Annotated in this window: 51 protein-coding genes, 1 tRNA gene and 4 pseudogenes; 49 read left to right on the top strand and 7 right to left on the bottom strand. The window is 40.4% G+C overall.

The genetic code is table 11. The annotated features are described in order from the left end of the window. A partial coding sequence (locus tag ATE34_RS10385) for an LPXTG cell wall anchor domain-containing protein (RefSeq protein WP_084912006.1) occupies positions 1–363 on the top strand: 363 nt, incomplete at its 5' end. A 4-nt stretch (positions 364–367) separates the two neighbouring features. Here ATE34_RS10385 and ATE34_RS10380 read toward each other — a convergent pair. Next, positions 368–1,937: pseudogene (locus ATE34_RS10380) on the bottom strand (IS1182 family transposase). On the opposite strand from ATE34_RS10380, the pseudogene ATE34_RS11255 reads away from it, so the two are divergent. From ATE34_RS11255 to dnaJ, 12 genes and pseudogenes are all read left to right on the top strand, one after another. Further along, positions 1,904–2,106 (top strand): annotated as a pseudogene (locus ATE34_RS11255) (hypothetical protein). The pseudogenes ATE34_RS10380 and ATE34_RS11255 sit on opposite strands and share 34 nt — an antisense overlap. A 254-nt stretch (positions 2,107–2,360) precedes the next feature. After that, positions 2,361–2,972, top strand: a complete 612-nt coding sequence (locus ATE34_RS10365) for a TetR/AcrR family transcriptional regulator (RefSeq protein ID WP_000712306.1) — start codon at positions 2,361–2,363, stop codon at positions 2,970–2,972. An 18-nt stretch (positions 2,973–2,990) separates the two neighbouring features. After that, entirely contained in the window at positions 2,991–4,757 is a 1,767-nt protein-coding gene (locus tag ATE34_RS10360; protein ID WP_000730543.1) for an ABC transporter ATP-binding protein, read from the top strand. After that, positions 4,750–6,495 (top strand): ABC transporter ATP-binding protein, encoded by a 1,746-nt coding sequence (locus ATE34_RS10355; protein WP_084912001.1) that lies wholly within the window; start codon positions 4,750–4,752, stop codon positions 6,493–6,495. Before ATE34_RS10360 ends, ATE34_RS10355 begins: the two co-directional genes overlap by 8 nt. Positions 6,496–6,805: 310 nt before the next feature. Beyond that, complete coding sequence (locus ATE34_RS10350) at positions 6,806–7,126, top strand: PadR family transcriptional regulator (protein ID WP_049537833.1); 321 nt, start codon at positions 6,806–6,808, stop codon at positions 7,124–7,126. After that, a complete protein-coding gene (locus ATE34_RS10345; RefSeq protein ID WP_084912000.1) occupies positions 7,126–7,701 on the top strand; it encodes a DUF2812 domain-containing protein in 576 nt (191 codons plus the stop codon). The genes ATE34_RS10350 and ATE34_RS10345 overlap by 1 nt, the downstream gene beginning before the upstream one ends. Before the next feature lie 34 nt (positions 7,702–7,735). After that, positions 7,736–8,248: pseudogene (locus ATE34_RS10340) on the top strand (DUF2812 domain-containing protein). 160 nt (positions 8,249–8,408) lie between these two features. Next, positions 8,409–9,443 carry a heat-inducible transcriptional repressor HrcA gene (hrcA, locus tag ATE34_RS10335; protein ID WP_061599046.1) on the top strand — a complete coding sequence of 345 codons (1,035 nt, stop codon included), beginning with the start codon at positions 8,409–8,411 and terminating at the stop codon, positions 9,441–9,443. A 26-nt stretch (positions 9,444–9,469) separates the two neighbouring features. Continuing rightward, positions 9,470–9,985: a nucleotide exchange factor GrpE gene (grpE, locus tag ATE34_RS10330; RefSeq protein WP_009730620.1), complete on the top strand. Its 516-nt coding sequence runs from the start codon at positions 9,470–9,472 to the stop codon at positions 9,983–9,985. A gap of 250 nt (positions 9,986–10,235) precedes the next feature. After that, positions 10,236–12,059 carry a molecular chaperone DnaK gene (dnaK, locus tag ATE34_RS10325; protein WP_000034667.1) on the top strand — a complete coding sequence of 608 codons (1,824 nt, stop codon included), beginning with the start codon at positions 10,236–10,238 and terminating at the stop codon, positions 12,057–12,059. A gap of 215 nt (positions 12,060–12,274) precedes the next feature. After that, positions 12,275–13,219 carry a hypothetical protein gene (locus ATE34_RS10320; RefSeq protein ID WP_061599042.1) on the top strand — a complete coding sequence of 315 codons (945 nt, stop codon included), beginning with the start codon at positions 12,275–12,277 and terminating at the stop codon, positions 13,217–13,219. A gap of 19 nt (positions 13,220–13,238) precedes the next feature. After that, on the top strand, positions 13,239–14,375 hold the full coding sequence (dnaJ, locus tag ATE34_RS10315; RefSeq protein WP_084911998.1) for a molecular chaperone DnaJ: 1,137 nt from the start codon (positions 13,239–13,241) through the stop codon (positions 14,373–14,375). A 78-nt stretch (positions 14,376–14,453) separates the two neighbouring features. On the opposite strand, the gene ATE34_RS10310 is transcribed toward dnaJ, so the two are convergent. The 3 genes from ATE34_RS10310 to ATE34_RS10300 all read right to left on the bottom strand — a co-directional run bounded on the left by ATE34_RS10310 (position 14,454) and on the right by ATE34_RS10300 (position 15,875). After that, the gene (locus ATE34_RS10310; RefSeq protein ID WP_007522798.1) at positions 14,454–15,107 is read right to left on the bottom strand and encodes a hypothetical protein; all 654 of its coding nucleotides are present in this window, start codon (positions 15,105–15,107) and stop codon (positions 14,454–14,456) included. A gap of 69 nt (positions 15,108–15,176) precedes the next feature. Then, positions 15,177–15,455 (bottom strand): hypothetical protein, encoded by a 279-nt coding sequence (locus tag ATE34_RS10305; protein ID WP_007522796.1) that lies wholly within the window; start codon positions 15,453–15,455, stop codon positions 15,177–15,179. A gap of 9 nt (positions 15,456–15,464) precedes the next feature. Next, the gene (locus ATE34_RS10300; protein WP_007522794.1) at positions 15,465–15,875 is read right to left on the bottom strand and encodes an HIT family protein; all 411 of its coding nucleotides are present in this window, start codon (positions 15,873–15,875) and stop codon (positions 15,465–15,467) included. A 67-nt stretch (positions 15,876–15,942) separates the two neighbouring features. On the opposite strand from ATE34_RS10300, the gene ATE34_RS10295 reads away from it, so the two are divergent. The 16 genes from ATE34_RS10295 (at position 15,943) to ATE34_RS10220 (ending at position 27,824) form a co-directional block, all read left to right on the top strand. Continuing rightward, the gene (locus tag ATE34_RS10295) at positions 15,943–16,674 is read left to right on the top strand and encodes an ABC transporter ATP-binding protein (RefSeq protein ID WP_007522792.1); all 732 of its coding nucleotides are present in this window, start codon (positions 15,943–15,945) and stop codon (positions 16,672–16,674) included. Beyond that, positions 16,671–17,720, top strand: coding sequence for an ABC transporter permease (locus tag ATE34_RS10290; RefSeq protein WP_007522790.1), 1,050 nt, complete (start codon positions 16,671–16,673; stop codon positions 17,718–17,720). Before ATE34_RS10295 ends, ATE34_RS10290 begins: the two co-directional genes overlap by 4 nt. Positions 17,721–17,767: 47 nt before the next feature. Continuing rightward, positions 17,768–18,562 carry a cell cycle regulator CcrZ gene (gene ccrZ, locus ATE34_RS10285; protein ID WP_007522788.1) on the top strand — a complete coding sequence of 265 codons (795 nt, stop codon included), beginning with the start codon at positions 17,768–17,770 and terminating at the stop codon, positions 18,560–18,562. Beyond that, entirely contained in the window at positions 18,559–19,194 is a 636-nt protein-coding gene (gene trmB, locus ATE34_RS10280; protein WP_084911997.1) for a tRNA (guanosine(46)-N7)-methyltransferase TrmB, read from the top strand. Before ccrZ ends, trmB begins: the two co-directional genes overlap by 4 nt. 126 nt (positions 19,195–19,320) lie before the next feature. Further along, positions 19,321–19,800 carry a ribosome maturation factor RimP gene (gene rimP / locus ATE34_RS10275; protein WP_084911995.1) on the top strand — a complete coding sequence of 160 codons (480 nt, stop codon included), beginning with the start codon at positions 19,321–19,323 and terminating at the stop codon, positions 19,798–19,800. A 42-nt stretch (positions 19,801–19,842) separates the two neighbouring features. Continuing rightward, positions 19,843–20,979 carry a transcription termination factor NusA gene (gene nusA / locus ATE34_RS10270; protein ID WP_084911993.1) on the top strand — a complete coding sequence of 379 codons (1,137 nt, stop codon included), beginning with the start codon at positions 19,843–19,845 and terminating at the stop codon, positions 20,977–20,979. Positions 20,980–21,000: 21 nt separating this feature from the next. Further along, positions 21,001–21,294 (top strand): RNase P modulator RnpM, encoded by a 294-nt coding sequence (gene rnpM, locus ATE34_RS10265; RefSeq protein WP_006144965.1) that lies wholly within the window; start codon positions 21,001–21,003, stop codon positions 21,292–21,294. After that, positions 21,287–21,586, top strand: coding sequence for a YlxQ-related RNA-binding protein (locus ATE34_RS10260; RefSeq protein WP_001041395.1), 300 nt, complete (start codon positions 21,287–21,289; stop codon positions 21,584–21,586). The genes rnpM and ATE34_RS10260 overlap by 8 nt, the downstream gene beginning before the upstream one ends. A 16-nt stretch (positions 21,587–21,602) precedes the next feature. Next, a complete protein-coding gene (gene infB / locus ATE34_RS10255; protein WP_084911992.1) occupies positions 21,603–24,368 on the top strand; it encodes a translation initiation factor IF-2 in 2,766 nt (921 codons plus the stop codon). A 254-nt stretch (positions 24,369–24,622) separates the two neighbouring features. After that, the gene (gene rbfA, locus ATE34_RS10250) at positions 24,623–24,973 is read left to right on the top strand and encodes a 30S ribosome-binding factor RbfA (protein WP_001273601.1); all 351 of its coding nucleotides are present in this window, start codon (positions 24,623–24,625) and stop codon (positions 24,971–24,973) included. A gap of 216 nt (positions 24,974–25,189) precedes the next feature. Further along, positions 25,190–25,372, top strand: coding sequence for a hypothetical protein (locus tag ATE34_RS10245; RefSeq protein WP_084911990.1), 183 nt, complete (start codon positions 25,190–25,192; stop codon positions 25,370–25,372). A 115-nt stretch (positions 25,373–25,487) separates the two neighbouring features. Then, positions 25,488–25,613, top strand: coding sequence for a hypothetical protein (locus ATE34_RS11315; RefSeq protein WP_275080624.1), 126 nt, complete (start codon positions 25,488–25,490; stop codon positions 25,611–25,613). Positions 25,614–25,632: 19 nt separating this feature from the next. Then, entirely contained in the window at positions 25,633–25,866 is a 234-nt protein-coding gene (locus ATE34_RS10235) for a DUF1858 domain-containing protein (RefSeq protein WP_000368742.1), read from the top strand. 126 nt (positions 25,867–25,992) lie between these two features. Beyond that, positions 25,993–26,226: a DUF1858 domain-containing protein gene (locus ATE34_RS10230; RefSeq protein WP_000368742.1), complete on the top strand. Its 234-nt coding sequence runs from the start codon at positions 25,993–25,995 to the stop codon at positions 26,224–26,226. Then, positions 26,226–27,560 (top strand): DUF438 domain-containing protein, encoded by a 1,335-nt coding sequence (locus ATE34_RS10225; protein ID WP_084911989.1) that lies wholly within the window; start codon positions 26,226–26,228, stop codon positions 27,558–27,560. Before ATE34_RS10230 ends, ATE34_RS10225 begins: the two co-directional genes overlap by 1 nt. 9 nt (positions 27,561–27,569) lie before the next feature. Further along, entirely contained in the window at positions 27,570–27,824 is a 255-nt protein-coding gene (locus ATE34_RS10220) for a DUF1912 family protein (RefSeq protein ID WP_000119707.1), read from the top strand. Between the two features lie 93 nt (positions 27,825–27,917). On the opposite strand, the gene ATE34_RS10215 is transcribed toward ATE34_RS10220, so the two are convergent. Further along, a complete protein-coding gene (locus tag ATE34_RS10215; protein WP_231069217.1) occupies positions 27,918–28,109 on the bottom strand; it encodes a DUF898 family protein in 192 nt (63 codons plus the stop codon). Between the two features lie 280 nt (positions 28,110–28,389). On the opposite strand from ATE34_RS10215, the gene ATE34_RS10210 reads away from it, so the two are divergent. From ATE34_RS10210 to ATE34_RS10120, 18 genes and pseudogenes are all read left to right on the top strand, one after another. Beyond that, positions 28,390–28,785, top strand: a complete 396-nt coding sequence (locus ATE34_RS10210; RefSeq protein ID WP_061599024.1) for a helix-hairpin-helix domain-containing protein — start codon at positions 28,390–28,392, stop codon at positions 28,783–28,785. 280 nt (positions 28,786–29,065) lie between these two features. After that, entirely contained in the window at positions 29,066–29,626 is a 561-nt protein-coding gene (locus ATE34_RS10205) for a GNAT family N-acetyltransferase (RefSeq protein WP_084911987.1), read from the top strand. Then, the gene (locus ATE34_RS10200) at positions 29,626–30,204 is read left to right on the top strand and encodes an AAA family ATPase (RefSeq protein ID WP_061599020.1); all 579 of its coding nucleotides are present in this window, start codon (positions 29,626–29,628) and stop codon (positions 30,202–30,204) included. Before ATE34_RS10205 ends, ATE34_RS10200 begins: the two co-directional genes overlap by 1 nt. Further along, complete coding sequence (locus ATE34_RS10195; protein ID WP_061599018.1) at positions 30,197–32,848, top strand: valine--tRNA ligase; 2,652 nt, start codon at positions 30,197–30,199, stop codon at positions 32,846–32,848. The genes ATE34_RS10200 and ATE34_RS10195 overlap by 8 nt, the downstream gene beginning before the upstream one ends. 88 nt (positions 32,849–32,936) lie before the next feature. Beyond that, positions 32,937–35,066 carry an ATP-dependent nuclease gene (locus tag ATE34_RS10190; protein ID WP_061599015.1) on the top strand — a complete coding sequence of 710 codons (2,130 nt, stop codon included), beginning with the start codon at positions 32,937–32,939 and terminating at the stop codon, positions 35,064–35,066. Continuing rightward, entirely contained in the window at positions 35,033–37,009 is a 1,977-nt protein-coding gene (locus ATE34_RS10185; protein WP_084911986.1) for a UvrD-helicase domain-containing protein, read from the top strand. Before ATE34_RS10190 ends, ATE34_RS10185 begins: the two co-directional genes overlap by 34 nt. A 103-nt stretch (positions 37,010–37,112) precedes the next feature. Next, positions 37,113–37,340 (top strand): annotated as a pseudogene (locus ATE34_RS10180) (hypothetical protein); the annotation flags it as partial. An 85-nt stretch (positions 37,341–37,425) separates the two neighbouring features. Beyond that, positions 37,426–40,206 carry a ligand-binding sensor domain-containing protein gene (locus ATE34_RS10175; RefSeq protein WP_061599011.1) on the top strand — a complete coding sequence of 927 codons (2,781 nt, stop codon included), beginning with the start codon at positions 37,426–37,428 and terminating at the stop codon, positions 40,204–40,206. A gap of 405 nt (positions 40,207–40,611) precedes the next feature. Beyond that, entirely contained in the window at positions 40,612–41,202 is a 591-nt protein-coding gene (gene rpoE / locus ATE34_RS10170) for a DNA-directed RNA polymerase subunit delta (protein ID WP_180382701.1), read from the top strand. A gap of 246 nt (positions 41,203–41,448) precedes the next feature. Further along, positions 41,449–43,056: a CTP synthase gene (locus ATE34_RS10165; protein WP_084911983.1), complete on the top strand. Its 1,608-nt coding sequence runs from the start codon at positions 41,449–41,451 to the stop codon at positions 43,054–43,056. Positions 43,057–43,220: 164 nt separating this feature from the next. Next, entirely contained in the window at positions 43,221–43,520 is a 300-nt protein-coding gene (locus ATE34_RS10160) for a DUF4651 domain-containing protein (protein WP_084911982.1), read from the top strand. Then, positions 43,517–43,834 (top strand): thioredoxin family protein, encoded by a 318-nt coding sequence (locus ATE34_RS10155; protein ID WP_084911980.1) that lies wholly within the window; start codon positions 43,517–43,519, stop codon positions 43,832–43,834. Before ATE34_RS10160 ends, ATE34_RS10155 begins: the two co-directional genes overlap by 4 nt. Positions 43,835–43,849: 15 nt before the next feature. Further along, a complete protein-coding gene (ytpR, locus tag ATE34_RS10150) occupies positions 43,850–44,476 on the top strand; it encodes a YtpR family tRNA-binding protein (RefSeq protein ID WP_084911978.1) in 627 nt (208 codons plus the stop codon). 41 nt (positions 44,477–44,517) lie between these two features. Then, positions 44,518–45,315 carry an SDR family NAD(P)-dependent oxidoreductase gene (locus ATE34_RS10145; RefSeq protein ID WP_084911977.1) on the top strand — a complete coding sequence of 266 codons (798 nt, stop codon included), beginning with the start codon at positions 44,518–44,520 and terminating at the stop codon, positions 45,313–45,315. Positions 45,316–45,349: 34 nt separating this feature from the next. Then, positions 45,350–45,745, top strand: coding sequence for a single-stranded DNA-binding protein (locus tag ATE34_RS10140; RefSeq protein ID WP_000282437.1), 396 nt, complete (start codon positions 45,350–45,352; stop codon positions 45,743–45,745). 295 nt (positions 45,746–46,040) lie between these two features. Further along, the gene (gene groES / locus ATE34_RS10130; RefSeq protein WP_000917326.1) at positions 46,041–46,325 is read left to right on the top strand and encodes a co-chaperone GroES; all 285 of its coding nucleotides are present in this window, start codon (positions 46,041–46,043) and stop codon (positions 46,323–46,325) included. A gap of 15 nt (positions 46,326–46,340) precedes the next feature. Further along, positions 46,341–47,963: a chaperonin GroEL gene (gene groL, locus ATE34_RS10125; protein WP_061599000.1), complete on the top strand. Its 1,623-nt coding sequence runs from the start codon at positions 46,341–46,343 to the stop codon at positions 47,961–47,963. A 139-nt stretch (positions 47,964–48,102) separates the two neighbouring features. Next, complete coding sequence (locus ATE34_RS10120) at positions 48,103–48,870, top strand: epoxyqueuosine reductase QueH (protein WP_007522745.1); 768 nt, start codon at positions 48,103–48,105, stop codon at positions 48,868–48,870. A gap of 69 nt (positions 48,871–48,939) precedes the next feature. Here the strand turns inward: ATE34_RS10120 and ntdP are convergent, their stop codons facing one another. Then, positions 48,940–49,473: a nucleoside tri-diphosphate phosphatase gene (gene ntdP / locus ATE34_RS10115; protein WP_000775318.1), complete on the bottom strand. Its 534-nt coding sequence runs from the start codon at positions 49,471–49,473 to the stop codon at positions 48,940–48,942. Positions 49,474–49,561: 88 nt separating this feature from the next. Continuing rightward, a complete protein-coding gene (gene recX / locus ATE34_RS10110; protein WP_061598996.1) occupies positions 49,562–50,338 on the bottom strand; it encodes a recombination regulator RecX in 777 nt (258 codons plus the stop codon). 37 nt (positions 50,339–50,375) lie between these two features. On the opposite strand from recX, the gene rlmD reads away from it, so the two are divergent. Next, positions 50,376–51,746, top strand: coding sequence for a 23S rRNA (uracil(1939)-C(5))-methyltransferase RlmD (rlmD, locus tag ATE34_RS10105; protein ID WP_061598995.1), 1,371 nt, complete (start codon positions 50,376–50,378; stop codon positions 51,744–51,746). A 58-nt stretch (positions 51,747–51,804) separates the two neighbouring features. Then, positions 51,805–51,876 (top strand) — tRNA-Glu (locus ATE34_RS10100). Positions 51,877–51,901 lie beyond the last annotated feature (25 nt).

Here is a 51,901-nt window from a genome sequence, read left to right as displayed (position 1 = left end):
GGTTACCGCTTCGTAGAGACTAAGAAACTTCCAAACGGCGACATTGAACATGTCTACGAAAAAGTGAAGACCAGTCACAAGGATAAGGAAGGCAACGACATTCCAGGATATCCAAGTGAAGATGGCGAACAACCTAAGAAAGACATTCCAGGCTACCGCTTCGTAGAGACTAAGAAACTTCCAAACGGCGACACTGAACATGTCTACGAAAAAGTTGTTACTGCCCCTCAACAAAAACCGACTAAAGCAACCAAAGAATTACCTAATACTGGTACAGAAGATCACTCTAGCCTAGCAGCTCTTGGACTTCTTGGAGTATTGAGCGGATTTGGTCTTGTGGCACGCAAGAAAAAAGAAGACTAATGTTTTAATCATTAAAGATTAAACAAAGGAATTCAATTTCATAAATGAAAACCCAACTAATCAAGCGATTAGTTGGGTTTTTTAGGAGGTTATTGGCCATAAGTACCAATCCCATGTCAATTCTTACTTGACGTTTGCCTCTTAGATTACATCTCTTGTAACCCAAACAAGCCTTTATCTGCCCAAAGACAGGTTCCACATCAATCTTGCGTTGAGCGAAAATCTGTCTACCTTCAGGAGATAAAAGCGCCTGACATTCTTTAGCTTTCAAGTGTTGATAACGTTCGTTGATATATAGTCCCTTTGGAGGGGCTATTTCAGGTTCATCAGCGGAATAAACCTTGATTTCCTGTTGAAAGTCCGTCTGTGTTTTCTGATGTTTGATATGGTGAAAACGATAGCACCAGCCATCAGGATGTATATAGCTATCCTCCTTGTTATCATAGTGCCAATTCGCTAAGTTTCTAGCCGACTGTTTATACCCTTTCTTCTGTTCCTGATCAAACATGGCATATTTAATCAGATGCTTCACCTCCTTTTCATCTAAACGAAGAAGGTTCTCTTCACTTCCATATCCAGCATCTGCGACAACTGTCTTTAGGTCATGTGGATAAGTTTCAAGTAAGGGCAGGAGAGTCTTTGTGTCTGTCGGATTTGAGAAGACATCATAGTGAAGCACAAATTGGTTTTCAGTAGCGATTTGAAGATTGTAGCCAGGTTTGAGTTGTCCATTTCTCATGTGATCCTCCTTCATCCGCATAAAAGTGGCATCTGTATCTGTTTTAGAAAAGCTGTTACGCCCGTCAAATATCTCTTGATAGCTCTCATGCTTTTCAGCACGTACTGAAAAATCATCCTTGACTTTACGCAGGACTTTCTTGAGTTTACGACGTTGGGTTTTACGTTCGTCCTCTCCTTTAAGGGGTGTCTCCTCAATGTCTTGGTTCAGTTTTTCCAATTCTTCTTCAAGGACTTGAGCGAATTCAATCAACTGCTCTGAAGAAATCGGCTCTTCTTCATCCATCCTAATAGCTTGATGGATAAGGGGAGTGATTTCTTCTTGGAAATAGATCTGTATCTGTTCTTGAAGTTTTGGCGGAAAACTTGTCTGTCGCTTTCTTCCAAACAAAACTATACTTGTTGGCGTTGGCTGCAATCTTAGTCCCGTCAATAAACAGACAATCTAAGGTCACTAACTCTTCCATTTTTAAACGAAGATTGAGGTCGATGAAAAGATCACGAATGAGTTCTTCCATCCCTTTAGCGACTCGAAATCGATTGATGGTGCGGTAGCTGACAAGCAACTGTCCTGTTAGGTATTGCATAGCGAGATTTTCAATCATCATTTTTTCAATTTTTCGTCCAGAGAAAATCCCTTGTGAATAGGCAAATAGTAGAGTAGCTACAAGCATTTTAGGGTGATAAGACGGGCGACCGAAGGTATGATAGAAAGCCTGGAAGTGACGATCCTCCAAGGCATTCACCACTTTTTCAATGGTAAAGACAAGATGATCTTGTGGCAAGAAAGAATGGATTTCTAGTGGTAAAGTCGTTTGATTTGTGTTATAGTGAATATGCGTGGGATAGCCTTTCTAAATGGTTTATTGAGCAATTCTATTTTAGCAAGACTGTCGCAATCATGCAAAAAGCAACGGCAAATCCGTTGCTTTTTTTGTAGCAAAGGGACTATTGTCCCAGACTCCTCAATTGTTTTTGGATCGTCGAGCAAGACGCAGTGGTTGAGTGGGCTCTACTACGCTGATTTCATCAGCTTTTACAGCCCTACTCAACTGTGCGGAGGCGGGACGACGAAATCGAATTCTAACGAATTACCGATTTCTGTCCCACTCTCTTTTGTCATGTTTACAAGAGGATAAGGTATAGAACTAGACCGATGAAAATATTTTTCGGCCTTTTTTTGTTTTTCCTTGACAGTTAAATTGTCAGAATTTATAATAAAAGAAGAAAGGCGATAACGGTGTTATCGAATTAAAATCATGAAAAAAGAAACAGATGAGTTAAACGAAAAAATCTTGGAAAGCGCAAGGAGTGAGTTCTTGGTTTATGGCTATCAGGATGCTTCACTGCGGAGAATTTGTCGCGCTGCTGGCTTGACGACTGGGGCTCTTTATAAGCGCTATGAGAGTAAGGACAGTCTCTTTACTGCTCTGCTTGAGCCTACTCTGACAGCCTTAGACCAGTATGGACAAGATCAGAAGCGACGTGACTATGCTTTTCTAGAAGAGGGACACCTGTCTGACATGTGGGCACATCGCTTAGAGGATCTCCAGTCCCTGATGCGGATTCTCTATAAGTATAAGGATATTATGCAGCTCTTGCTCTTTAAATCTCAGGGTTCTTCGCAAGCGGACTTCAGGATGCGTCTGCCTCATTTGGCTGCTAACGAGACTTATCGCTATTTGGAGCTGGCTTACAAAGAGGGGAAAATCAATCATTTGGTCAAACACGAGTTTCTGCGATCGTGCATGACAGCTTATTACACAGCTGTATTTGAGCCCTTGGCTCAAGACTGGCCCCAAGAGCAGGCGCTGGAATTTTGCCATTCCATCATGGACTTGTTTGACTGGGGAGGTTTGCTTGGTTTTTGATAGAAAGAAGGAAATTCTATGAAGAAAAAATCTGTTCTTGCTTGGATCTGGGACTTTGTTTCCCTTCATAAGATATATTTTGTGCTCAGTCTAATCTTTGCCTTTGCCTCTGTGATTTCAGGATTTCTGCCTTATTTCTTTATTGGCGGAATGATTAATCAGCTCTTGGCTGGCAATAAAAACTGGGATTTCTACCTGCAAGAGTCGGCTTGGGTGGCTCTGGCTTGGATTGGCTACTGGGGATTTCACGGTATTTCCACCATGCTGTCACATACGGCAACTTTTAAGATTCTAGCAGAAATGCGGCACCGCTTGACAGATAAGCTAGCAAGGTTGCCTTTAGGTATAGTGCTTAGTCAGTCATCAGGCAGCTATAAAAACATTATCGTTGAGAGGGTGGATGCGACCGAAACGACCTTGGCTCACCTAATTCCAGAGTTTACTGCTGGGATTTTTGGTCCGATTATTGTTCTCATTGCCATGCTGGTTATCGATTGGCGGCTGACCTTGCTGTCTCTCCTGACTATTCCCGTCGTGGCGCTGGCATATATACGAATGGTTGCTAATAGCGAAACTGACTATCAAAATACTCTGGTCAAGACCAAAAAACTCAATGATACAGCGGTGGAATACATCAATGGGATTGAGGTTATCAAGGTTTTTGGCAAGGAAAAATTTTCTTACGATAAGTTTGTGACGGCTGCTAGAGAAGGAGCAGATTGCTTTATTGAGTGGATGCACAAGTTCAATCTGGAGATGGGCATTGTGACTGCATTTCTGCCATCAGGCTTGCTCTTTCTGCTGCCGGCTGGCTGTTATTTCTATCTGCAAGGTAGCTTGACTGCCAGCAATTTCATTCTGATGATTATTCTTTCGCTCAGTCTTCTGACTCCTCTGATTTTAGTGGCTAGTTACATGGACGATTTACGGAAAATCGGGACTATTTTTGGCCAAGTCATTGATATTTTGGAAAAGCCTGATTTGAAAAGACCTCAGGATTTGCGAGAACTTCCAAAAGGAAGGGATCTGGTCATGACGAATGTCAGCTTTGGTTATACAAATGAAGAGGAGGTGCTACATGGAATTTCGTTAGATATTAAGACTGGTAGCATCAATGCTTTAGTTGGGCCATCTGGCTCAGGTAAGTCTACAATTGCCAAGCTTCTAGCTTCTTTCTGGGATGTCACTTCTGGCCAGATTACTTATGGTGGCTTGGACATTCGCCAGCTTCCGCTAGACTATTACAGCCGGCAGATTGCTTACGTGACCCAGGATAATTACCTCTTTGATGAGACTATTATGGAAAATATCCGGATGGGAAATCCAGCAGCTTCTGATGAAGATGTCATCGAGATTGCCCGTCGCTGTGGCTGTTATGACTTTATCATGAACTTGGAAAATGGCTTTGAGACTCAGGTAGGCTCTGGCGGTGGTCATCTATCTGGTGGGGAGCGTCAGCGGATTGCCATCGCCCGTGCCATGCTTAAGGATGCGCCGATTCTTATCTTGGATGAAGCGACTGCTTATACAGATCCGGAAAATGAAGCACGGATTCAGTCCAGTCTAGCTCGTCTGATTGAGGGACGGACCTTGATTGTCATTGCCCACAGGCTGTCTACGATTATGAGTGCAGACCAGATAGTCCTGGTCAATGATGGTCGGATTGAAGCTAGGGGTCGGCATGAAGAGTTGCTGGCAGCTAGTCCGCTTTATGCTTCCATGTGGCGGACCCATATTGCTACCAGGGATAGTGGTGAGATGGAAGGAGGGCTGACCCATGCTTAATATACTGAAGAAATTCTTTGATTTTTGTACGGCAGAGGACCGTAAGAAATTTTATCAGTCCATTTATCTGGGCATCATCAAGTCCTTTATCATCGCTCTGCGTATCCCAGCAATCGGCCTAGTTCTTATGGGACTGATTGAGAAGAATCTCTCTATGCAGACCTTCTGGCTGGCTCTAGGAATCATGCTGGTATCCACTGTGCTAAACGTTTGGATTACCCTGAAAATCACCATGCTGCAGACGGAAGCGGGCTATCACACTTGTGCTCAGAAGCGGATTGAAATTGCCGAGCACATGCGCTATCTACCCATGGGTTACTTTAATCAAAATAGCTTGGGCAAGATTACCAGTGTTACAACTAATACGCTGGAAGGACTGTCTGATGTAGCTACCAGAGTGGTTATGATGACTGTGCAGGGCTTTCTGACGACTGGTCTCATCACTATTTTGGTCTTTCTATATGATTGGCGGGTTGGTCTGGTTCTCTTGGTGGGTCTCATTCTCTTTCTCCTGCCTAATACCCTCATGCGTTGGCAAGTTGGTAAGGTTTCTGATGACAAGTATCAGGCAGATACGGACCTAGTAGCTGTTGTTTTGGAGTATAGCCAAGGGATTGCTGAAGTTAAGAACTACAATCTGGTCAACCGTTCTGCTAAGAAGCTGTCCAAGGCTATTGAAGGCAAGAGTCAGCTAGATACCAAAATGACACTCGTGACCTCACCTTACATTGCCCTCCAGGGCATAGTGACCAAGCTGACCGGTCTCTTTATGGGGCTTTTCTCTATCTATTTTTATCTCAATGGCAGTATGGAACTGCTGGTAACCATTATGATGATTGTCAGTGGTTTTATGATTTATGAAAATCTAGACGGCGTTGGCTCTTTCTCTTCTCTCCTGCGCATTGTTGATCTGTCGGTTGATATGGTCAATCAAGTCTTGGCTATCCAGCCGATGGACATCAGTGGTCAGGACATTGAACCTAAGAGCAGCCAGATTGAGCTGAGAGATGTTGGCTTCTCTTATGGAAATAAGAAAATTATTGACCAGGTTTCCCTCACCATTCCCGAAAAAACAACAACTGCCTTGGTCGGACCTTCTGGCTCTGGCAAAACAACGCTCTGCTACCTCATCGCCCGCTTCTGGGATGTGGATCAAGGCAGTATCAGTCTGGACGGACATGATGTTAGAGATTACAGCTATGACAGCCTGATTCGTAATTTCAGCTTTGTCTTCCAAAGCGTCTATCTCTTTGAGGATACCATTGCCAATAACATTCGTTTTGGGAAGCCAGAGGCCAGTCAAGAAGAAGTGATAGAGGCTGCTAAGAAAGCTGCCTGTCATGACTTTATCCTCTCACTGCCTGATGGCTATGATACCAAGATCGGTGAAGGAGGTGCTAGTCTTTCTGGAGGTGAGCGTCAGCGCATTTCCATCGCACGGGCTATTATCAAGGATGCGCCTATTATCATTCTGGATGAAGCAACAGCCAATGTTGACCCAGAAAACGAAGAAGCCCTCATGCAGGCTATTCGGGCTCTGACTCGAGATAAGACCATTATCATGATTGCCCACCGACTCAAGACGGTTGAGCATGCAGACCAGATTCTAGTGCTGGATCAAGGCCGCATTGTCGAACAAGGAAAACATCAAGACTTACTAGCCAAACAAGGTATCTATAGTAAGTTTATCCAAGAAAGAAAAACAGCTGCCAGCTGGAGGATAGATACGGAAAGTTAAAGAAATATCTTTGCTAACAGGAGATTTGCGTCGTCCCACCTCCGCACAGTTGAGTAGGGCTGTAAAAGCTGATGAAATCAGCGTAGTAGAGCCCACTCAACCACTGCGTCTTGCTCGACGATCCAAAAACAATTGAGGAGGCTGGGACAAAAGTCTCTTTGCCACAAAAAAGCAACGGCACAAAACCGTTGCTTTTTTTGGAGATAAGGGACTATTGTCCCAGATCTTTTTTCTTGTGTTTTATATCGAGCTGTGATATATTCTATATAACGAAGTGCGATATATCGAACTGAATAGGAGGTGCCTATAAATGGAATTAACAGATAAGATCAGGCGTGTTTACCTTCCCATGACTGAAACGGGTTTTTATATCTTGTTTTGTCTACAGAAGGAGAACCATGGATATGGTATTACACAAAAGGTCAAGGAGATGACAGATTCGCAAGTTTCGATTAGTCCAGGGACCATGTATGGGACCTTGTCAAAGATGGAAAAGGATGACTTGATTTTCTTTGTCCGAGAAGAGGAAAAACGGAAAATTTATCAGATAACAGATTTGGGACGAAAAGTTTTGGAGATAGAATTGAAACGTATTGAACGACTTTACAGAAATAGTCGGGAGGAAGGATGATGGAAAAGAAAAGTGTTTACCGAATTTTTACCATTGCGGATTATGATAGGGAGGCTCTATACTTTAGAGAAATACATGCTAAAGGCTGGAAACTTAGGAAAGTAAGCTATTCTATCTTGTTGTTTGCAGTTAAGTATACCTTTGAAAAGTGTCAGCCTGAACAAGTGTCTTATCAGTTGGATTTTTACCCAATGAGAACATCAGAGAGAACCTCTTATTTGCAACTGTTTAAAGACTGTGGCTGGGAGCATATTACAGACTTCAATAGTTTTTCCTATTTTAGAAAGGCACATTCTGAGATTGAATCGGATGCAGAGTTTGAAATTTATAATGATGTTACTGGGAAGTTAGATATGGTTCATCGGATTTTAAGACTGCGGTTGCTTCCTGTTTTGTTTTTCTTGTCAATGTTGATTCCGTTGTTCTTAAAGTTGCTCAGTGAAAGAGACGTTTTTAGCGGGCTAGTATTTTTGCTTACTATCATGGATTGTGTTTTATTTTTTGCTCTTGTGATTCAGATTTCTTATATTTTTTGGAGATTGTTCCAAAAGTGGAAAGAATTATCTGATAGTTGAAACAATACTTGTTTTCTTATTTGGAGGTCAGGCAATGAATAGCAAAGTACAATTTCGGATTTTCACCATTGTCGATTTGGACAAGGAAGAAGAGCATTTGCATGAGATGCACTTGAAAGGTTGGAGCTATAGAACTAGTCGTTTTGGTTTTTTCTATTTTTAACAATGCCAACCAGATGATGTCATCTATCATATCTATGATTCTCGCAATCTTAAAAAGTGTAAGCATGAACTGCAAGATTTTAAAAATAGAGGTTGGGAATCGATAGAAACAGGTTTTTGTTCAATTCTTCGTAAATCAGCTTCTGATTTACTTCCGGAGGATCAAGTCTATATGAATAAGGGGCTCAGGTGGGAAGTTATGCGGTCTAGACTTCGTTCATGTACAGCTACTTTCTTAGGTGGTTTTGTTGTCTGTATGAGTTTATTTAGAGAAGATCTTTCTATATCTTTCTTCATTATTTTTGTTCTATACGCTTTCCTGATTTCTTATCTGATCTATGGATATTACAGACTTAAAAGGAAATACCAAGTAGATGAAAGATAAGTTTCTAGGTCCTCAGACCGATTTTTAGCACTCTTGGGAAAAGAGTGCTAATTTTTTGGGTTTTTGTCTTGACATTATCTTTCAAGGGTGTATAATAGAATCATGAGTTAGCACTTGAGTGTATTGAGTGCTAATTGATCAGACAGAGAGGAGTGATGAGATGGTTACAGAGCGTCAGCAGGATATTTTAAATCTGATTATTGACATCTTTACCAAAACGCACGAACCTGTCGGATCCAAAGCCTTGCAAGAGTCTGTTAACTCTAGCAGTGCAACCATTCGTAATGATATGGCGGCTTTAGAAAAGCAGGGTTTGCTTGAGAAGGCTCATACTTCAAGCGGTCGGATGCCAAGTGTTGCTGGTTTTCAGTACTATGTGAAACACTCACTGGATTTTGACCGACTGGCTGAAAATGAGGTTTATGAGATTGTCAAAGCCTTTGATCAGGAATTCTTCAAGCTAGAGGATATTCTGCAAGAGGCTGCTAATCTACTAACAGAGTTGAGTGGCTGTACGGTAGTGGCGCTGGATGTTGAGCCGAGCAGGCAACGGTTGACAGCTTTTGATATCGTTGTTCTAGGGCAACATACAGCCTTGGCAGTATTCACCCTAGACGAGTCGCGAACGGTTACCAGTCAATTTCTGATTCCAAGGAACTTCTTGCAGGAAGATTTGCTGAAACTGAAGAGCATCATTCAGGAACGTTTCCTCGGTCACACGGTTCTAGATATTCACTACAAGATTCGAACGGAGATTCCGCAGATTATCCAGCGTTACTTCACAACAACGGACAATGTCATGGATCTCTTTGAACACATTTTTAAAGAAATGTTCAACGAAAACATTGTAGTGTCGGGCAAAGTCAATCTCTTGAATTTTGCCAATCTAGCAGCCTATCAGTTCTTTGACCAACCGCAAAAGGTGGCTCTGGAGATTCGTGAAGGTTTGCATGAAGATCAGATGCAAAATGTCCGTGTTGCAGACAGTCAAGAGTCCTGTCTAGCAGACCTAGCGGTTATTAGTAGTAAGTTCCTCATTCCTTATCGAGGTTTTGGAATTCTAGCGATTATCGGTCCGGTCAATCTGGATTACCAGCGATTGGTCAACCAAGTCAATGTGGTCAATCGTGTTTTGACCATGAAGTTGACAGATTTTTATCGCTACCTCAGCAGTAATCATTACGAAGTAAATTAATTTTGAAATCATTAAAGGAGGCGAAAATGGCCCAAGATAAAAAAAACGAAGAAATAAAAGAAGAGGAAGTTGTGGAAACAACTGAAGAAACAACTCCTGAGAAGTCTGAGTTGGACTTGGCAAATGAACGTGCGGATGAGTTCGAAAACAAATACCTTCGTGCTCATGCGGAAATGCAAAATATCCAGCGCCGTGCCAATGAAGAACGTCAAAACTTGCAACGTTACCGTAGCCAGGACCTAGCAAAAGCAATCTTACCATCGCTCGACAACTTAGAACGTGCACTAGCAGTTGAAGGTTTGACAGATGATGTGAAGAAAGGATTGGAGATGGTGCAAGAGAGCTTGATTCACGCTTTGAAAGAAGAAGGAATCGAAGAAATCGCAGCTGACGGCGAATTTGATCATAACTATCATATGGCCATCCAAACTCTCCCAGCAGACAATGAACATCCAGCAGATACCATCGCCCAAGTCTTTCAAAAAGGATACAAACTCCATGACCGCATTCTACGCCCAGCCATGGTGGTAGTCTATAACTAGGCAATAGAGCTTAAAAATTTTGTCCGAAATGACAATAAACTATGAAAGAAAGATAAAAAAGTAGCTCAGCTTTGCAATAGTGAGCGAAGCGAACAAAAGACGATACTCTTCGCCGTGGCGCTATTTGCGCAAACTTTGAGACCTTAGGCTCAAAGTTTAGTCAAAGAGATTGACGAGTCAAGCTCTGACGGCGCCGCCACCTAAGAAGAGTATCAAAAAGAAAGAATATAAATTTTAAGGAGAAAAACACATGTCTAAAATTATCGGTATTGACTTAGGTACAACAAACTCAGCAGTTGCAGTTCTTGAAGGAACTGAAAGCAAAATCATCGCAAATCCAGAAGGAAACCGCACAACTCCATCTGTAGTTTCATTCAAAAACGGTGAAATCATCGTTGGTGATGCCGCAAAACGTCAAGCAGTTACAAACCCAGATACAGTTATCTCTATCAAATCTAAGATGGGAACTTCTGAAAAAGTTTCTGCTAACGGAAAAGAATACACTCCACAAGAAATCTCAGCTATGATCCTTCAATACTTGAAAGGTTACGCTGAAGATTACCTTGGTGAAAAAGTAACTAAAGCTGTTATCACAGTACCTGCTTACTTCAATGATGCACAACGTCAAGCTACAAAAGACGCTGGTAAAATCGCTGGTCTTGAAGTAGAACGTATTGTCAACGAACCAACTGCAGCAGCTCTTGCTTATGGTTTGGACAAGACTGACAAAGAAGAAAAAATCTTGGTATTTGACCTTGGTGGTGGTACATTCGACGTCTCTATCCTTGAACTGGGTGATGGTGTCTTTGACGTATTGTCAACTGCAGGGGACAACAAACTCGGTGGTGACGACTTTGACCAAAAAATCATTGACCACTTGGTAGCAGAATTCAAGAAAGAAAACGGTATTGACTTGTCTACTGACAAGATGGCGATGCAACGTTTGAAAGATGCAGCTGAAAAAGCGAAGAAAGACCTTTCTGGTGTAACTTCAACTCAAATCAGCTTGCCATTTATCACTGCGGGTGAAGCTGGACCTCTTCACTTGGAAATGACTTTGACTCGTGCGAAATTTGATGATTTGACTCGTGATCTTGTAGAACGTACAAAAGTTCCAGTTCGTCAAGCCCTTTCAGATGCAGGTTTGAGCTTGTCAGAAATCGATGAAGTCATCCTTGTTGGTGGTTCAACTCGTATCCCAGCCGTTGTAGAAGCTGTTAAGGCTGAAACTGGTAAAGAACCAAACAAATCAGTAAACCCTGATGAAGTAGTTGCCATGGGTGCTGCCATCCAAGGTGGTGTGATTACTGGTGATGTGAAAGACGTTGTCCTTCTTGACGTAACGCCATTATCACTTGGTATCGAAACAATGGGTGGAGTATTTACAAAACTTATCGATCGCAACACTACTATTCCAACATCTAAATCACAAGTCTTCTCAACTGCGGCAGACAACCAACCAGCCGTTGATATCCACGTTCTTCAAGGTGAACGCCCAATGGCAGCAGATAACAAGACTCTTGGGCGTTTCCAATTGACAGATATCCCAGCTGCACCTCGTGGAATTCCTCAAATCGAAGTAACATTTGACATCGATAAGAACGGTATCGTATCTGTTAAGGCCAAAGATCTTGGAACTCAAAAAGAACAAACCATTGTCATCCAATCGAACTCAGGTTTGACAGACGAAGAAATCGACCGTATGATGAAAGATGCAGAAGCAAACGCTGAAGCAGATAAGAAACGTAAGGAAGAAGTAGATCTTCGTAACGAAGTAGACCAAGCCATCTTTGCGACTGAAAAGACCATCAAGGAAACTGAAGGTAAAGGCTTTGATGCAGAACGTGATGCTGCCCAAGCTGCCCTTGATGACCTTAAAAAAGCTCAAGAAGACAACAACTTGGATGAAATGAAAGCAAAACTTGAAGCGTTGAACGAAAAAGCTCAAGGACTTGCTGTTAAACTCTACGAACAAGCCGCAGCAGCACAACAAGCTCAAGCAGGAGCAGAAGGCGCACAAGCAACAGGAAACGCAGGCGATGACGTCGTAGACGGAGAGTTTACTGAAAAGTAAGATGCAAAGCCCGTTAAAACCTCACAGTGAAAATAGAAAATCTGACGCAGAAACTCTAGTTTCTAGGAAGATTTATCTTTTTCACCAAGAGGTTAGGGCGTGCTCAATTCAGCACTACTAGTTTGATTTTTAAAACTTAAACTAGTAAGTATAAGAAGAAATCCAGAGGTTGCAACCCAGCCTCTGTTTTTCGGTAAAATAGAGAGAATAATGTTATGAAAAGAATCTTTCTTTTTTTAAAAAGTCATTGGAAAATCATACTTTTTGAATTAGTTTTCATAGCGCTATATGTTGCTAGTTCTTTTTGTATTGATAGTCTCCAAACAGAAAATTTTAAGATGCTGTCTATAGTTTTTTCAGCCGAGTTTTTTGTGGCGATGATAGTTGGAATTCCTACAGTATATTCTTGGTTTCATTATAAGAAAATATCGGATTCTGAGATTGAAGATTCACATTATGATAATAAGTTGCAGTTGTTACAGAATGTAGATGAACTTTTAGAAGTATATAAAAATAAAGGAGAAGTGCGAAAAATTGGTATTGAGATAGAGGATTTTCTAATAAGTTTGGACAATCAGTATACTCAGAAGCAGGAAGTATTGAAGCCACGAGATAAATTTTTAAACATTTATTACAGGTTTATAAGAGAAAAAATTAGTACAGATGAAGAGAGTATAGAGAGTGAAGAAAGAGATTCAGAATCACAAGAAAAATCCTCAAATATTTCTTCTAATTCTTCCAGTAGTTCACTCATTGAAAATGAAGATGAACAAGAGAATCCAATACAGGTTGTTAAAACAAAAGTTTCTAGAGAACTTGGTGTCCCAACTAAGAATATTCGCTATAGTAAAAATTATGAAGATGACGCTATAAAAGATGGTTTGAACTGGACAACTTGGTTTACTATCGGAAAAAATACTATTGATAAGTTACAAGATGAAGATAAGCAAATTTTTATAACTAATGTTAATGGTGAAGATATTAAATTTCAAATTCAAGGTAAGGATTTAAAAGATATTATTTCTGAAGGAAAACCTCGTAAACGTCGACGTGCAGGAAAAGAAGTCTATGACCTTTTCTTTGGACAAGATTTTGAAGGAAATTTTGTTGAAGGAAGGCATAAGATTGATTTGCAAAAATATAATATTAAAAGATTGTAAAAAAGTAAGGTATTAAATTATGAATAATACAGAATTTTATGATCGTCTGGGGGTGTCAAAAAACGCTTCGGCAGACGAGATCAAAAAGGCTTATCGTAAGTTTTCCAAAAAATACCACCCAGATATCAACAAGGAGCCTGGCGCTGAGGAAAAGTACAAGGAAGTTCAAGAAGCCTATGAGACTTTGAGTGACGACCAAAAACGTGCAGCCTACGACCAATATGGTGCTGCAGGTGCCAACGGTGGCTTTGGTGGTGCCGGTGGCTTTGGCGGTTTTGACGGAGCAGGTGGCTTCGGTGGTTTTGAAGATATCTTCTCAAGTTTTTTCGGGGGAGGCGGAGCTTCACGCAATCCAAACGCTCCTCGTCAAGGGGATGACCTCCAGTACCGTGTGAACTTGACCTTTGAAGAAGCTATCTTCGGAACTGAAAAAGAAGTCAAGTACAACCGTGAAGCAAGCTGTCGTACATGTAATGGATCTGGTGCTAAGCCAGGGACAAGTCCAGTCACTTGTGGACGCTGTCATGGCGCTGGTGTTATTAACGTCGATACGCAGACTCCGCTTGGTATGATGCGCCGCCAAGTAACCTGTGATGTCTGTCATGGTCGCGGAAAAGAAATCAAAGATCCATGTACAACTTGTCACGGAACAGGTCATGAAAAACAAGCTCATAGCGTACATGTGAAGATCCCTGCGGGTGTGGAAACAGGCCAACAAATCCGCCTAGCGGGTCAAGGTGAAGCAGGATTTAACGGTGGACCTTATGGTGACTTGTATGTGGTGGTTTCAGTAGAAGCTAGTGATAAGTTTGAACGTGAAGGAACCACTATCTTCTACAATCTGAACCTCAACTTTGTCCAAGCAGCTCTTGGTGATACTGTGGAAATTCCAACCGTGCATGGTGATGTTGAATTGGTCATTCCAGAAGGAACTCAGACTGGCAAGAAATTCCGTCTACGTGGTAAGGGAGCACCGAGCCTTCGTGGCGGTGCCGTTGGTGACCAATACGTGACTGTCAATGTCGTGACTCCGACAGGTTTGAACGACCGCCAAAAAGCTGCGCTTAAAGAATTCGCAGCTGCAGGTGACTTGAAAGTCAATCCAAAGAAAAAAGGCTTCTTTGACCACATAAAAGATGCCTTTGAAGGAGAATAAAGTAAAAAGAGCCGATTGGCTCTTTTTTGTGTTATCATTGAACATTTAGCGTCGAAAAATCATTTTCCAGATAGTCTACTATTTATACTTTTGAATGAGCAAGCCAGCTGCATCCATATCTTGGATGAGCTGCTTGAGTTCCGCTTCCTTGCCAGGCTTCACAGTGACAGTATCAATATGCTTGATTGCCGAATTATCCTGAATATCCACTAAAGTCAAAGCTTTTTCATAGAATGCAATTCCCTTTTTAAGACTTTCCTGATCATCCCAAAAGAGAATTGAGTAATTAGGGTTAAATGTCTTCCCGATTTCTTGGAGATACTTCTTGCTCTCCTCCTCTAAAAACTGAAATAAACCGTGATTGAACAAGTTGTCTCCCACCTTATAGTAGGAAATATCTCCTGTCTGTAGGACATAGACTTCGAGTCGGTTTTTGGTGAGTTTTGGACTTTCTTTTAGGACGGGGTGGCTATTGACAACCTCATCTGAGAAAGTAACATAAAAATTTAAGCCTCCACCCTCGTATTGATAGTGTCCATCTGATTCGACTTTCTCGGGAGGGAGATCAAGGGAGATAAAGATTTGTTTTAAGGTTTCATTCCCCTCACGGATGTCACTCGGTGAAGCCTTGAAAAGATTCATCAGTACTAGAAATGCCAGGACTGCAAGAAGGCTAAGGCAGCCACAAGGGATCGCGATGACCTTCGCTAGAACTTTTAAAGACTGTTTCATTTTCATTCCCTCCCTTTTCTGTTCGAATCTAGTAACCCAAAATGGATTTAAGGAAAGTTGGAGGCTTTCTTATTTTTGTTTTTCTTCTTGGAGGACCGCCATTCTAGTCTGGAAATCCTTTTCCAAGACTTTGAATTTATAGGTTAAATCTTTTTGGTATTCCTTGATAAGGGATTTTTGTTGGTCGATGATTTGTAGGCTGTTTTGGATGATATCCAAATCATCCTTGATAGCTTCGACGCGGTCAGTTGTATCTAGCACTTCATCCTGAATGGCTTGGCGATTTTTCACGACAAAATAACTTCCAGCTGCAGCTCCTGCAAATAGCAATAGATTGGATAGTTTCATGGCAACTCCTTAAGCATTTTTAATGGTTTCAGCGACTTGGGCGAGTTTGTCAAAGTCTGGTTCGTGGGCGATAAAGTCAATCTTAAGGTCATCTTCTGCACTGTAGCGAGGTACGAGGTGCACGTGTGTATGAAAGACCGTTTGACCCGCGACTTCCTCGCAGTTGGCGATGATATTCATGCCGACAGCTTTGGTAGCCTTCATAACTTTTTGAGCTACTAGTGGCACTTGGGCAAAGAGTTGGCTGGCACTTGCTGCATCCATCTCCAAAAGATTGCGATAATGTTCTTTTGGTACGACTAACGTGTGTCCAGGCGTTACTTGAGAGATATCAAGAAAGGCAAGAACCTGCTCATCCTCGTATACTTTTGAAGCAGGAATCTCCCCTGCGATGATCTTACAAAAAATGCAATCTGACATAAAATCCACCTCTACTGTATTGAATTTTGATATAATATAGCTACATTATACCAGATTCGGAGAAAATATGTTAGAAATTAAAAACCTGACAGGAGGCTATGTTCACGTTCCTGTCTTGAAAGATGTGTCCTTTACAGTTGAAAGTGGGCAGTTGGTCGGTTTGATTGGGCTCAACGGTGCTGGGAAATCAACGACAATCAATGAGATTATTGGTCTGTTGACACCTTACAGTGGAGAAATCAAGATTAATGGTCTCACCCTGCGAGAAGATGCGACCAGCTATCGCAAGCAGATTGGCTATATCCCAGAAACGCCTACTCTGTATGAGGAATTGACCCTCAGAGAGCATATCGAGACGGTTGCCATGGCCTATGGTATTGAGCAAAAAGAGGCTTTTGATCGTGTGGAACCTTTGTTAAAAATGTTTCGTTTGGATCAAAAATTAGACTGGTTTCCAGTACATTTCTCAAAAGGGATGAAGCAGAAGGTCATGATTATCTGTGCTTTTGTCGTAGATCCGAGTCTTTTCATCGTTGATGAGCCTTTTCTTGGCCTCGATCCGCTGGCCATTTCTGACTTGATTCAGCTTCTAGAAGTGGAAAAGCAAAAAGGCAAGTCCATTCTCATGAGTACCCACGTGCTAGACTCAGCAGAAAAGATGTGTGATGCCTTTGTCATTCTCCACAAGGGAGAGGTTCGGGCTCAGGGGAACCTCCAGCAACTCCGCGAAGCCTTTGCCATGCCTGATGCTAGTTTGAATGATATTTACTTGGCTCTGACCAAAGAGGAGGAGCTATGAAAGACTTGTTTTTAAAGCGAAAACAGGCTTTTCGTAAGGAGTGTGTCGGTTATCTCCGTTATGTTCTAAATGACCACTTTGTCTTGTTCCTGCTAGTTCTCATCGGTTTTCTAGCTTACCAGTACAGTCAACTCTTGCAACATTTTCCTGAAAATCACTGGCCTATCCTCTTGTTTTTGGGGATTGTATCTGTCTTACTTTTGGCTTGGGGAGGAATCGCGACCTATATGGAAGAACCGGATAAGCTCTTTCTCTTAGTCAGTGAAGAGGAGGTTAAGTCTCACCTCAAAGGGCAGACAGTGCGCTCACTGGTCTTTTGGCTTTTTGTCCAGACCCTTTTCTTGCTTTTATTTGCGCCCTTATTTTTAGCCATGGGCTATGGCTTGCCAGTTTTTTTCATCTATGTGCTTTTATTGGGAGCTGGGAAATATCTCCTCTTTCGCCAAAAAGCTAGTAAATTTTTTACTGATACTGGTCTCGACTGGGACTTTGTCATTTCCCAAGAAAGCAAACGCAAGCAGGTCTTGCTTCGTTTCTTTGCTCTCTTTACTCAGGTCAAGGGCGTTTCCAATAGTGTCAAACGTCGCGCTTATCTGGATTTTATCCTTAAAGTAGTTCAGAAAGTGCCGAGCAAGATTTGGCAAAATCTCTATCTTCGTTCTTACTTGCGAAATGGAGACCTCTTTGCCCTCAGTCTCCGCCTCCTCTTCCTATCCTTGTTAGCTCTAGTCTTTATCGAACAAGCTTGGATCGCGACGGCAGTGGTGGTTCTATTTAATTACCTCTTGCTCTTTCAGTTACTGGCCCTCTATCATGCCTTTGATTACCAATACTTGACCCAGCTCTTTCCACTAGAAAAAGGGAAGAAAGAAAAGGGATTGAAACAGATCATACTCGGTGTGGGAAGTGCAGTTCTTTTGTTAGAATTGCTGGTCGGAGCAGTGGTTTTTCAAGAAAAAATAGCCTTGTTGGCTCTTGTAGGAGCAAGTCTCTTCCTACAATTGTTTTATTTGCCTTACCAACTAAAAAGATTGGTTGACGAATAGACCAAAAACTAGTAGAATAGTAAGGAAACTTTATACGGAGGAAAGAAATGGACTTGGGTGATAATGAGCTAACGCTGACCCCTATCCCTGGGAAGAGCGGCAAAGCTTATATGGGAAGCTACCCTGATGGGAAGCGCGTCTTTGTAAAAATGAACACCTCTCCAATCCTACCTGGCCTAGCCAGAGAACAAATCGCTCCTCAATTACTATGGACTCGTCGTTTGCCAGACGGCCGTGATATGTGTGCTCAGGAATGGCTGACGGGCAAAATCTTGACCCCTTACGATATGAATCGCAAGCAGATTATCAATATCTTGAACCGCCTTCACCGCTCGCGTCCTTTGATGAAGCAGTTGAGCCGTTTGGGATACACCATGGAAACACCAGTTGATTTGCTACGTTCTTGGCAGCAAGGAGTTCCAGAAATCTTGAAGCAGAATCACTTTTTGAACAGTGTGATTGCTGAGCTAGGTAAGACGGTTCCAAGTTTTAGGGAAGACCATGCAACGATTGTGCATGGGGATCTTCGCCATAGTAATTGGATTGAGACAGAGAGTGGACTTGTTTATCTAGTGGATTGGGATTCGGTTCGCCTGACGGATCGTATGTTTGATGTGGCGCATTTGCTATGCCACTACATTCCAGATCATCAGTGGCGCCAATGGTTGAGAGACTACGGCTATAAGTACAATCAGACAGTGTTAGATAAATTGTATTGGTATGGTCAGTATTCTTACTTGAACCAGATTGCCAAATACTGTGAAAATCAAGATTTAGACAATGTAAACCGGGAGATTTATGCCTTGCGTGTCTTCCGTGACAAGTATGGAAAGAAGAGATGAGAGTTAGAAATCGTAAAGGGGCGACAGAATTACTAGAGGCCAATCCTCAGTATGTGGTCCTTAATCCCTTGGAAGCCAAGGGGAAATGGCGAGACTTGTTTGGAAATGATCATCCTATTCATGTAGAGGTTGGAAGTGGGAAAGGGGCCTTCGTATCCGGGATGGCCAAGCAAAATCCTGACATCAACTACATCGGGATTGATATCCAAAAGTCGGTATTGAGTTATGCCTTGGACAAGGTTCTTGAAGTTGGAGTGCCCAACATCAAGTTGCTGTGGGTAGATGGTTCAGATTTGACGGACTACTTTGAAGACGGTGAGATTGATCGTCTCTACCTAAACTTTTCAGATCCCTGGCCTAAAAAACGCCATGAAAAACGTCGTTTGACTTACAAGAGTTTCTTGGATACCTTCAAGCGCATCTTGCCTGAGAATGGGGAAATCCATTTCAAGACAGACAATCGTGGCTTGTTTGAGTACAGCTTGGTGAGTTTTTCTCAGTATGGCATGAAACTGAACGGGGTTTGGCTAGACTTGCATGCCAGTGATTTTGAAGGCAATGTCATGACAGAGTATGAGCAAAAATTCTCCAGCAAAGGTCAAGTGATCTACCGAGTTGAAGCAAAATTTTAAGAAATAGCTTGAAAACCAGCTGTTTGAGTGCTAATGCTTTACATAAATTGACAAACGTGCTATACTGATAGTAAGAATATGAGAAAGAGAGGCGGGGAAATATCTTCGCCTCTTGCTTATGAGGAGGTGGACGCAATCGCAACAATCGTAGAATTAGTCAGAGAAGTTGTAGAACCTGTCATCCAAGCACCTTTCGAGCTCGTGGATATCGAGTATGGAAAGATTGGCAGTGACATGATTCTCAGTATTTTTGTAGATAAACCCGAAGGAATTACCTTGAACGACACGGCAGACTTGACAGAAATCATCAGTCCTGTTCTAGACACCATCAAGCCCGATCCCTTCCCAGAACAATATTTCCTAGAAATCACCAGTCCAGGCTTGGAACGTCCTTTGAAAACCAAGGATGCCGTTGCTGGAGCAGTTGGAAAATACATCCATGTCGGGCTCTATCAAGCTATCGATAAGCAAAAAGTCTTTGAAGGAACCTTGCTGTCCTTTGAAGAGGATGAGTTGACTGTGGAGTATATGGACAAGACGCGTAAGAAAACCGTCCAAATTCCATACAGTTTAGTATCAAAAGCACGTTTAGCAGTAAAATTATAGAAAAGAAAGGATAGCTTTTGAGGATTCAAAAGTGAAGAAAACATGAGTAAAGAAATGCTAGAGGCCTTCCGCATTTTGGAAGAAGACAAGGGAATCAAAAAAGAAGACATCATCGACGCAGTAGTAGAGTCGCTTCGTTCCGCTTATCGCAGACGTTATGGTCAATCTGATAGCGTAGCCATCGACTTTAACGAAAAAACAGGTGACTTTACAGTTTATACTGTCCGTGAAGTTGTAGACGAAGTATTTGATAGCCGTTTGGAAATCAGCTTGAAAGATGCCCTTGCCATTAATTCAGCCTATGAGCTTGGTGACAAGATTAAGTTTGAAGAAGCGCCAGATGAGTTTGGTCGTGTAGCAGCCCAATCTGCAAAACAAACCATCATGGAAAAAATGCGCAAGCAAACACGTGCCATCACTTATAATACTTACAAAGAACATGAACAAGAAATCATGTCTGGTACAGTAGAACGTTTTGACAACCGTTTCATCTATGTCAATCTTGGCAGCATCGAAGCCCAATTGTCCAAACAAGACCAAATCCCTGGAGAAGTCTTTGCTTCCCATGACCGTATCGAAGTCTATGTTTATAAGGTTGAAGACAACCCTCGTGGTGTCAACGTCTTTGTCAGTCGTAGCCATCCAGAAATGATCAAACGCTTGATGGAGCAAGAAATTCCAGAAGTTTACGATGGAACTGTCGAAATCATGAGCGTAGCCCGCGAAGCTGGTGACCGTACTAAGGTTGCTGTTCGTAGCCACAATCCAAATGTGGACGCTATCGGGACAATCGTTGGGCGTGGTGGTGCCAATATCAAGAAAATCACCAGCAAATTCCACCCAGCTCGTTATGATGCTAAGAGCGACCGTATGATTCCTGTTGAAGAAAACATTGACGTTATCGAGTGGGTAGCGGATCCAGCTGAGTTTATCTACAATGCCATCGCACCTGCAGAGGTTGACCAAGTTATCTTTGATGAAAATGACAGCAAACGTGCCTTGGTCGTTGTACCTGATAACAAGCTTTCTCTTGCTATCGGTCGTCGTGGACAAAACGTTCGCTTGGCAGCTCACTTGACAGGTTACCGTATCGATATCAAGTCTGCCAGTGAGTTTGAAGCTATGGAAGAAGCAGGTCAAATTGATTACGCAACTGCGGACGAATTGATCGAAGAATAAAAGCTGCTAGAGGAGGGAAAGATGAAAACAAGAAAAATCCCTTTGCGCAAGTCTGTTGTGTCCAACGAAGTGATTGACAAGCGTGATTTGCTCCGCATTGTCAAGAACAAAGAAGGAGAGGTCTTTATCGATCCGACAGGCAAGGCCAATGGCCGTGGCGCTTATATCAAGCTAGACAATGCAGAAGCCCTAGAGGCCAAAAAGAAGAAAGTCTTTAACCGCAGCTTTAACATGGAAGTGGAAGAAAGCTTTTATGACGAGTTGATCGCCTATGTGGATCACAAAGTAAAAAGAAGAGAGTTAGGACTTGAATAAGCAAAAGATAAGCAATCTCTTGGGTCTTGCTCAACGAGCAGGTAGGATCATATCGGGTGAGGAATTGGTAGTCAAGGCTATCCAAGACCAGAAAGCCAAGCTAGTCTTTCTGGCCCATGATGCTGGCCCCAATCTAACCAAGAAGATTCAAGATAAAAGTGACTATTATCAAGTAGAAGTTATAACCGTGTTTTCAACACTGGAATTAAGCATAGCAGTCGGGAAACCGAGAAAGGTTTTGGCTGTGACAGATGCTGGATTTACAAAGAAAATGAGGTCTCTTATGGAATAGAAGAGGAGGACATGATTTGTCTAAGAAAAGATTGTACGAAATCGCAAAAGAACTTGGAAAAGAAAGTAAAGAAGTTGTAGCGCGTGCAAAAGAGTTAGGTTTGGATGTGAAAAGCCACTCATCGAGCGTGGAAGCTGCTGCTGCTGAGCGAATCGCAGCGAGCTTTAAGCCTGAACCTGCTCCTAAGGCAGAAGCAAGTGTAGAAAAGAAGGTGGGAAAGCCTGCATCAGCTAAACCAGCTGTTGCTAAGGAAGAAAGTAAACCAGCTACACCCGCAGCTCCTAAGGAAGAAAAAGTAGTGGCAGCGAGACCACAAAGTCGAAACTTCAAGGCGGAGCGTGAGGCGCGTGCCAAAGAGCAGGCAGAGAGACGCAAACAAAACAAGGGCAACAACCGTGACCAACAACAAAACGGCAACCGTCAGAAAAACGACGGCCGTAATGGTGGTAAACCTGGTCAAGGGAACCGCGACAACCGCCGTTTTAACGACCAAGGGAAAAAACCACAAGGTCAAGGGAATCGTGGCAATAATCGCCGTCAGCAACAAGACTTCCAGCCAAAACCAGCTGGACCACGTGTTGACTTTAAAGCCCGTGCAGCAGCCCTAAAAGCAGAGCAAAATGCAGAGTACGCACGCTCAAGCGAGGAGCGCTTCAAACAATCGCAAGCTGTCAAAGAAGCCTTGGCTCAAGCTAATAAACGCAAGGAGCCAGAGGAAATCTTTGAAGAAGCTGCTAAGCTAGCTGAACAAACGCAGCCAGCCGTAACAGTAGCTCCTGTAGCGAAAGAAGCGCCAGTGGATACACGTCGTAAAAAACAAGCTCGACCAGACAAAGAACGTGACGATTATGATCACGAAGAAGATGGTCCTAGAAAACAACAAAAGAATCGAAGTAGTCAAAATCAAGTGAGAAATCAAAGAAATAGTAACTGGAATAACAATAAGAAGAACAAAAAAGGCAATAACAAGAACAATCGTAATCAGACTCCAAAACCTGTTACAGAGCGTAAGTTCCACGAATTGCCAACAGAATTCGAATATACAGATGGTATGACTGTTGCAGAAATCGCAAAACGTATCAAACGTGAACCAGCTGAAATCGTTAAGAAGCTTTTCATGATGGGAATTATGGCCACACAAAACCAATCCTTGGATGGAGAAACCATTGAACTCCTCATGGTGGATTACGGTATCGAAGCCAAACAAAAGGTTGAAGTGGATAATGCCGACATCGAACGTTTCTTTGTCGAAGATGGCTATCTTAATGAAGATGAATTAGTTGAGCGTCCACCAGTTGTAACCATCATGGGACACGTTGACCATGGTAAGACAACCCTTTTGGATACCCTTCGTAATTCTCGTGTTGCGACGGGTGAAGCGGGTGGTATCACTCAGCATATCGGTGCCTACCAAATTGTGGAAAATGGCAAGAAGATTACCTTCCTTGATACACCTGGACACGCGGCCTTTACATCTATGCGTGCGCGTGGTGCCTCTGTTACCGACATTACCATCTTGGTTGTAGCGGCGGATGACGGGGTTATGCCTCAAACTATCGAAGCCATCAACCACTCAAAAGCAGCGAACGTTCCAATCATCGTAGCCATCAACAAGATTGATAAACCAGGTGCCAACCCAGAACGTGTTATCGGTGAATTGGCTGAACACGGTGTCATGTCAACTGCCTGGGGTGGAGATTCTGAATTTGTCGAAATCTCAGCTAAATTCAACCAAAATATCGATGAACTCTTGGAAACGGTCCTACTTGTAGCTGAAATCCAAGAACTCAAGGCAGATCCAACAGTGCGTGCTATCGGTACCGTTATCGAAGCTCGCTTGGATAAAGGAAAAGGTGCGGTCGCAACCCTTCTTGTGCAACAAGGTACTCTGAATGTACAAGATCCTATCGTTGTCGGAAATACCTTCGGTCGTGTCCGTGCCATGACCAATGACCTTGGACGTCGTGTTAAGGTTGCTGGACCATCAACGCCAATATCTATCACTGGTTTGAACGAAGCGCCAATGGCGGGTGATCACTTTGCCGTTTACGAAGATGAAAAATCTGCGCGTGCAGCAGGTGAAGAACGTGCGAAACGTGCTCTTATGAAGCAACGTCAAGTAACCCAACGTGTCAGCCTTGAAAACCTCTTTGATACGCTTAAAGCAGGTGAGCTCAAGTCTGTTAACGTCATCATCAAGGCCGACGTACAAGGTTCAGTTGAAGCCCTTTCTGCCTCGCTTCAAAAGATCGATGTAGAAGGTGTCAAAGTTACCATAGTTCACTCAGCGGTCGGTGCCATCAACGAATCTGATGTGACTCTTGCGGAAGCTTCAAATGCCTTTATCATCGGTTTCAATGTGCGCCCTACACCACAAGCGCGTCAACAAGCAGAAGAAGATGATGTAGAAATCCGTCTCCACAGCATTATCTACAAGGTTATCGAAGAGATGGAAGAAGCCATGAAAGGAATGCTTGACCCAGAATTCGAAGAAAAAGTTATCGGTGAAGCAATCATCCGTGAAACCTTCAAGGTATCTAAAGTGGGAACCATTGGTGGATTCATGGTTACGAGTGGTAAAGTTACCCGTGACTCTAAAGTCCGTGTTATTCGTGATGGTGTTGTTATCTATGATGGTGAACTTGCAAGCTTGAAACACTACAAAGATGACGTCAAAGAAGTTACAAACGGCCGTGAAGGTGGATTGATGATTGATGGCTACAATGATATCAAGATGGATGATGTGATTGAGGCTTATGTCATGGAAGAAGTCAAGAGATAAGATTTTTGCTCCTTTCTTAGGTGGGGAGGGACGCAAGCAAACCGATGGTTTCATTGCTTATTTTTGAGCCTAGGGTCTCAAAAATCCCCTGTGATGGGACTGATAAATCAGTTCCATCACTTTCACCACGGCGAAAGAAGCAGATGATTTCAAATTGAACTTCGTTTCAATTTGAACTGAAAATCAAGGAGTTTAAAAATAGCTAGGTCTGCTGGCCTAGCTTTTGGTTCATTATAAAAGTGAAAGGAAGAAACATGGCAAATCATTTCCGTACGGATCGTGTGGGCATGGAAATCAAGCGTGAAGTCAATGAGATTTTGCAAAAGAAAGTCCGTGATCCCCGTGTCCAAGGTGTGACTATTACAGATGTTCAGATGCTGGGGGACCTATCTGTTGCCAAGGTTTACTACACCATTTTGAGTAACCTTGCTTCGGATAACCAAAAAGCTCAAATCGGGCTTGAAAAAGCAACTGGTACCATCAAACGTGAACTTGGTCGCAATTTGAAATTGTACAAAATCCCAGATTTGACCTTCGTCAAAGACGAATCCATCGAATATGGAAACAAGATTGACGAGATGCTACGCAATCTGGATAAGAACTAAGAAAGAGGGGGAACCCTCTTTTTTGGTGGAGAAATGGCAATAAAAAATACTGGGGTAATCTCTCTAGAGTAAAAAATTGTTAAAAAGCTTTATAAAGCTCAACTTGTATGATAGTATAGAAATTGGAAAGAGTGAGATGAAATGATTTCTTATCAATAACTAGCTAGTCTGGTAGAGCAATCAGCTAGAAACTACAGCTAGACGAGGGAAGGTAATATGGGATTCATTAAAATTCTAGCCAAGACTTACGGGAATTACTTTTTCGTGATGCAAAGCATCAAAGTCCTGAAGAACATGAAAAAAAACGACAATGCTCTAGTAGGTTTCGGGAAAGTACTGCTTGCTGACAAGCTGATGGATGTAGCCCAGTGGCTCGCAAAACCAGATGATAAGGAATAACTTGAAATGAAAGAAACTAGCAGGAACTCCGCTGCTAGTTTTTTAATCTCTTCCCATATGGTATAATATAAGCAGTAAAATCATTTTATACTCAATGAAAATCAAAGAGCAAACTATGAATCTAGTCGCAGGTTGCTCAAAACAGTGTTTTGAAGTTGTGGATAGAACTGACGAAGTCAGTAACCATACCTACGTTAAGGCAACGCTGATGTGGTTTGAAGAGATTTTCGAAGAGTATTAGAACATACATGGAGGTCGTCATGGATAATATCATCGATGTGTCAATTCCCGTTGCAGAAGTGGTGGACAAGCATCCAGAAGTCTTGGGAATCCTAGTGGAGCTGGGTTTTAAACCACTTGCTAATCCCTTGATGCGCAACACAGTCGGTCGCAAAGTATCGCTGAAGCAGGGTTCTAAACTTGAAGGAACTCCTATGGACAAGATTGTCCGCACGCTAGAAGCGAACGGCTATGAAGTGATTGGATTAGACTAATGGCAGATGAACGGATTCATATCCTACGGGATATTTTGCTAGAATTGCACAATACCTACGTTAAGGCAACGCTGATGTGGTTTGAAGAGATTTTCGAAGAGTATTAGAACATACATGGAGGTCGTCATGGATAATATCATCGATGTGTCAATTCCCGTTGCAGAAGTGGTGGACAAGCATCCAGAAGTCTTGGGAATCCTAGTGGAGCTGGGTTTTAAACCACTTGCTAATCCCTTGATGCGCAACACAGTCGGTCGCAAAGTATCGCTGAAGCAGGGTTCTAAACTTGAAGGAACTCCTATGGACAAGATTGTCCGCACGCTAGAAGCGAACGGCTATGAAGTGATTGGATTAGACTAATGGCAGATGAACGGATTCATATCCTACGGGATATTTTGCTAGAATTGCACAATGGCGCCTCTCCCGAGTCGGTTCAGGAGCGTTTTGATGCAACCTTTACAGGTGTCTCAGCTATTGAGATTTCCCTCATGGAGCACGAGCTGATGAACTCAGACTCAGGTGTTACCTTTGAAGATGTCATGGAGCTCTGTGATGTCCATGCCAATCTTTTTAAAAATGCTGTTAAGGGCGTCGAAGTGGAGGAGACTGAACACCCTGGCCACCCAGTTCGCGTCTTCAAGGATGAAAATCTGGCTCTCCGTGCAGCTTTGATTCGCATTCGGAGACTGTTGGATACCTATGAGTCTATGGAAGATGAGGAAATGCTGGCAGAGATGCGCAAGGGCTTGGTCCGTCAAATGGGACTTTTGGGGCAATTTGACATCCACTATCAGCGCAAGGAAGAGCTCTTCTTTCCCATCATGGAGCGCTATGGACACGATTCACCTCCAAAGGTTATGTGGGGAGTGGATGACCAGATCAGGGAACTCTTTCAAACAGCTCTAACGACAGCTAAGTCACTGCCAGAAGTGTCGATTAGCAGTGTAAAAGAAGATTTTGAAGCTTTTGCGATAGAGTTTGAAAGTATGATTTTCAAGGAAGAGTCCATCCTTCTCATGATTCTCCTTGAGTCCTTTACTCAGGATGACTGGATTCAGATTGCAGAGGAGAGCGATGCCTACGGCTATGCCATTATCCGTCCGTCTGAGAAATGGGTTCCAGAACGTCAGAGTTTTGTTGAGGAAAAGAGTACAGAGGAGCCCGTGCAACTAGATACGGCTGAAGGCCAAGTGCAGCAAGTTATAGATACGCCAGAAGGCCAGTTTACCATTACCTTTACCCCTAAGGAAAAGGAAGCAGTGCTGGACCGCCATAGTCAACAGGCTTTTGGCAATGGCTATCTCTCGGTCGAGCAGGCCAACCTCATCCTCAATCACCTCCCTATGGAAATCACTTTTGTCAATAAAGACGATATTTTCCAGTATTACAATGACAATACGCCAGCTGATGAGATGATTTTCAAACGGACACCGTCCCAAGTCGGGCGCAATGTAGAACTCTGCCATCCGCCCAAGTACTTAGACAAGGTGAAGGCCGTTATGAAAGGTCTTCGTGAAGGGGTCAAGGACAAGTATGAAATGTGGTTCAAGTCAGAGTCGCGAGACAAGTTTGTCCACATCACCTATGCCGCAGTGCACAATGAAAACGGGGAATTCCAAGGCGTGCTAGAGTATGTTCAGGATATCCAACCCTACCGTGAGATTAATACGGACTACTTCCGTGGATTAGAATAAGGAGAAAAAATGAGTTACGAACAGGAATTTATGAAGGAATTTGAAGCATGGGTCAATACCCAGATCATGATCAACGACATGGCGCACAAGGAAAGTCAAAAGGTTTACGAAGAAGACCAAGACGAGCGTGCCAAAGATGCCATGATTCGCTACGAAAGCCGCTTGGATGCTTACCAGTTCTTGCTTGGTAAGTTTGAAAATTTCAAGGCGGGCAAGGGTTTCCATGACTTACCAGAGGGATTATTTGGTGAGCGAAATTATTAATCGTTACAAATCAAAAAGTGCGTATGAACGCACTTTTTCTGTTTATACGTGATGTGTGTGTTTGGTAATCCATTGTTCCATTTTGATATGCAATCAGAATGAATAGATGCCCAAAGTGATGATGGTGAGCAAGAACCACTTGATCCAGTTCCTGAATAATCGAGAACCTGTTCCGTCAAAATAGAGGCGACGTCCATCGATGACAGTGCGCTTAACTTTCCAGTTTTGCATCATACAAACTGCCCAAGGCGTAGCGATTCCAATAGTAAAGCCTATGATAATCATGGCTAGGATAGCATATCTAACCTAGCTCAAAAGACCACCATCAAAGTAACTTTCATTATTCATATTGTTCTCCTTATCAGCTTTTTATGTGAATTAATCTTGCACATTACTGCATATTTTATCAAGAAGTTGAATTATTGTCGAATTAGATTGAAAGAAAAAACGGCTAGATTTTTAAGAACAATCTCGTTTCCTTTCTTGATTTTTTTCCAAAATCTTGATAGAATATCTTTATTAAATCCTTGTCAAAACAGGGATTTTTTATTGAAAGGATTTTATCATGTCAAAGAAACTCCAACGTAAAAAACAATTAAGAAACAGCCTTCGCCGTTCAGGTGCATTTTCAACTACAGTGACCAAGGTTGTCGAAGAAACAAAAAAAGTTGTGAAGCATGCAGAAAAATCTGCTAGTGAAGCGGGAAAAGTTGTCTCTAAAAAAGTGGAACAAGCAGTAGAAGCAACTAAAGAGCAAGCTCAAAAGGTTACAAGCTCTGTAGAAGAATTCGCAGCAAACCTAGGTGGACTTTCAGTCGACCGCGCCAAGACTTTCTATGATGAAGGCATCAAGTCAGCTTCTGATTTTAAAAACTGGACTGAAAAGGAACTCCTTGCCTTGAAAGGGATCGGCCCAGCTACCATCAAGAAATTAAAAGAAAACGGCATCAAGTTCAAGTAATTTTTCTTGCCCCTTGCATTTCCGTCAAAAACTTGTTAAAATAAAGCCATTAGAGGTGTTTTGGATCCCACATTTTACAGAAAGTGGCGGTGCTGAGAAGTCCACAAATGTGTCAAAACTGGTTGCTGATGGATGAAAATGAAATAAAAGTGTCTTTGTATATCCTTCAAAGACGAGAGTTGCGGGCTCTGCCCGAAATTGGGTGGTACCGCGGATTAATACATTCGTCCCTGTCATGTAGATGGCAGGGGCGATTTTTTGTAGAAAGTGAGGGAGGAAGATGACAAGAGCTGAACTGCCAGAACGAATAGAGACTGACCGACTTGTCTTACGAGTCCGTACAGTAGCTGATGCTGAGGATATTTATGCCTACGCTAGTCTGTCAGAGGTCGCCTACCCAGCAGCATTTCAACCCGTCAAGACCTTGGAAGATGAGATTTATTATCTGGAGCACATTCTTCCCGAACGCAATGAAAAGGACAATCTCCCAGCTGGTTACGGCATTGTGGTCAAAGGAACTGATACAATCATCGGCTCTGTTGATTTTCCTCATCGACACGAAGACGATGTGCTGGAGATTGGCTATACCTTGCACCCAAACTATTGGGGTCTAGGTTATGTTCCAGAGGCGGCACGTGCCTTGATTGACCTAGCTTTTAAAGAACTTGATCTTCACAAGATTGAACTGACTTGCTTTGGGTATAACCTTCAAAGTCAACGAGTTGCAGAGAAACTTGGCTTTACCCTCGAAGCCCGCATCCGGGACAGAACGGATGTTCAAGGAAACCGCTGTGACAGTCTGATATATGGCTTGCTGAGGAGTGAGTGGGAGGTGATTTGATGCATCTTTTCATCATTGGTGCTCCAGCATCAGGAAAAATGACGATAGGTCAAGAACTATCTCGAAAGACAAATGCTACCCTCTTTTATAACCATCAAGCTATAGATTTTGCACTAGAAATCTATCAGGATTTTACAGAGGAAATGTGGGAGTTTGTTCGAGGGATTACCTTTTCATTTCTGGAAACAAGCGCTCGGAATCGTAGGTTGATGATTTTAACAGACGTAATTGATTTTTCAAATCAGTACCAGTTGATGTATTTAAAGCAAATTCAGAATTTATTGGATAACTTTCATCAAGAGATTCTGTTTGTTGAGTTGGAAACAAGTCTTGAAGAGCGTTTACGGCGAAATCGAACGGAGAATCGATTAAAGCATAAACCCTTAAAACGACATATTGAGATATCTGAAAGAGAAATTTTAGAGATCTCTGAAACCCTTCAATTAAATTCTCAAATCCAACCGAATGAGTTGCACCACTACCTTAAAATAAATAATACGAATCTGTCTGCAGAAGAAGTTGCTAAGCAGATTCAAAATAAAATGAAAATAATAGAGAAAGGACACACACATGTCTAAAGAACTTTCACCTAAATACAATCCAGCCGAGGTTGAGGCTGGTCGTTACCAAAAATGGCTTGATGCTGATGTTTTCAAGCCTTCAGGCGATCAAAAGGCTAAGCCATATTCTATCGTTATTCCACCACCAAACGTAACTGGGAAACTTCACCTTGGTCACGCTTGGGATACAACTTTGCAAGATATCATCATCCGTCAAAAACGCATGCAAGGTTTTGATACGCTTTGGCTTCCGGGTATGGACCACGCTGGTATTGCCACTCAGGCTAAGGTTGAGGAGCGCTTGCGCGGTGAGGGCATTAGCCGTTATGACCTTGGTCGTGAAAAATTCCTTGAAAAAGTCTGGGAATGGAAAGACGAATATGCCACTACCATCAAGGAACAATGGGGCAAGATGGGGCTCTCTGTAGACTACTCTCGTGAGCGTTTCACTCTTGATGAAGGTTTGTCAAAAGCCGTTCGCAAGGTCTTTGTCGAACTTTACAAGAAAGGCTGGATCTACCGTGGTGAGTTTATCATCAACTGGGACCCAGCAGCTCGCACAGCCCTTTCTGATATCGAGGTGATTCACAAGGATGTCGAAGGTGCCTTCTACCACATGAATTACATGCTGGAAGACGGTTCACGCGCCCTTGAAGTTGCGACAACTCGTCCTGAGACGATGTTTGGGGACGTTGCCGTTGCCGTCAATCCAGAAGATCCACGCTACAAGGACTTGATTGGAAAAAACGTCATCCTTCCAATCGCTAATAAATTGATCCCAATCGTTGGAGACGAACACGCAGATCCTGAATTTGGTACTGGTGTCGTGAAAATCACGCCTGCCCACGATCCAAACGACTTCTTGGTTGGTCAACGTCACAACTTGCCGCAAGTCAACGTCATGAACGACGACGGAACTATGAATGAGCTTGCCTTCGAGTTTGCAGGTATGGACCGTTTTGAAGCTCGTAAGGCAGTCGTTGCCAAGTTGGAAGAAATTGGTGCCTTCGTTAAAATCGAAAAACGTGTCCACAGTGTTGGTCACTCAGAGCGTACAGGTGTTGTGGTTGAACCACGCTTGTCTACTCAATGGTTCGTTAAGATGGACCAATTGGCTAAGAATGCTATTGCCAACCAAGATACAGAGGACAAGGTAGAATTCTACCCACCTCGTTTCAACGATACCTTCCTTCAATGGATGGAAAATGTTCACGACTGGGTAATCTCTCGTCAGCTCTGGTGGGGTCACCAAATCCCTGCTTGGTACAATGCTGAGGGTGAAATATATGTCGGCGAAGAAGCTCCAGAAGGTGAAGGTTGGACTCAGGACGAAGATGTCTTGGATACGTGGTTCAGTTCGGCTCTTTGGCCATTCTCTACCATGGGCTGGCCGGATGTCGACTCAGAAGACTTCAAACGTTATTATCCAACATCAACTTTGGTGACTGGTTATGATATTATCCCGTTCTGGGTATCTCGAATGATTTTCCAAGGTTTGGAATTTACTGGCAAATCGCCATTCAAAAATGCATTGATTCATGGTCTGATTCGTGACGAGGAAGGCCGTAAGATGTCTAAATCACTGGGCAATGGGATTGATCCGATGGATGTTATTGATAAGTACGGAACAGATAGCCTGCGTTGGTTCCTTTCAAACGGTTCTGCACCAGGTCAAGACGTCCGCTTCTCTTACGAGAAAATGGATGCCTCATGGAACTTCATTAACAAGATCTGGAACATCTCTCGCTACATCCTCATGAACAATGAAGGCTTGACTCTTGACCAAGCAACTGCCAATGTCGCAAAGGTTGTCAATAAGGAAGCTGGAAATGTCACAGACCGCTGGATTCTCCACAACCTCAACGAAACTATCGGCAAAGTCACTGAAAACTTTGATAAGTTTGAGTTTGGTGTAGCTGGACACATCCTCTACAACTTCATCTGGGATGAGTTCGCGGACTGGTACGTTGAGTTGACCAAGGAAGTCCTTTATAGCGAAAATGCAGAAGAGAAAGTCATCACACGTTCTGTTCTCCTTTACACCTTGGACAAGATCCTTCGTCTCCTTCACCCAATCATGCCATTCGTGACAGAGGAAATCTTTGGGCAAATCTCAGAAGGTTCTATCGTTACAGCAGCATACCCAACTGTCAACCCAGCCTTTGAAGATCTTGCTGCCCACACTGGTGTTGAAAGCCTCAAAGACTTGATCCGTGCCGTTCGGAATGCGCGTGCGGAAGTAAACGTAGCACCAAGCAAGCCTATCACGATCCTTGTTAAGACAAGCGATAGCGACTTGGAAGCCTTCTTTAACAGCAATGTCAACTACATCAAACGCTTCACAAATCCAGAACACTTGGAAATTGCTTCAACCATCCCTGCACCTGAACTGGCTATGTCAAGCGTCATCACAGGAGCGGAAATCTACTTGCCACTCGCAGACCTCCTCAATGTCGAAGAAGAACTGGCTCGTCTCGACAAGGAACTGGCTAAATGGCAAAAAGAACTGGACATGGTCGGCAAGAAGCTCTCTAACGAACGCTTCGTAGCCAACGCCAAACCAGAAGTCGTCCAAAAAGAACGCGACAAACAAGCCGACTACCAAGCCAAATACGATGCGACCGTCGCACGTATTGATGAGATGAAGAGGCTGGTGAAATAAGATCTGAATCATAAACCTAAATTTTAATATTTAGGTTTATTTCTCAACATTTGTTGGTAACGCTTTCTTTATGAAAAGGAGAATTTTTATGAGAATTGATAAAATTACTATTGAGGGATATAGACGCTTTAATAAGAGTACAATAAATTTAAATCATGGAAATTTTGCTATTTTAGCAGGAGCTAACAATAGTGGAAAAACTTCGCTTATTCAGCTGTTAGACATTGTTTTCAATAATAAATCAAGAAAGTCAGTGGGTTTTAATGATTTTTCTATCTCATTAAAGTCTTTGTTGGATAAAAAAGTTAAGGAATTAGATCTTTCCTCAGATTTTAATGATGAGAAGTTCATTGAATTTATAAATTATATTAATGAACATATAAAAATAAAACTTCAAATTGTATTGTCCTATGATGTGGAGGAATCCATAGGTCTATTTGCAAACTACCTAATGGATCTAGAAGATGATATGCGGAACTTTTATTTTGAATACAATTATAAACTCAATACAGAGGTAATAAAAGAAGAATTTATTAAACAAGATATCAAATCAGCTACAATACTTCAAGAAATCATAGAACAAAATACAGAAAGTATTTATTTTTATGCTGATAAGGATTTCAATAATAAGAAAATTATTGAATATAAAGATTTTAAAAAATTATTCCATTTTGAATATATATCTGCTGATAGAGAATTAGATGATGAAAATCTTAAAAATAAAAAGATAACTACATCGATTATTTCATCATCTGATTCCACTGACCGTGATTCTATATGGGATAGTAAGTTTGATGAATTAAAAAATAAAATAGCTAATGATTTAGCTGAATCAGAAATTGATTCTAGTATTCAAAAAGAAGCACAACAAGTTTTATCTGACTTAAAAGATAGTCTAGACAATGTATCAAAAAATGAAATTGAAGCTTTGGAAGCGAAATTTCATTTTAACGAAAAGAATTTATTGAACTTGATTAAGGATAGTTTATTAATCAATTATTCACATAGTACTGATGAATTTTTGTTTAGTTTAACTGAAGAATCTCAAGGTCTTGGGGTTAGTAATCTAATTTATATGAGCCTCCAAATTGATAGATTTAGAAGAACAATTCAACCAACTACTGTTAATCTATTTGTTATCGAAGAACCTGAAGCACATATGCATATACAAATGCAGAAAGTGCTAGTTAGTTATATTGAAACTATTTTTAGTAAACAAAAAAATCTACAAGGAATTATTACAACTCATTCAACTGAAATTGTAAAAAATGTAGATGTTAATGATATAAAAGTTATTCGTTCAGAAAATAATTTTATGAATCGTATAGTTGATTTGCATCAATTTATTGTTAATAATGGAGATAAAAAATTTTATGAAACATTTTTTAAATTGAATTTCGCAGATTTAATTTTTTCAGATGCTGTTATCTTTTATGAGGGTGATGCAGAGAGAATGTATTTTGAAAGTTTGATTAATAGGAAACATTCAAAATATATAAATTTAACTCGTCAATATATAAGTTATTGTCAATGTGGTGGAGCTCACGCACATAAATATTTTCCACTATTAAATGAATTGAGAATGACGGCCTGTGTCTTTACTGATATTGATTACGATAAAGAAAGGGAGGAATTAGAGGGAATAGAGAGTGATAAATCTTCTAATACTACTTTAAATTCATTATTACTTGCTGACAATAAAGAAGTTGCCGGTATTTATCAACAACAGAGTCAAGATAGAGAAAAGAATATAGAAATTTTTACCCAAACAGGTAGAGATGGATATGCTAGAACATTAGAAGATGCTTTATTATATAAAATGATTTCTCTAACAGAGGAAATAGAAAGTGTGTTTGAAAAATTTAACAAATCGGAGTGGGACAAATTTAATGAATCTTTTGAATTGACACTACCTAATATTACTTCTGGCAAAGAGTGTAGCATGAAGAGAGAGGAAATATATAATAGATTAGAAATATCAAAAGAAAATAGGAAAATTGACTATCTGAGAGATAACCATACTGAAGAGTATGCTGAGTATGAGGAATTCAAAGAAACATGTGAACCAAAACGTTCAATAAGAGATATTGTTTCAATTATTGATAAAACAAATTTTATGTACTCGATTATTTTTAAAGATAAAGTAATTGAAGTGTTGCCTAATTATATCGAGGAGGGATTAACGTGGCTCAACAACAAAATAATTTCTACAATATAAATGCCCCTGCTGGAAGTGGCAAAACTTACTTTATTAGTAAAACTATTAATGATATTTTAAATAATGAACCATTTGTTAAAATTTTGTGTATTACCTATACTAATAGAGCTTCAGAGGTAATGCAGGAAAGAATTATTTCTCCAAATGTTGAAATATCAACTATTCATAGTTTTTTAAACAATTTTTTAAAGCCGTTCTTTAGTAACGATAAAATTATAAATTTTTATTTTGAAATCTATAAAGAAGAAATTAAAACTACACTTGATAACAGTGGGAAATTAGTTGAACGGTATAAGGAAAGATTTTCAGTAGATGGCGACATTTCTGAAGAAATAATAAAATCAAATTTGAAAATTTATTACAATGAGCGTCAGAGTTCTTTTGTGTTAGATGGAGGTTTATCTCATGACGATTTATTATACTTTTCATTTAAGTTAATAGAAAGATTTCCTAAAATTGGTTTTAAATTGCGTGAAATGTATAATTACATTTTCATAGATGAAGTTCAAGATACAAGTACAGAAGTTTTGAGATTTTTTTATAATTCGGCTAGGAACAGTTTAACAAAAGTATATTTTCTTGGGGATAAAATGCAAGAAATTTATAACAAATATGATGGTTCATTTGAAAGTGAATTTGGTGAATTTGATAGTAGTCTCTCTCAAACCTTTACTACAAATTATCGCTCCTCTAAAGAAATAGTTAATCTGTTAAATCATTTATACTTATCTGTTTCTAGGGTTACACAGAACTCTTATATAGGTGAAAAAGGTCAATTACCTCAATTGGTCTTTACAGATAATATTGAGACGTATTTATCTAATAATAGCGAAGTTTACGAGAAGTTTTATAAACTAAGAACAGTTAATAGAAAGAGATTCGAAAACATTAATAATAGTGGGGAATCTGCGGAAGAAATCTATACAAAATATCAGGAAATATACCCTAATAATGGTCGTATTAGTGTAATGGATGTTCTGGTTAACAGTAGCTATGATGAAAACCCTGATGAGCTAATGTCTTTTCTAAGTTTGTTATTTCAGATATTGAATGAATATCATAATAAAAATTATGGTGAAATGATACGACTCCTAAAAAATAGCAAAAATAACTTATCTTTTGGTAAATCTATTTCAGTTTTTGATAGCAGCATTTTGAAAATTGAATTTCATCAGGATAAGGTAAAACTGAAAGAAAAAATGGATCTCTTTGCTAAGCTATTGGAATCTAAGGAACTTTTAGGAATTGTAATCCAAGAATTGATAGTTAATAAAGTTATTAGTGATGAATTTTATAAATTTATATTTTTATATGCGAAAAACGGAGATTTTCTTTATACTGATTTATTTTGCTCTTCAATTGAATTATTTAAATTGATAGATGAATACAATAGAAACCCTATGGTGTCAACACAACATGGGGTTAAAGGAGAAGGGCATAAAAAGATACTATTTGTTGCAGAAAATTCAAGTACCCCAGGTATAAAGATATATGAATTTCTAAATCTATTTTCAAGTTTTTATACTCAAAATATTGTATTTAATTTCGATAGTTTTCAACAGTTTTATTATGATTTTAATCATGATATTTTATCACTAGAAGAAAAATTAGGAAAAAAAATAAGAAAAATTGATGCAGGTGATAGAGAGCGATACTTTAGTGATTTTCAAGAGATTTTTAATAAGTATCTAGATAATGATTATTTTAAATTTATTTGTTTAAAAGAAAATAAACTTAACTTTCAAAAGAAAACAGCAATAAAGAAGATACAAGAAAATATTTTTAATAATAATTTAGTTAGATCAGTCTTAACAGCTTACAAACTTTTTTATGTTGGGTGTTCTCGAGCAGAGGAAGAATTAGTTGTATTGATTGATGCAAATCAAATTGACAATATGGAAGAATTTAAAAATTGTTTCAACCAAATTGGTTTTCAGATATAGATATATAAAGTCTGAAGACATCCGAAATATGAAATTTGTAATAAGTGCGTAGAAATAAATATTACACTGATTCGGAAAAGCTAGGACTATAGTACAGTTAGTATATTTCCTCAATGTCGAAGAAGAACTGGCTCGTCTCGACAGGGAACTCTCTAAATGGCAAAAAGAATTGGATATGGTCGGCAAGAAGCTCTCTAACGAACGCTTCGTAGCCAACGCCAAACCAGAAGTCGTCCAAAAAGAACGCGACAAACAAGCCGACTACCAAGGCAAGTACGATGCGACAGTCGCACGTATTGATGAGATGAAGAAACTTGTGAAATTGACATAGAAACACGGTGATGAGCCGTGTTTTTTTGGTATAATATCTATAATTACAGTTGACATGCTGTTTCAAAAATGAAAAGGATTATCTTATGTTTTTTTATTTAATTCTATTACTATTCATTTCCATATTATGTTCATTTATAATATATTTTATTCCTTACCACATAATAAAATATTTTCAAAAAAGGAAAGCTATTGTAATAAATAATATTAACAGACTTTTAAATGGCGGAATTGGACAGTTTCCCAGAACAAATTTTGAAAAAATATTATTAAAATATAATGGATTCTCTAATAAATTAAATGATATATATAATTTGTATTTCAAGAAAAATTTGCATCACATAATCAAACTGAGCGTTATTTTTTATTATATTTCATCTGTTTTGATTCAGAAAATATTTCATGTAAAATTTTTAAATTTATCCTTACTATCATTTCTTGACATTTCTTCTTTTGTTGTTGGTGTTTTGGGAATGTATGGCATTTATATTGGTTTTTTACAGTATACTACAGAGAATAATGAACGAGGGAAGTATCTTGGAAAAAATAAAACAAGCTATGTGTTGAAAGATTTTTTCTGGTATCGTTTTAGTCAAAGTAAAGCGTTTATATTTTCATTGCTAGTTCTTACAATAGTCCCAAATGTTATAAAATTATCGCTTCTAACTAATGAAGTGAATCTATATCTAATTTATTTATGGCAAAGTTCACTACTTTTGTTATTAATTGCTTTTGTATTTCTTCTAAAAATGAGTTTATTTTTGATTAGTATTATATCGACAATAAATTCTGGAGTAGACTATAATTTACAAAGTATAATAAGAGAAAGAATACAAGAGGAATATATTCAAAAGTTTTGGATAGAATTTCAAAAAGAATTATATATCAAAAAAATTGATAAAATAGATAGAGAACATACTTTAATTGAATGTTTATTTTATAAATTAAGTTTTTTTAGAAACCATCAATTTATGAGGAAACAATTGCTTTATGATAATTTAGAACCTAGATTCCTATATAATTGGCTAAAGTATGATACAAGGAATTTATCAGAATTTGAAAAGAAAGAATTTATAGAGTTAGTATTTATAGGAATACAAAAAGATGTTGACCAAAAAATAGGTGATAAAAACAAGCAGATAATAAAAAATATTGAGGAATTCTATAGATTTTATAGATTGTTTGCGGAAATGAAATGGAGATTGTTTGTCTCAGATGATGAAATGTATAGAATTACTAGAAAGAATCCATCTAATTTGGATATAATTCTTCCCTTTAAATCATGGTATATTTTATTGAATCATGATATCAAAATATTTAACGAATTGTTCAAAAGTTTTGACAACGAACAGATATATAATTACTATGTAAAACAAATTAAACGACAGCTTTTAGGATATACTTTTAGAAGAAAAAATTCTTTGAAGTTTTCAGATGAAACTGTAGAGAATTTTCTATGGAAAATGATTTTTAGACATCCTCAGCTTGATATGAAAAGAGTATATGACGGGTTAATTTTATCGACGAAAAAAATAATAGATAGTAATAATCTGTATAAAATATCTGTTAAGAAAAATGGAAATTCTAGGGTATTAAAACTATCAAATTTCCAATATGTCAGATTGAAAGAAAATCGAACTAAGGATAATATAAAAAGTTCTGAAAGATTCCGTAATTTTAAGTTTTATGAGAAAGAATTTGAATATTTTAAATGGTATCAGTTCTGGAATCAAAAGAACTTATTTCAAAATAATGTTAATTATAATACAAACATTTTCAGGGGTTCAGAACGAACGTTTAATGAGTATTCAAAAGTGTTATTTGAGTCTTTAGAATATTCTTATGAGCAGTTCAATCAATACCAAAAGAACTGTATATTAAGCATGAATGATGAATATAAACTTTCTTTCATGCTGTACCAGTTGTTTAATGCATATCATACACAGTGGGATGATAATATTCAATTTTATGATAGTGAAATAAAAAACATAATAATGTGTGATAAAGAAAAACAGAACAAAATCTTCAAGAAAGCTAAGATAATAATTTTAAGCAAACCAGATATTACACATCACATTACAGAAAAATTTTTGACTAATTTATGGGACAAACGTAATGAAAAAATTACAAACTTTTTTTGGTTTAATCAATTTGGTACATGGGATCAAATGTCAGAACTAAAAGTTATATATATTCAATGGTTATTGTCAGATAAAAAAGGGGGAGTCTCAAATAGATTTGACTTAGAAAATTTATCATCTAGCGACGAAGAAAAAATGAATAACATTTGTCTAGAGTATTTCTTTCTTGCTGAAAAATTAGATTCAATTTTCAAAAAAGAATCATATTCGTCTAAGAAAACGGATGTACAATTATCAGTCGAATATTTATTGAAAACGAATAAAGTCAAATTATCAAATATAATAGAAAGACTATCAGTATCAAGTTTATTACGTCTAGAGTGGATATTAAGATTTAGTAACCACCATTATAATCAAGATATTAGTTATACTAGTAGAACCATTTTCGATTCCATGATTTCTAATAGTCAATTTTATTGGTCGGGTGGGAAAGGGGTGTTAGAATTTTATATCCTCAAAACTATCGATGATTTTTATCAAGATTTATATTTAGATAGTCAATTTATAGAAGGTCTTAAAGGAGAAATGGTGTCTACTTTGAATTCTCAAAATATGATGATTGATGAGTATGTTGAAGTAATCTCCCAAAAAGTTTCAATCGTAGACAGTGTTTCTAAGTTCCAAAAAAAAGAAATTATTCGTAAATTAAATGATTTGTTATACAATACTGAAACAAAGAGTAATCAGAATAAGCTAGATTATAAGAAACCATACAGATATAGGTAGCGATGCTAAATACCTCATTTTAATTTATATAACAGACAGATAAATTTTCTTCTCTGGAAACAGTAAAATCTAAATTAACAATAGTCATGTAAAGAAATAGTTCAATATTTGATTTGGTTATATCTTCTTGAATGAAAATTATAAGTAAAAGATTTATTCATCCTTATACTGGAAAAATCAATATTTTAGAAATCAGCTTACTACATAACAAACTTAGTCAATTTATGCCCGTATACCCCCCATCAACACCATCGGCTGGGTAACAAAGAAATAAAAAGTCCTGTCACTTTCTCCCATTTAACCTTTGACTATTCCGCAAAATTATCGTACAATAAAGAGTACATGATAAAATGAGGTCAGAGTCTGTCTGCTCTGGCGATAGTAGTAAAAATGAGGAGAAACGCTTTGGAATTAGAAGTATTTGCTGGGCAAGAAAAAAGTGAACTATCTATGATTGAGGTGGCGCGTGCTATCTTGGAACTTCGTGGTCGCGATCATGAGATGCATTTTAGCGATCTTGTAAACGAAATTCAAAACTATCTTGGAACATCAAACAGCGATATCCGCGAAGCCTTGCCTTTGTTCTACACAGAGTTGAACTTTGACGGTAGCTTCATCTCTCTTGGAGACAACAAATGGGGTCTTCGTTCATGGTATGGTGTGGACGAAATCGACGAAGAAATTATCGCTCTTGAAGAAAGTGACGACGATGAAGTAGCACCAAAAGTTAAGAAAAAACGTGTCAATGCCTTCATGGATGGTGATTCAGATGCCATTGACTACAATGCAGATGATCCAGAAGACGAAGACGCATACGAAGCCGACCCAGCTCTTTCATACGATGATGAAAATCCAGATGATGAGAAAAATGAAGTGGAAGCTTATGATGCGGAAATCAACGAAATCGCCCCTGATGACTTGGGTGAAGACGTGGATCTCAACGAAGAAGACGACGAGTTTTCTGACGATGATGCTGAAACGAGTGAAGAAGAGTAAAAGACTTCACAGAGGAGATCAACTGTTCTCCTTTTTTCCTGTTTTACCAATTCGGGTTGACAAATGTTCTGCTTTAAGGTATCATATTGTTCGGGCACCTCTTTTAGAGGTCGGGGCTCCCTAGTTATTAGGGAGCTATTTTTGTTTTTCAGGAAGTTTTCTTGAAAAGTCGTTATTCATAAGGGTCTTGTTTTCTATGTCCCCTCGTAGTTAACAAGGCCTTGAGCATTTTAGAAAGAGGAATCTATGTCTACGAAATATATTTTTGTAACTGGTGGTGTGGTATCGTCTATTGGGAAAGGGATTGTCGCAGCAAGTCTGGGTCGTCTCTTGAAAAATCGTGGTCTAAAAGTAACCATTCAAAAGTTTGACCCTTATATCAATATCGATCCGGGAACCATGAGTCCATACCAGCACGGGGAAGTCTTTGTGACAGATGATGGGGCTGAGACAGATTTGGACTTGGGTCACTATGAACGTTTCATCGATATCAATCTCAACAAATATTCCAACGTGACAACTGGTAAAATCTACAGTGAAGTTCTTCGTAAAGAACGCCGTGGCGAGTACCTTGGCGCAACTGTTCAAGTCATTCCTCATATCACAGATGCTTTGAAAGAAAAAATCAAGCGTGCTGCTCTAACGACCGACTCGGATGTCATTATCACAGAGGTTGGTGGAACCGTTGGAGATATCGAATCCTTGCCATTTTTAGAGGCCCTTCGTCAGATGAAGGCAGATGTGGGTGCAGATAACGTCATGTACATCCATACAACCTTGCTTCCTTATCTCAAGGCTGCTGGTGAGATGAAGACCAAGCCAACTCAGCATTCTGTAAAAGAATTGCGTGGTTTGGGAATCCAGCCAAATATGTTAGTCATTCGTACAGAGAAACCAGCTGGTCAGGGAATTAAAAACAAACTAGCTCAGTTCTGTGACGTAGCACCAGAAGCCGTTATCGAGTCTTTGGATGTCGAACACCTTTACCAAATTCCACTGAACTTGCAGGAACAAGGCATGGACCAAATTGTCTGTGACCATTTGAAACTAGATGCACCAGAAGCGGATATGACAGAGTGGTCAGCTATGGTGGATAAGGTCATGAACCTCAAGAAACAGGTCAAAATTTCCCTTGTTGGTAAGTATGTGGAGTTGCAAGATGCCTACATCTCTGTAGTTGAAGCCTTGAAACACTCTGGTTATGCCAACGACGCAGAAGTGAAGATTAATTGGATCAATGCCAATGATGTGACAGCTGAGAATGTAGCAGAACTCTTGTCGGATGCGGACGGAATCATCGTGCCAGGTGGTTTTGGTCAACGTGGTACGGAAGGGAAAATCCAAGCCATCCGTTATGCGCGTGAGAATGATGTCCCAATGTTGGGTGTCTGCTTGGGAATGCAGTTGACTTGTATCGAGTTTGCTCGTCACGTTTTAGGACTTGAAGGTGCCAATTCTGCAGAACTTGCACCAGAAACAAAATACCCTATCATTGATATCATGCGTGATCAGATTGATGTTGAGGATATGGGTGGGACCCTTCGTTTGGGACTTTATCCATCTAAGTTGAAACGTGGCTCTAAGGCGGCTGCAGCTTATCACAATCAAGAAGTGGTGCAACGTCGTCACCGTCACCGTTATGAGTTTAACAACGCCTTTCGTGAACAGTTTGAGGCGGCAGGTTTTGTCTTTTCAGGAGTTTCACCTGATAATCGTTTGGTAGAAATAGTGGAAATTCCTGAAAATAAATTCTTCGTGGCGTGTCAGTATCACCCTGAACTTTCCAGCCGTCCAAACCGTCCAGAGGAACTCTACACTGCCTTTGTCACTGCAGCGGTTGAAAATAGTAACTAGTTTTCTTCTGATCTCTGAGAGCAATCTCAGAGATTTTTTAATCCATTCAGGAAAATCTTGGTAACTCAGGCGCTTGGCAATAAGAATTAGACTCACTGAGGGAAGAGATTTTCCTTGCTAGTATACGGCTTCCCTATTTGTCCTAGAGCCCTTTTTGTGTTACAATGAATGGTATGAAAGCTAAGAAATTATGGATGACTGGCTTGACTGTGGCTGGTCTAAGTGCCCTTGCTTTGGGTACCAAAAAAGCAGCAGATAACCACAAACTCATGAAGACTCAGGAAGAGTTGACAGCTATCGTGCGCGAACTTTTCTCAGATATGGGTGAGATTGCGACTCTCTATGTTCAAGTCTACGAGAGTAGCCTAGAGCGACTGGTCGGAGGAGTCATTTTTGAGGATGGTCGTCATTACACCTTTGTCTATGAAAATGAAGATCTGGTCTATGAGGAGGAAGTCCTATGATACAACCTGCAAGTTTAGAAGAATTGGCATCTTTAGTAGAAAAAGATGGCAAGAAAGTCTTCCTTTTTGTGGCAGACTGGTGTGGCGATTGTCGTTATATCTATCCAGCCTTGCCAGAGATCGAGGAGACTAATCCAGAGTTCACCTTTATTCGAGTGGACCGGGACCAGTATCTGGATCTGGCCAAACTCTGGGATGTTTACGGGATTCCTAGCCTTGTTGTGCTAGAAAAGGACAAGGAAATCGGCCGATTTGTCAATCGTGACCGTAAAAGCAAGCAACAAATTAACGACTTTTTAGCAGGACTGAAATAGGAGAAAAAGGAAAGAATGATTTTTACATATAATAAAGAGCATGTTGGCGATGTCCTTATGATCATCGTGAAAAATAGCGGAGATGCCAAGTTGGATGTGGAGCGCAAAGGTAAGGTAGCCCGTGTTTTCCTCAAAGAAAATGGAGAAACAGCAGCTTGGAATATTTTCGAAGTTTCAAGTTTGTTTGAAATTGCAGAGCGCGGTCAAGTCTTTTTGACAGATGAGCAAGTAGCACGTTTGAACCAAGAATTGCGAGCGGAAGGCTTTGCAGAAGAGATTGTCAATGACAAAGAACCTAAGTTTGTTGTTGGTAAAATTGTCGAGATGGTAGCCCATCCAGATAGTGACCACCTCAACATCTGCCAAGTTGCAGTCGCAAGTGATAAGACAGTGCAAATCGTTGCAGGGGCTCCCAATGCGCGTGTTGGGTTGAAAACCATTGTGGCTCTCCCTGTAGCGATGATGCCAAAAGGCAATCTCATTTTCCCAGGCGAACTTCGTGGTGAAAAGAGTTTTGGCATGATGTGCAGCCCTCGTGAACTTGCCTTGCCAAATGCTCCGCAAAAACGTGGGGTTATTGAATTATCAGAAGACCAAGTTGTCGGAACTCCATTTGACCCAGCCAAACACTGGACGGCCTAGGAAATTGTCGGTATTTGATAGACCAGATAGAGGGGGGTAAGATGGCGAAAAATGTAGTGATTACAGGAGCGACCTCTGGAATTGGTGAAGCGATTGCGCGTGCTTATCTGGAGCAGGGAGAGAATGTCGTTCTAACAGGGCGACGGACAGACAGACTAGAGGCCTTCAAGTCAGAGTTTGCAGAAACTTTTCCAAATCAAACCGTTTGGACCTTTCCACTGGATGTGACGGATATGGCTATGGTAAAGACTGTCTGCTCCGATATTTTGGAAACGATAGGGCAGATTGATATCTTGGTCAATAACGCTGGACTAGCTCTTGGCTTGGCTCCCTATCAGGATTATGAAGAGCTGGATATGCTGACCATGTTAGATACCAATGTCAAGGGGTTGATGGCAGTCACTCGCTGTTTCTTGCCAGCAATGGTAAAAGCCAATCAGGGACATATTATCAACATGGGATCAACCGCAGGAATCTATGCCTATGCTGGGGCAGCTGTTTACTCAGCCACCAAGGCGGCAGTTAAGACTTTTTCAGATGGACTGCGAATTGATACCATCGCAACGGATATCAAGGTGACCACCATTCAGCCTGGAATTGTCGAAACAGATTTTTCTGCGGTACGTTTCCACGGTGACAAAGAGCGTGCTGCCACCGTCTATCAGGGAATTGAGGCCTTGCAAGCTCAGGATATTGCAGATACAGTGGTCTATGTGACCAGTCAGCCTCGTCGTGTGCAGATTACAGATATGACTATTATGGCCAATCAACAGGCGACAGGTTTCATGGTGCATAAAAAATTTTCTCGAAAAGTTACAAATTTTTGTAACTTTTTTTGATTCCTTACGAATAGATAAGTAGGAGGAAGAAAATATGTATAATAAAGTTATTCTTATCGGACGCTTGACGTCTACACCAGAATTGCACAAAACCAACAATGACAAGTCAGTAGCGCGAGCAACTATCGCTGTGAACCGTCGTTACAAAGACCAAAATGGGGAACGTGAAGCTGATTTTGTCAATTTGGTTCTTTGGGGAAAATTGGCTGAAACCTTGGCAAGTTACGCGACCAAAGGAAGCCTCATTTCAGTAGATGGGGAACTTCGTACCCGTCGTTTTGAGAAAAATGGCCAGATGAACTATGTGACCGAAGTCCTTGTCACAGGATTCCAACTCTTGGAAAGCCGTGCCCAACGTGCCATGCGTGAAAATAATGCAGGACAGGATTTGGCAGACTTGGTTTTGGAAGAGGAAGAATTGCCATTTTAATACTCTTCGAAAATCTCTTCAAACCACGTCAGCTGGTATAGGTAACTGACTTCGTCAGTCTTATCTACAACCTCAAAACACTGTTTTGAGCAACCTGCGGCTAGCTTCCTAGTTTGCTCTTTGATTTTCATTGAGTAGAAACATTGAAAAGTCTGAGTTGGTCTCAGGCTTTTTATCTTGAGAAAGTCAGACTTTTTTCTTGACTATTTCTGACCAAGTGATACAATAGAACTATGAATTGGCACTCGGTTACAAAGAGTGCTAATAATATGTAGTTCATCATGGAGGAAAACAGATGTTGAAACCATTAGGAGACCGTGTGGTCTTGAAAATCGAAGAAAAAGAACAAACTGTTGGAGGCTTTGTCCTTGCAGGCTCAGCCCAAGAAAAAACAAAAACAGCCCAAGTTGTAGCTACTGGACAAGGTGTTCGTACCTTGAACGGTGACTTAGTTGCTCCAAGCGTTAAGCCTGGAGACCGTGTCTTAGTTGAAGCCCACGCTGGTATTGATGTCAAAGATGGCGATGAAAAGTATATCATCGTAGGAGAAGCTAACATCTTGGCAATCATTGAAGAATAGAAGGAGAAAGTAAGTATGTCAAAAGAAATTAAATTTTCATCTGATGCTCGTTCAGCTATGGTCCGTGGTGTCGATATCCTTGCAGACACTGTTAAAGTAACCTTGGGACCAAAAGGTCGTAACGTTGTGTTGGAAAAATCATTCGGTTCACCACTCATCACCAATGACGGTGTGACCATTGCCAAAGAAATTGAATTAGAAGACCATTTTGAAAATATGGGTGCTAAATTGGTATCAGAAGTCGCTTCGAAAACCAATGATATCGCAGGTGATGGAACCACAACTGCGACTGTCTTGACCCAAGCCATCGTCCGTGAAGGAATCAAAAACGTCACAGCAGGTGCCAACCCAATCGGTATCCGTCGAGGGATTGAAGCAGCGGTTGCCGCAGCTGTAGAAGCCTTAAAAAACAATGCCATCCCTGTTGCCAATAAAGAAGCTATTGCTCAGGTTGCTGCCGTATCTTCTCGTTCTGAAAAAGTCGGCGAATACATCTCTGAAGCCATGGAAAAAGTTGGTAAAGACGGTGTCATCACTATTGAAGAATCACGTGGTATGGAAACAGAGCTTGAAGTCGTGGAAGGAATGCAGTTTGACCGCGGTTACCTTTCACAGTACATGGTGACAGATAGCGAAAAAATGGTGGCAGATCTTGAAAATCCATACATTTTGATTACTGACAAGAAGATTTCCAATATCCAAGAAATCTTGCCACTTCTAGAAAGCATTCTCCAAAGCAATCGTCCACTCTTGATTATTGCGGATGATGTAGATGGTGAAGCACTTCCGACTCTTGTATTGAACAAGATTCGTGGAACCTTCAACGTAGTAGCAGTTAAGGCACCTGGTTTTGGTGACCGTCGTAAGGCTATGTTGGAAGATATCGCTATCTTGACAGGTGGAACAGTTATCACAGAAGATCTTGGTCTTGAGTTGAAAGATGCGACTATTGAGGCGCTTGGTCAAGCAGCGAGAGTAACTGTGGACAAAGATAGCACTGTTATCGTAGAAGGTGCTGGGAATCCTGAAGCTATTTCTCACCGTGTTGCGGTTATCAAGTCTCAAATCGAAACTACAACTTCTGAATTTGATCGTGAAAAATTGCAAGAACGCTTGGCAAAATTGTCAGGTGGTGTCGCAGTCATCAAGGTCGGTGCTGCAACTGAAACTGAGTTGAAAGAAATGAAACTCCGCATTGAAGATGCCCTCAACGCTACTCGTGCAGCGGTTGAAGAAGGAATTGTTGCTGGTGGAGGAACTGCCCTTGCCAATGTGATTCCAGCTGTTGCTGCCTTGGAATTGACAGGTGATGAAGCAACAGGACGTAGTATTGTTCTCCGTGCCTTGGAAGAGCCTGTTCGTCAAATCGCCCACAATGCAGGATTTGAAGGGTCTATCGTTATCGATCGCTTGAAGAATGCTGAGCTTGGTACAGGCTTCAATGCAGCAACTGGTGAGTGGGTTAATATGATTGATCAAGGAATCATCGACCCAGTTAAGGTTAGTCGTTCTGCCCTTCAAAATGCAGCATCTGTAGCCAGCTTGATCTTGACAACAGAAGCAGTTGTAGCCAATAAACCAGAACCAGTAACCCCAGCTCCAGCCATGGATCCAAGCATGATGGGTGGAATGATGTAAGCTGTTTATACTAAGCAATTCATAAAAAACACAAAAGGAGGGAATGAGCATCCCTCCTTTTATCGCTTCCTTTTTATAAAATAGATTTGAGCTGATTTGTGATATATGGTAAAATAACTAATAGTAAAAGGAGAAGAACATGATTGATGTAGAAGAAATTCTGAGCAAGATGAATCCCAATCAGAAGATTAATTATGACCGTGTCATGCAGAAAATGGTTCAGGTTTGGGAAAAGAATGAGGAACGCCCAACTATTCTCATGCATGTTTGCTGTGCTCCTTGTAGTACCTACACTCTCGAGTACCTGACCAAGTACGCTGATGTGACCATCTATTTTGCCAATTCCAATATCCATCCCAAGGCAGAATACCACAAGCGGGCCTACGTTACAAAAAAATTTGTCAGTGATTTCAATGAGCGAACAGGCAATACGGTTCAGTATCTTGAAGCTCCCTACGAACCCAATGAATACCGGAAGTTAGTCAGAGGACTGGAAGAAGAACCCGAAGGTGGCGATCGTTGCAAGGTTTGTTTTGACTACCGTTTGGACAAAACAGCGCAAGTGGCTATGGATTTGGGCTTTGACTACTTTGGATCAGCCTTGACCATCAGTCCCCATAAGAATTCTCAAACTATCAACAGCATCGGAATTGATGTGCAAAAGATTTATACCACCCACTATCTCCCAAGTGATTTCAAGAAAAATCAAGGCTACAAGCGTTCGGTGGAGATGTGCGAGGAGTATGATATCTATCGTCAATGTTATTGTGGGTGCGTCTATGCGGCTCAAGCCCAGAACATTGACCTGGTTCAGGTTAAGAAGGATGCCACGGCTTTCTTGTTGGATAAGGATGTTGAAAAAGACTATTCCCACATCAAGTTTACTGTTACTAAATTAGATATATAGCAATCAACCCAGCTGTAAAGCTGGGTTTTTCAAATAAAAAACCAGGGTTTTCACCCCGGTTTGACAACTTTACCGATTCTTTAGTTCTATGTAGCGTTTGTACCAAATGTTGACATAGGCCTCTGAGAAAGGACCGCGTCCATTGTTAATCCAATCAACAAGGATTTTAACATGCTCTTTCAAAATATAGTCTAAATCATCAGAATACTTCATTTTGCGTTTATGGCGCTCATACTCTTCAACGTCCAAGAGACGCTTTTCACCATCAGTGAAGACCTTGACATCCAAATCATAATCAATGTATTTCAGGGCTTCCTCATCTAAATAGTAGGGGCTAGCCATATTGCAATAGTAGGAAATTCCATTATCGCGAATCATAGCAATGATATTAAACCAATATTTTTTGTGAAAGTAAACAATAGCCGGTTCTCGAGTCACCCAACGACGACCGTCACTTTCGGTAACAAGTGTGTGGTCGTTGACGCCGATAATGGCGTTCTCTGTTGTTTTTAGTACCATGGTGTCCCTCCAAGTACGGTGAAGACTCCCATCATGCTTATAACTTTGAATTGTAATAAAGTCGCCTTCTTTTGGAAGTTTCATAACTAACCAACTTTCTACAATTTATAAGTTTATCGTCTACTATTATATCATAAATTGATCTAATTTTTTTGAATTTTACATGAAAATGTTAAAGATAATCTCTGAGAGCGCTTGCTATATCCGAAAAATCATAGCCTTTTCTAGCTAAAACTTGAGTCAATCGTTGCTTTAGTTCGTAACCTTCATATTTGCGAGCGTATTTAGTATATTGTTTGTCTAACTCTTTGAAAATGAGTTCTTGAGTCGTTTCTTGGTCGACTTGACTGTCCAAGTCATCAAAGGCATTTTTAGCATCAGAATAGGAGAAGCCTTTGTTCGTCAAGCTTTGAATAATCTTATCCTGCAAGGCACGAGCAGGAAGCTTTCCGGTGTGTTTTTTAAGCAATTTCTCAGCTACACGTTGAGCAACTTCTGTATAGTCAAAATCCTTTAGAACACCTTCAATAGTTGATTTGGCAATCCCTTTTTGAGACAGTTTTTGAGCCAGCACATAAGGTCCCTTATCTCCAGAAAGTTGGTTGGCATTGATGATGGCATAAGCATACTGATGATCATTAACCCAGTTATCTTCTTTAAGGTTAGCGATAACTTGACTAGCGATTTTATCATCAATATCATATTTTTTCAGATACTCTCTCACTTCTTTTTCAGTGCGTGCCTTAAAGGACAGATAGTAGAGGGCTAGATTCTTTCCGTAAGAGAACTGAGCATAGTCTTGAATCTCGGTAAGTTCCTCTTTACTAATGACCTTATCTCTAGACAGCATAAAACGGACAATGGTATCCTCCGTGATATAACAGGTTTGTTGATGATCTAGCTCCATCAAGTAGAGGCGTTTTTTCTTTTCAAGTTTTGTGATTTTCATAGTTCTATTATACCCTAAAATGTGATAAGATAGGGGTATGAATCTGAAAGTCAAACAAAAAATACCTTTAAAAATCAAGCGTATGGGCATTAATGGTGAGGGAATCGGTTTCTACCAGAAAACCCTCGTTTTTGTGCCAGGCGCCCTCAAAGGAGAAGACATCTATTGTCAGATTACTTCTATTAAACGTAACTTTGTCGAAGCCAAATTGCTAAAGGTTAATAAGAAGTCTAAATTTCGAGTCGTACCAGCTTGTACGATTTATAATGAATGTGGTGGTTGCCAAATCATGCACCTCCACTATGATAAGCAGCTAGAGTTCAAAACGAATCTGCTCTACCAAGCTCTGAAAAAATTTGCCCCTGCAGGATATGAAAACTATGAAATTCGTCCAACTATTGGAATGCAGGAACCAAAGTACTACCGTGCTAAGCTTCAATTCCAGACTCGGAAATTTAAAAATCAGGTCAAAGCAGGTTTGTATGCGCAAAACTCTCATTATCTCGTAGAGTTGAAAGACTGTTTGGTGCAAGATAAGGAAACCCAAGTGATTGCGAATCGCCTAGCTGAACTTCTTACTTACCACCAAATCCCCATCACCGATGAGAGAAAAACGCTAGGCGTTCGCACCATCATGGTACGCAGAGCAAGAAAAACGGGGCAAGTTCAGATTATCATTGTCACAAATCGCCAGCTTAATTTAAATCAACTGGTCAAAGACTTAGTCAATGATTTTCCAGAAGTTGTCACGGTTGCTGTCAATACAAATACAGCAAAAACAAGTGAAATCTATGGTGAAAAGACGGAAATTATCTGGGGCCAAGAGAGCATTCAAGAAGGAGTACTCGACTATGAGTTTTCTCTCTCGCCCCGAGCTTTTTATCAACTTAATCCGGAGCAGACAGAAATTCTCTATAGTGAAGCAATTAAGGCTCTGGATGTCAGCAAAGAAGACCATCTAATCGATGCTTATTGTGGTGTTGGGACGATCGGATTTGCCTTCGCAAAGAAGGTCAAGAGTCTCAGAGGAATGGATATTATTCCAGAAGCCATTGAAGATGCTAAGCGAAATGCTAAAAAAATGGGATTTGACAATACCCATTACGAAGCGGGAACAGCAGAAGAGATTATTCCACGCTGGTATCAAGATGGCTACCGAGCAGATGCCTTGATAGTCGATCCTCCTCGTACAGGCTTAGATGATAAGCTGTTGGATACCATTCTGAGCTATGTTCCAGAAAAAATGGTCTATGTATCCTGCAATGTTTCGACCTTGGCACGAGATTTGGTTAAACTAGTAAAAGTCTATGATCTCCAGTATATCCAGTCGGTCGATATGTTTCCCCACACTGCACGGACAGAAGCAGTTGTTAAGTTAGTGAAGAAAATAAAAAATCAACTTCATTGAAAAAAGTTCTTGACAAAGGAGGAAAAGTAGGTATAATAGAAAGAGTTGAAAAGCTCAAGGTCCGTTGGTCAAGGGGTTAAGACACCGCCTTTTCACGGCGGTAACACGGGTTCGAATCCCGTACGGACTATGTGTATATCACGGTAAAAAAACTT

The sequence above is a fragment of the Streptococcus oralis subsp. tigurinus genome (assembly GCF_002093545.1).
Taxonomy (GTDB): domain Bacteria; phylum Bacillota; class Bacilli; order Lactobacillales; family Streptococcaceae; genus Streptococcus; species Streptococcus oralis_C.
The sequence above is the reverse complement of the archived record's forward strand: the minus strand, read 5'-3'. Positions and strand labels throughout refer to the sequence as shown.

Bases quoted from the DNA above. Each gene is read 5' to 3' on its own strand.
- recX (WP_061598996.1), bottom strand. From the start codon at position 50,338: ATGAAAATCACAAAACTTGAAAAGAAAAAACGCCTCTACTTGATGGAG.
- rlmD (WP_061598995.1), top strand. From the start codon at position 50,376: ATGAATCTGAAAGTCAAACAAAAAATACCTTTAAAAATCAAGCGTATG.
- ATE34_RS10165 (WP_084911983.1), top strand. From the start codon at position 41,449: ATGTCTACGAAATATATTTTTGTAACTGGTGGTGTGGTATCGTCTATT.
- ATE34_RS11315 (WP_275080624.1), top strand. From the start codon at position 25,488: ATGAATCTAGTCGCAGGTTGCTCAAAACAGTGTTTTGAAGTTGTGGAT.
- ATE34_RS10345 (WP_084912000.1), top strand. From the start codon at position 7,126: ATGGAAAAGAAAAGTGTTTACCGAATTTTTACCATTGCGGATTATGAT.
- rbfA (WP_001273601.1), top strand. From the start codon at position 24,623: ATGGCAAATCATTTCCGTACGGATCGTGTGGGCATGGAAATCAAGCGT.
- hrcA (WP_061599046.1), top strand. From the start codon at position 8,409: ATGGTTACAGAGCGTCAGCAGGATATTTTAAATCTGATTATTGACATC.
- groL (WP_061599000.1), top strand. From the start codon at position 46,341: ATGTCAAAAGAAATTAAATTTTCATCTGATGCTCGTTCAGCTATGGTC.
- ATE34_RS10120 (WP_007522745.1), top strand. From the start codon at position 48,103: ATGATTGATGTAGAAGAAATTCTGAGCAAGATGAATCCCAATCAGAAG.
- ATE34_RS10205 (WP_084911987.1), top strand. From the start codon at position 29,066: ATGACAAGAGCTGAACTGCCAGAACGAATAGAGACTGACCGACTTGTC.
- ATE34_RS10210 (WP_061599024.1), top strand. From the start codon at position 28,390: ATGTCAAAGAAACTCCAACGTAAAAAACAATTAAGAAACAGCCTTCGC.
- ATE34_RS10225 (WP_084911989.1), top strand. From the start codon at position 26,226: ATGGCAGATGAACGGATTCATATCCTACGGGATATTTTGCTAGAATTG.
- trmB (WP_084911997.1), top strand. From the start codon at position 18,559: ATGAGAGTTAGAAATCGTAAAGGGGCGACAGAATTACTAGAGGCCAAT.
- dnaK (WP_000034667.1), top strand. From the start codon at position 10,236: ATGTCTAAAATTATCGGTATTGACTTAGGTACAACAAACTCAGCAGTT.
- ATE34_RS10360 (WP_000730543.1), top strand. From the start codon at position 2,991: ATGAAGAAAAAATCTGTTCTTGCTTGGATCTGGGACTTTGTTTCCCTT.
- ATE34_RS10365 (WP_000712306.1), top strand. From the start codon at position 2,361: ATGAAAAAAGAAACAGATGAGTTAAACGAAAAAATCTTGGAAAGCGCA.
- ATE34_RS10305 (WP_007522796.1), bottom strand. From the start codon at position 15,455: ATGAAACTATCCAATCTATTGCTATTTGCAGGAGCTGCAGCTGGAAGT.
- ytpR (WP_084911978.1), top strand. From the start codon at position 43,850: ATGATTTTTACATATAATAAAGAGCATGTTGGCGATGTCCTTATGATC.
- ATE34_RS10195 (WP_061599018.1), top strand. From the start codon at position 30,197: ATGTCTAAAGAACTTTCACCTAAATACAATCCAGCCGAGGTTGAGGCT.
- ATE34_RS10145 (WP_084911977.1), top strand. From the start codon at position 44,518: ATGGCGAAAAATGTAGTGATTACAGGAGCGACCTCTGGAATTGGTGAA.
- nusA (WP_084911993.1), top strand. From the start codon at position 19,843: ATGAGTAAAGAAATGCTAGAGGCCTTCCGCATTTTGGAAGAAGACAAG.
- grpE (WP_009730620.1), top strand. From the start codon at position 9,470: ATGGCCCAAGATAAAAAAAACGAAGAAATAAAAGAAGAGGAAGTTGTG.
- groES (WP_000917326.1), top strand. From the start codon at position 46,041: ATGTTGAAACCATTAGGAGACCGTGTGGTCTTGAAAATCGAAGAAAAA.
- ATE34_RS10215 (WP_231069217.1), bottom strand. From the start codon at position 28,109: ATGATTATCATAGGCTTTACTATTGGAATCGCTACGCCTTGGGCAGTT.
- ATE34_RS10355 (WP_084912001.1), top strand. From the start codon at position 4,750: ATGCTTAATATACTGAAGAAATTCTTTGATTTTTGTACGGCAGAGGAC.
- ATE34_RS10350 (WP_049537833.1), top strand. From the start codon at position 6,806: ATGGAATTAACAGATAAGATCAGGCGTGTTTACCTTCCCATGACTGAA.
- ATE34_RS10160 (WP_084911982.1), top strand. From the start codon at position 43,221: ATGAATGGTATGAAAGCTAAGAAATTATGGATGACTGGCTTGACTGTG.
- ccrZ (WP_007522788.1), top strand. From the start codon at position 17,768: ATGGACTTGGGTGATAATGAGCTAACGCTGACCCCTATCCCTGGGAAG.
- rnpM (WP_006144965.1), top strand. From the start codon at position 21,001: ATGAAAACAAGAAAAATCCCTTTGCGCAAGTCTGTTGTGTCCAACGAA.
- ATE34_RS10320 (WP_061599042.1), top strand. From the start codon at position 12,275: ATGAAAAGAATCTTTCTTTTTTTAAAAAGTCATTGGAAAATCATACTT.
- ATE34_RS10310 (WP_007522798.1), bottom strand. From the start codon at position 15,107: ATGAAACAGTCTTTAAAAGTTCTAGCGAAGGTCATCGCGATCCCTTGT.
- ATE34_RS10290 (WP_007522790.1), top strand. From the start codon at position 16,671: ATGAAAGACTTGTTTTTAAAGCGAAAACAGGCTTTTCGTAAGGAGTGT.
- ATE34_RS10140 (WP_000282437.1), top strand. From the start codon at position 45,350: ATGTATAATAAAGTTATTCTTATCGGACGCTTGACGTCTACACCAGAA.
- ATE34_RS10175 (WP_061599011.1), top strand. From the start codon at position 37,426: ATGTTTTTTTATTTAATTCTATTACTATTCATTTCCATATTATGTTCA.
- ATE34_RS10155 (WP_084911980.1), top strand. From the start codon at position 43,517: ATGATACAACCTGCAAGTTTAGAAGAATTGGCATCTTTAGTAGAAAAA.
- ATE34_RS10200 (WP_061599020.1), top strand. From the start codon at position 29,626: ATGCATCTTTTCATCATTGGTGCTCCAGCATCAGGAAAAATGACGATA.
- ATE34_RS10230 (WP_000368742.1), top strand. From the start codon at position 25,993: ATGGATAATATCATCGATGTGTCAATTCCCGTTGCAGAAGTGGTGGAC.
- ATE34_RS10300 (WP_007522794.1), bottom strand. From the start codon at position 15,875: ATGTCAGATTGCATTTTTTGTAAGATCATCGCAGGGGAGATTCCTGCT.
- ATE34_RS10245 (WP_084911990.1), top strand. From the start codon at position 25,190: ATGGGATTCATTAAAATTCTAGCCAAGACTTACGGGAATTACTTTTTC.
- ntdP (WP_000775318.1), bottom strand. From the start codon at position 49,473: ATGAAACTTCCAAAAGAAGGCGACTTTATTACAATTCAAAGTTATAAG.
- ATE34_RS10295 (WP_007522792.1), top strand. From the start codon at position 15,943: ATGTTAGAAATTAAAAACCTGACAGGAGGCTATGTTCACGTTCCTGTC.
- ATE34_RS10190 (WP_061599015.1), top strand. From the start codon at position 32,937: ATGAGAATTGATAAAATTACTATTGAGGGATATAGACGCTTTAATAAG.
- dnaJ (WP_084911998.1), top strand. From the start codon at position 13,239: ATGAATAATACAGAATTTTATGATCGTCTGGGGGTGTCAAAAAACGCT.
- ATE34_RS10220 (WP_000119707.1), top strand. From the start codon at position 27,570: ATGAGTTACGAACAGGAATTTATGAAGGAATTTGAAGCATGGGTCAAT.
- ATE34_RS10235 (WP_000368742.1), top strand. From the start codon at position 25,633: ATGGATAATATCATCGATGTGTCAATTCCCGTTGCAGAAGTGGTGGAC.